Raw genomic sequence first — 55,613 nt, 5'->3', positions numbered from 1 at the left:
CTCCCCTCGGACAACGAGGCCAACACCGACGGGAACCGGCATTTCTACGGCTTCGAGTGCGTCAACCTCGGCGATGGGAAGGACCCGTGGCCGGCGGCGCAGCTGCTCGCGATCGAGAAGGTCTCCGCCGCCATCTGCCGGGCGCACGACTGGTCGCAGCGCTCGGTGATCGGGCACAAGGAGTGGCAGCCGGGGAAGGTCGATCCGCGCGGGTTCACGATGGACTCGATGCGCAGCCGGATCAAGTCCCGCCTGGGCGGCAAGCCGGACGGCCCGTCGAAGCCGCCCACGAAGCCGAAGTACGAGCCGTTCCCCGGGGCGGCGTACTTCAGGACGGGCAGACGCAGCGCGGTCATCACGGCGATGGGCAAGCGGCTGGTGGCCGAGGGCTGCGGGCGTTACGAGGTGGGTCCCGGCCCGTCCTGGTCGGAGGCCGACCGGAAGTCGTACGCCGCCTGGCAGCGCAAGCTCGGCTACGCCGGCACCGGGGCGGACGGCATTCCGGGCAAGGAGAGCTGGACCAGGCTGAAGGTTCCGAACGCCTGATCCGCGGGACGTCTGATCTGCGGGGACATCTGATCTGCGGGCCCCGGTTCCGGTCCGGGTTCGGATTCCGAACCCGGACCGGAACCGGGGCCGTGTGCCGTCGGTCAGCGGTTGCCCGTGTGCGGTCAGCGGCTGAAGGAGCTGCCCAGGGCCGCCTTCGCCGCCACCGTGCCCAGCGTCCCGTGGCCGAAGCTCAGGGACCTCTTGGCGGTCAGGCCCGAGGCGGTGGCGGGGGAGACTCCAGTCCGATGCCACTGGAGCATTGGTTCGTTGCCGGGACGAGGCGAACCGCGAGGCCCCCTCCCCATGCTCGGATCGGCCAGTTCCCCCGGCGGCCCGACGTCCCGGCTCCGACTCCTGGAGGCTCGTCAGATCAACGACGTGGTATTTCTGACATACGCACCCAAAGACACCTCCACGGAGCCCCGATGAGCCCCACCCATTCGGCCGGCGCCCCCGGCACCGGCCGTACGGCCAACTCCGCAGACCGGAACTGGCTCGCCCTCGCCTGCGAGCAGGCAGCCCTCTGCCCGCCCTCGACGACCGCCTTCAGCGTGGGGGCGGTCATCGTCGCGGCCGACGGAATGGAGATCCTCGAAGGCTCTGGCGTAGCGGTCATCGCACTGGCCAAGTACGCGAACGCCGCGCAGGTCCCCAATCGGCACCTCCGGGCGCCGAGGACCGCCAAGATCAACAACTAGCCACACCTTGCCTCACCAGGTAAAACGCAGGTCCCGAAGCCCTCTGCTACGCCCGCTGGGAGACAGACATGAAGATGCTCATCAACGTTCCCGAGACCGTGGTCGCCGATGCTCTGCGTGGCATCGCGGCCGCGCATCCCGAACTGACCGTCGACGTGGAGAACCGGGTCGTCATGCGGCGGGACGCACCCGTGGCGGGAAAGGTGGGCCTCGTCTCCGGGGGCGGTTCGGGGCACGAGCCGCTGCACGCCGGGTTCGTCGGGCCCGGGATGCTGTCGGCCGCCTGTCCCGGGGAGGTGTTCACCTCCCCCGTGCCCGACCAGATGCTGCGGGCGGCGGCAGCCGTCGACAGCGGGGCGGGGGTGCTGTTCGTCGTCAAGAACTACACCGGTGACGTGCTCAACTTCGAGATGGCCGCCGAGCTCGCCGACGACGAGGGGATCCAGGTCGTCCAGGTGGTGGTGGACGACGATGTGGCCGTGAGCGACAGTACGTTCACCGCCGGGCGGCGCGGTACGGGAGCGACGCTGTTCGTCGAGAAGATCGCCGGAGCTTTGGCGGACGAGGGCGCTCCGCTGGAGCGGGTGGCCGCCGTCGCACGGCAGGTGAACGGGGCCTCGCGCAGCTTCGGGGTGGCCCTCGGCGCCGTCACCACTCCGGCCAAGGGCAGCCCCACCTTCGATCTGCCCGCAGGGGAACTGGAGTTGGGCATCGGCATCCATGGGGAGCCGGGGCGTGAACGGCGGCCGATGATGACGTCCGGGGAGATCGCCGACTTCGCCGTGAACGCGGTACTGGAGGACCTGCGCCCCACCGGCCCGGTGCTCGCGCTGGTGAACGGCATGGGGGCGACACCCCTGCTGGAGCTGTACGGGTTCCATGCAGAGGTCCATCGGGTCCTGTCCGAGCGTGGTGTCCCGGTGGCTCGTACCCTCGTGGGGAACTACGTGACGTCGCTCGACATGGCAGGCTGTTCGGTGACGCTGTGCCAGGTCGACGAGGAGCTGCTGCGACTGTGGGACGCGCCCGTACGGACGGCCGCGCTCCGTTGGGGCTGCTGAGCGCCGACGGGATCCCGTGACCGTGCGCGACCCCGATGCGGGGTTGGCCGTACAGCCCGTGCCGCCGCCGGAACGACCCGTTCCGGGTGGGACCGGGGAAACCGAGGAACAGGAGATCATGTGCTCGACACCGACTTCTTCCGCCGGTGGATGACCGCTGTCGCGGCGTCCGTGGAGCGTGAGGCGGACCATCTGACCGAGCTGGACTCGGCGATCGGGGACGCCGATCACGGCAGTAACCTCCAGCGCGGCTTCACGGCGGTGACGGCGGTGCTGGAGAAGGATTCCCCCGCCACTCCCGGTGCTGTGCTCACCCTGGCCGGACGGCAGCTCATCTCCACCGTCGGCGGGGCGTCCGGACCGCTGTACGGGACGCTGCTGCGCCGTACGGGCAAGGCTCTCGGGGACGACGACGAGGTGACACAGGGCCAGCTCGCCCAGGCGTTCGCCGCCGGGGTCGCCGCGGTGGGACAGCTGGGCGGCGCCCGGGCCGGGGACAAGACGATGCTCGACGCTCTGCTGCCCGCGGCGGAGGCCCTCGCCACCTCGTTCGACGGTGCCGCGAACGCGGCCCGTGCGGGCGCCGAGGCGACGGTGCCGTTGCAGGCGCGCAAGGGCAGGGCCAGCTATCTCGGCGAGCGCAGTATCGGGCATCAGGACCCGGGCGCGACCTCGGCGGCGCTGCTGATCGAGGCCCTGGCGGCGACGGCGGCGGACGGAGCGGGCGCATGAGCGACGAGCGGCAGGTGGGCATCGTGCTGGTCTCCCACAGCGGTCCGGTCGCCGAGTCGGTCGCCGAGCTGGCCCGGGGCCTCGCCGCCGGCGGGGTGACCGCGCCGGTCGCCCCGGCCGGAGGCCTGCCCAACGGCGGGCTCGGGACGAGCGCGGAGCTGATCGGCCGGGCCGCCGCCTCGGTGGACCGGGGTGTGGGTGTCGCCGTCCTGGTGGATCTGGGAAGCGCGGTCCTCACGGTGAAGGCCATGCTCGCCGAGGGCGACGAGCTGCCGGAGGGCACGCGGCTCGTGGACGCGCCGTTCCTGGAGGGCGCGGTGGCCGCCGTGGTGACCGCCTCGGCGGGCGGCGACCTCGCGGCGGTGGAGGCCGCGGCCTCGGAGGCGTACGGCTACCGCAAGACGTAGCGCTTTCCTCCGGAACGTGCCGGGCCCGCGTGGCGCCCCGCACCGTGCCGCAGCAGACTTGACGACATGTCGACTGGCAGGCGCAGTGCGGGGCTTCTGCTCTTCCGGGTCACGGAGGGCGTGGGCGAGCGGGATGTCGAGGTGTTGATCGGGCACATGGGCGGGCCGTTCTGGGCGGGGCGGGAGACGGCCGCCTGGTCGGTGCCGAAGGGCGAGTACGGACCGGAGGAGGACGCGCGGGACGCAGCCCGCCGGGAGTTCGTGGAGGAGCTGGGCGTGCCGGTCCCGCCGGGTGCGTGGATCGCGCTGGGCGAGTCACGGCAGCGCAGCGGCAAGACGGTGACCGTCTGGGCCCTGGAGGCGGAGCTGGACGTGGCATCCCTCGTGCCCGGGACGTTCTCGATGGAGTGGCCGCGCGGCTCCGGCGTGCGGCAGGAGTTCCCGGAGATGGACCGGTTCGCCTGGTGCACGCCGGAGCGGGCCGCCGAGCGGCTGATCGTCGGCCAGCGGGTGTTCGTCGACCGGCTGCGCGCTCAGGTGCGCGGGACGACCACCTCCCCCGACGCGTAGGCGGGCTCCGCACCCACCGGGCGACCTGCTCGCAGTTCCAGTACGTCGCCGGTGAAGCGGGCCCGGAAACTGCGGTCGTGCGAGACGACGACGACCGCGCCCCGGTACTGGTCGAGAGCCCGCTCCAGCTCCTCCACCAGGCTCAGCGCGATGTGGTTCGTCGGCTCGTCCAGTACCAGCAGATCTGCCGGCCGGGTCACCAGGCGGGCCAGGGCCAGCCTGCGTTGCTGGCCGACGGAGAGGGACGCGACGGGCACGTCGAGGTCCTCGGGGCGGAACAGGCCGAGGGCCAGGAGTTCATCGGTGTACTCGTCGGGAAAGCCTGGGCGGCCGGCCGCGAAGGTGGCGAGCAGCGTGCGCCGGGTCGGGCGCGCGGGCAGTTCCTGCGGGAGGTAGCCGATGCGGGCCCGGCGGGTCACCGTACCCGCGTCGGGGGTCAGCTCACCCGCGAGGACCCGCAGCAGGGTGGTCTTGCCGGCCCCGTTCTCGCCGGTCACCAGGAGGCGGGCTCCCGACGCCACGCGCAGGGAGGGGAGGCGGAGGCGGTCCCCGACGGAGACGGCCTCCAGCTCCACGAGGATCCTCGCGCGGTTCGCGGTGCCGGTCGCGTCGGCGATTGCGTCGCGGTCAGCCGTGCCGGTCCCGGCTGTGGTTCCGGCGCCGTCCGCCGTGCCGGGCCCGGCGTCGGCGGTGGTCGGGCGGCCGGTGAAGGCGAGCGGGTGGGGCGGGGGTGCTACGGGAGACCCGCGCAGGGCGTCCAGTCGGGTCCGGGCCGCCCTGACCTGGCCGGACAGCTTGGCCTCGTGCGAGCGGCGGTGCTTGCCGAAACCCTGCTTCGGGTCGCCCCCGCCGGCCACGAGCCGCGCTCCGGCCGCTTCGACGAGCTCCTCGGTGCGGGCCAGGTCCGCCATGTACTCCCCGTGCTCCTGGGCCCAGCGGCGGCGGGCGGCGGCCTTGGCGGTGCGGTAGCCGTCCCAGCCGTCCCCGTACCGGGTGACCGTGCGCAGGTCCCGGTCGACCTCCAGGATCACCGAGGTGACGCGCTCCAGGAACGCCCGGTCGTGGGTGATCGCCACGACGGTGCCCCGGTGGGCGCGCAGATGGTCCTCCAGCCAGCCGACGGCGCGGGCATCGAGGTGGTTGGTCGGCTCGTCGAGCAGCAGCAGTTCGGGGGCTGCTGCCAGGGCGCAGGCGAGGGCGAGCCGGGACTGCTCGCCGCCGGAGAGCGTGGCGAGAACCCGATCGCGGGTGAGGCGGGCGAGGCCGAGGCCGTGCAGAGCCGCTTCGGTGCGGGCGTCCGCCCGGTAGCCGTCGCGGTCCTCGTAGGCGGTGAGGAGGTCTCCGTAAGCGGCGAGCTCCGTGTCGGTGGGCCCCGGATCGCCGGGCTTTCGCTCCGAGAGTCCGGCCTCCGCCTCGCGGATGCGGTGCTCGAGGTCGCGCAGTCCGGCGAGGGCCGCGTCGACGGCGTCCTGCACGGTGTCGGCCGGATCGAGGTCGAGGGTCTGGGCGAGATAGCCGGTGCCGCCGGGGAAGCGGACGGTGATCTCACCGGTGTCCGGTTGTTCCACTCCGGCCAGCAGCCGGAGCAGGGTGGACTTTCCGGAGCCGTTCTCGCCGATGACAGCGGTCTTCTCACCGGGCCGGACGGTGAGGGTCACCTGGTCGAGTACGGAACGGGCCCCGTACGCCTTGGAGACGTCCTTCATGGCCAGTTGGGCGCGGTCGCGCTGGGGGTGCATGGGTGCCTTTTCCCTGGGTGACGGCCCGCGAAGGCACGCGCGGAGGCGCGGCGGCGGGGCGTGGATGCCGGACGGCGGAGGGGACGGCGGCGGGCGCGCGGGGTGACGTCGACGTCACCGGGGCGTCTCAGAAGGACACGCGGTGCGGCGCGCTGCGGCCGTCCGGGCCGGGAATCAGCGGAAGAAGTAGAAGCGGTACGAACCCATGTCGGCCAGTCTAACGGCGGTCGGCCTCCCGGCGCCGGGAATTTCCCGCCCGCCCCGGCTCCTCCCCGGCGGCGGTGGCCGGGGAGGAGCCGGGGGTCGCCGCCGGGGCCGGACGGGCGGCATCCAGCGACGAGGGGACCGGGAGGTTCGGCCGCCGGGTGCGGGACGGACTCAGCCGCGGGCGCGGCACGCGCTCAGACCGCGGCGGGCCGCCGCTCGGCCTCCACCGCTTCGGCGGTATCCCCGGGAACCGCGGCACCTGGAACCACAGGCCCCCGCCTCCCGTCGGCGGGAGTGCGCAGCAGGGCGAGCGCGGCGACGTCGTCGCGCCGGACTCCTCCGGAGAAGGCCTCCAGATCGACGTGGAGCGCGTCGAGCAGTTCGCGCGGTCCGTGCCCGGCCCAGGCCCCGATCCGCTCGTCCAGCGGATAGAAGGCGCCGGCGGCGTCGCGGGCCTCGGTCACCCCGTCGGTGACGACGAGGAGCGTCGCGCCCGGCGGGAAGTCGAACGACTCGGTCGTACGGGTCTCCCGGCTCAGACCGGCGAGGCCGAGGGGGACATAGGTCCGGTGGAGCGTCACGGCCGAGGATCGGCCGTCGTGCAGCAGGCGAGGCGGCAGGTGCCCGCAGTTCACGGCCTCCACCCGGCCGCCCTCGTCGAACCCGAGGACGAGCGCGGTCACAAAGCGCTCTGCCTCACCGGTCTGGGCGGAGAACACGTTGTGCCGGACGACGGCGTCCTCCAGCGCGTCCACCACACCCGTGAGTGTGGCTTCGCGGATGGCCGCCTCGCGGAACGCGGCGATGGCCGCGAAGCCGGCGCCGATGGCCGCGAGCCCCTTGCCCTGGACGTCCCCGATGATCACCCGGGTCCCGTAGGGCGACTCGACGACCTCGTAGATGTCCCCGCCGACGAAACGGTCCTCCTCGATCGGCTCGTAGAGCCCGTACGCGAGAACGTGGTCGGTCACGACCGGCAGCGGCCGCAGGATCTGGCGCTGCAGGGTGACGGCGGCGGAGCGCAGCCGCGCCATCTCGGTGGCGTGCCGGATGCGTGCCGCGCAGGCGGCGACCCCGAGGGCACAGGCCAGGACGGCGAATCCGATACCGAAGACGAAGTCCCAGAAGGTGCCCTCCGCGCCGACCCGGAACCCGACGACGACCGTGGTGATCCACACCGCGATCCAGATGGTCTGGCGGACGCTGCAGTAGACGGAGGCCAGTGCGGGGACGACCACGAGCAGCGGCACGACCCGCAGGTCGTTGCCCGTACTGACGTCGAGGAACACGACGAGCACGGTCAGCAGCGCGAGACCGCCCACCAGTGCCCAGTCGCCGATCCGGCTCTGGGACACCGCCGCGATGCCCGCGTCCGCACCGGGTACGGCACCACTTCGGTGCCCTACCCCGTTCCGCTTCTGTGCCATGTCCAGCAACCTCATGGGCACGGCCTGTCCTCCCGCTGATCTCTCGGTGCCGCCCGCGGTTTCGGCCGGTCCCTTCCAGTTGAGCGGGTGGCGGGCGTCCGCGCAGGAGGGCTTAGGGCCCCGAGCGGCTGCCGAAGGTCCCGCCCGGGACTTCCGGCCCGGGCCCTGGTCCCGTACCGGGGGTGCCTAAGGTCCCGCCACCATCGGTACAGGTACGGGTACGGGTACCTGGTACCTGGTACCTGGTACCTGGTACCTGGTACCTGTACCTGGTACCTGTACCTATGGTGGCGGGGATCAGGTCCCCGTACGGGTCCGGGCCGCCGGAACCGGGACGCCGGGGGCACCTCGTTCCGGCAGCCCGGTTCCGGCGGCCCGGTCAGCCCAGCGAGGGTCGCCGACCGACGGGAGGGTGGCGGGGACGAGTGCGGAGAGGAATTCCGTACGCCGGCGAAGCCGGAAGCCGAGGGACTCGTAGAGCCGGACGGCCCCGGTGTTGGAGGCGGAAGCATGCAGGAACGGCGTCTCGCCGCGCTCCCGGATCCCGTGCGCGACCGCCAGGACCAGCCGGCTCGCCAGTCCCTGCCCCCGTACGGACTCGTCCGTGCAGACGCCGCTGATCTCCGTGAAGCCGGTCGGGTGCAGCCGCTCCCCCGCCATCGCCACCAGGGCGCCGTCCCGGCGGACGCCCAGATACGTGCCCAGCTCGACCGTGCGCGGCAGGAAGGGGCCGGGGCGGGTGCGCGCCACCAGGTCGAGCATCTCCGGCACGTCCCCGGGGCCCAGCGGGACCGCCTCCGGATCGGGCACGGCGTCCACCGACGCGTCGACCAGTTGGACGCCCTCGGCCCGGAAGACGATCTCCCAGTCGAGCGGCGGCGGCTCCTGGAACGCGGCCAGGGCGACGGAACCGCCCGGCCCGGCGAGCGCCGCGACATCGGCCCAGTCCTGGGCGTCCGGGGCGTCGGGGAGCGCGATCCAGGGAGTGACGTCGGAGGGATAGCGCAGGATCCGCCCGCGGCTCTCGGCGAAGTGGGCGTGCGGGCCGGTGAGCGAGGACCGGGCGGGGTTGTCCAGCGGGTGGAGACCGGAAGGAACATCGGTCCGGGGCCGGGTGTGGTTCTGGGGCATGGTCTTCCTCGTTCTCGTTCCGTCCATCGCGCGGCTCTCGGCAGCGGGTGCTCGAGGTCGGGAGCGGCGCACCCGCCAGGCAGGAAAAGCCGGTCTGTACGGCAGATATTCCGCGAGGCGAATCTGTTCATGGCGTCGCAATCATCGAGGCGCGGAGCGCCCGGCCCCGCACCACACCCCGCACCACCGGGCCGACGGCCCCTACGCACCCCGATGCCTCTCTGCCCCACTGCCCCACTGCCCCGACGCGCGCTCGAACTGATGAGCGGCGAAATCGACTCATCCGTAGGCCAATACGCGCCGGTCCGGTCCCAACGCCCCCCGGCTGTGGCACTCTGGTGGCGACCGCCCCACCGGGCTCCCCCGTACCGGTGGGGCGGTTGTTTGCGCATTCATTGCTTGCGCCCTTCACGTGCGCCCTTCGGCTCACACCTCTCGACCCGTGGCTCTCGGCTCACGCCTCGCGGGTGACGGCATCTCAGAGCCGAACCAGGCCCGTTTCGAGCCAATTGACTCCGGTTGGCCGAATCAACTCCCTCTTCGGCGCATGAGAGCCGTACCTCCGGGAAGGCGAACAGGCCTCAGGGCCTACGAACCAGGGAGCGTGAAGCGACATGACCGCGCACACCGCACAGACCGCGCAGACGGCCGGTACGGAGCAGGCGGGCACCACCGAGGAACTTCCGTGGATCGAGGAAGCCGGGAAGATCGCCCCGATGGACGCGCGTCGGCTCTCGCGCCTCTTCTTCGACCGCCTCCAGGTCCTGGAGGAGGGCACTCACGAGTACCAGTACGCGCGCAACACCCTCATCGAGATGAACCTCTCCCTCGTTCGCTTCGCCGCCAACCGCTTCCGCAACCGAGGCAGCGGCGACATGGAGGACATCGTCCAGGTAGGCACCATCGGGCTGATCAAGGCGATCGACCGCTTCGACCTCTCGCGGGAGGTCGAGTTCACCTCGTTCGCGGTGCCGTACATCGTCGGGGAGATCAAGCGGTTCTTCCGTGACACGAGCTGGGCGGTGCACGTGCCGCGGCGCCTCCAGGAGCTGCGGGTCGACCTCGCCAAGGCGAAGGAGTCACTGGCGGGCGATCTCGACCGGGACCCCACGGTGCAGGAGCTGGCGAAGGACCTGGGGATCGAGGAGTCGGAGGTCACGGAGGGGATCGTCGCCTCCAACGGCTACACGGCGGGCTCCCTGGACATGCCGACCGACACCGCGGAGGCCGGGCCCCGCCAGGCCGCCGGGCGGACGTTCGCCGATGTGCTGGGCGAGCCGGACCCCGCCATGGAGACCGTGGAGAACCTCCACGCCCTCGCGCCCCTGCTGGGCGAGCTGGACGAGCGGGAGCGCCGGATCATCGACATGCGCTTCGGCCGGGAGATGACCCAGGCGCAGATCGGCGCGGAGCTCGGGATATCGCAGATGCATGTGTCCCGGCTGCTGAGCCGGATGCTGGGCAAGCTGCGGAGCGGGATGCTCGTCCAGGAGTGACCATCGTGAGCGACCCGTTGGGCGTTGGGCGGGCCCCGTCGCCCCCTCGCCCGCCCTCGCCCTCGCCCTCGCCGGAGGGCGGCAGGCCCCCGCAGATCGTGCGGGAAACCGTCCCGGGGACGAGTTGCGCCTGCTGATCGAACTCCATGTGGACCAACGGGCGGGCCGCACCGCCCCGTTCCCGGATTCCGTACGGGAGCGGCCGGCCGCGCTCGTCGAGCCGACGCCCGAGTGGGCGGGGCGCTCGATCGCCGAGGTCCCGGCGGCCCGCTGAGCCGTCTGCGCCCTCCGTCGCCGTCACCGACCCGGCTGGGGCGGCGGCGAGCGGCGGCACCGGAGCGGCCGAACATGACTTCTCCGTTGCCGCCGTGTTGCGGGGCATGACGGGCCGTTGCGGGTTCGTGGCCGGGCGGGCGAGTCGCTTTCGGGGGTGCGGAATGCGGCCTACGGTCCGTATCCAGCCCGTCACCGCTCCGTGCGAGGAACCACATGAGCCAGCCCCTCGACTCCGTCACCGCAGGCCACACCCCCGAGGACCAGCACCGTCAGGAGCCGGGCGCCGCCTGGTCGTTCGAGACCAAGCAGATCCACTCCGGCGCCGCCCCGGATCCGACGACCGGCGCCCGCGCGGTGCCGATCTACCAGTCGACGTCCTTCGTCTTCCGCGACACGAAGCACGCGGCCGACGTGTTCTCGTTGACCGAACCGGGCAACATCTACACCCGCATCCACAACCCCACCCAGGACGTCCTGGAGCAGCGCATCGCCGCGCTGGAAAGCGGGGTCGCCGCCGTCGCGGTGGCTTCGGGGCAGGCCGCCGAGACACTGGCGATCCTGACCCTGGCCGGGGCCGGGGACCACATCGTCTCCTCCCCGTCGCTGTACGGCGGCACCTACAACCTCTTCCGCCACACGCTTCCCCGCTTCGGCATCGAGGTGACGTTCGTCGAGGAACCGGAGGACCTGGCGGCCTGGCGGGCGGCGGTCCGGCCCAACACGAAGGCGTTCTTCGCCGAGACGCTCGGCAATCCGCGCGGAGACGTACTGGACATCCGGGGTGTGGCGGACACCGCGCACGGGGCCGGGGTGCCACTGATCGTCGACAACACCGTGCCCACCCCCTTCCTGCTGCGGCCCATCGAGCACGGCGCGGACATCGTCGTCCACTCGGCGACCAAGTTCCTCGGCGGGCACGGCACGACGATCGGCGGCGTGGTCGTGGATGCCGGCACGTTCGACTTCGGGGCCCACGCCGAGCGCTTCCCCGACTTCCACGAGCCCGACCCGAGCTACCACGGGCTGCGCTACTGGCCCGACCTCGGCCCGAGTGCGTTCGCGGTGAAGCTCCGGGTGCAGCTGCTGCGCGACTTGGGGCCCGCCCTCTCGCCGCACTCGGCGTTCCTGCTGCTCCAGGGCATCGAGACGCTGAGCCTGCGGCTGGAACGGCACACCTCCAACGCGCTGGAGCTGGCCCGCTGGCTGGAGCGGCGCGACGAGGTGGCCGCCGTGCACTACGCCGGGCTGGAGTCGAACCGCTGGTACGAGGCCGGGCGGCGCTATCTGCCACGCGGGGCCGGGGCCGTACTGGCGTTCGAACTGAAGGGCGGGGCCGAAGCGGGCCGGCAGTTCGTGGACGCGGTCGAGCTGTTCAGCCACCTCGCCAACATCGGTGACGTACGCAGCCTGATCATCCACCCGGCCTCCACCACACACAGTCAGCTCACCGAGGAGCAGCTGCTCGCCACCGGCGCCGCGCCCGGTCTGGTGCGGTTGTCGGTGGGGCTGGAGAACGCGGACGACCTCAAGGCCGATCTGGAGGCGGGTTTCCGGGCGGCGAAGGCGGCGTCCTGAACCGGAAGGACCAGCACCGCGCACTGCCCCTCCCGCCGGCCTCCGGCGGCCGGCGGGAGGGGGATCCGCCCGGTCGTCGCCGCTGGGCGGCGATCGAGGACCCGCTGCCCCTGGAGTCCGGCGTCCGGCTGCCGGGGGTGCGCCTGGCGTACGAGACCTGGGGGCAGCGGGCGGCGGACGGGTCCAACGCCGTGCTGGTGCTGCACGCGCTGACCGGGGACAGCCATGTGGCCGGCCCCTCCGGCCCGGGACATCCGACACCCGGCTGGTGGGACGCGCTGGTCGGTCCGGGCCGGGCCCTCGACACCGACCGCTGGTTCGTCGTCGCGCCCAACGCCCTGGGCGGCTGCCAGGGCAGCACCGGGCCTTCCTCCCCCGGGCCCGACGGCACACCGTGGGGGCCCTTGTTCCCGTATCTGAGCGTCCGGGACCAGGTGACGGCCGAGGCGGCACTCGCCGATGCGCTGGGCATCGACCGGTGGGCGGCCGTAGTCGGCGGTTCGATGGGCGGCATGCGGGCCCTGGAATGGGCGGTGAGCAGGCCCGGGCGCACCGGTTCGCTGCTCGTGCTCGCCGCCCCGGCGGCCGCGTCCGCCGAGCAGATCGCCTGGGGTTCGGTACAGATCGGCGCGATCCGCTCCGACCCGGCGTGGCGGGGCGGCGACTACCACCGGGCACCCCCGGGCGGCGGCCCCCACCGGGGCCTCGGACAGGCGCGCCGCATCGCCCACATCACGTACCGCGGCGAACCCGAGCTGAGCTCCCGCTTCGGCGGGGAGGCGCAGCCCGGGGAGCAGCCGGGGCGCGGAGGCCGCTACCGGGTGGAGTCCTATCTCGATCACCACGCGGACAAGCTGGTGCGCCGGTTCGACGCGGGCAGCTATGTGACGCTCACCGAGGCGATGAACGGCCACGACGTCGGCCGGGGTAGGGGCGGGATCATCCGGGCGCTGCGCCGGGCGGACATGCCCGCCCTGGTCGCGGGGGTCGACTCGGACCGGCTGTACCCCCTGGAGCAGCAGGAGCGGCTGGCCGCGCTGCTGCCGGGGGCGGACGCCGCGCGTACCATCACCTCACCGTGCGGACACGACGCCTTCCTCATCGAGACGGAGCAGGTGGGCCTGCTCGTACGGGAGTTGCTCGCGAGCCTGCCGCAACAGCACCCGCACTCCGCCGCCGCCCCCTCGTCCGCCCTCTCCACTCGCCTTCCCACCTGACCTGTGAGGAGCTTCCATGAACCCGGTTCCGACCGAGGACGTCTACGACCGCACACGGATGCGGCAGTGGACCGGCGGCCGGGCACGCTCCGCCGGGATCGACCGCCGGGATCTGCTGAAGCTGGTCGCGGTGGCCTCGGCCGCCGTGCCGCTCGCCTCGGTCGCCGCACCCGCGCGGGCGGCCGGCGGGCTGCCCGGGGTGGTGAAGCCGCTGCCTCCGGAACTGTTCACTCTGCGCGGCACCAACGCGGAGACGAACTTCGCCGCCCTGCGGGACACCGGGCTGTTCACGCCCGCCGACCGGTTCTTCGTCCGCAACCACACCGCCACCCCGCGCATCGACCGGACGGACTGGAAGCTGACGGTCTGGGGCGACGGGCTGAGGGGCGGCCCGGTCGACCTCGCCTTCGTGGATCTGCTGGCCCTCCCCTCGGTGACGCGCACCGCGTTCGTGGAGTGCGCGGGAAACGGCCGAAGCCTCTTCACCTCGCAGCAGGGCCAGGCGGTCAGCGGCACCGCCTGGACGCTCGGGGCGGTCGGGACGGCACGCTGGCGCGGGGTACGGCTGGCGGACGTACTGCGCCGGGCGGGAATCGGGCGGCACGCGGTGGACGTCCTGCCGCGCGGCCTGGACGCGGAGGTCGTCACCGACGGAGTGAACCTGGGGCGGGTACGCCGCCCGCTTCCGGTGGCGAAAGCCCTGGACGACGTCCTGCTCGCGTACGAGATGAACGGCGAGCCGCTGCCGCCCGACCACGGATACCCGGTACGGCTCATCGCGCCGTCGTGGGTGGGCATCGCCAACATCAAGTGGCTCGGCGACATCGAGGTGAGCGCCGAGCCGCTGCTCACCCCGTGGAACACCGGCCTCTACCGGCTGTTCGGTCCCGGGTATCCGCCCGAGGGAAGCGCGCCGCTGACCCGGCAGACGCTGAAGAGCGCCTTCGAGCTGGCCCCGGGGGCTTCGTTCCCCGCCCATCGGCGTGCGCTGCTGACCGGGCGTTCCTGGTCGGGCGCGGCGCCCGTGCGGGCGGTGGAGGTCAGCACCGATGGCGGGACGCGCTGGCGGGCGGCCCGGTTGCGGGACGAGCCGCGGGCCGGGAGCTGGGTGCGCTGGACGGCTGACTGGGTACCGAGGGAGCGGGGGCCGGCCGTGCTGCTGGCGCGGGCGACGGACGGGTCGGGGCGTACGCAGCCGGTGTCCACCGCGCACAACACACAGGGCTACCTGTTCGACGCGGTGGTGCGGCATCCGGTGACCGTGAACTGAGCCGGACCGGGCCCCTTCACGGTACTGTGCGCGCCCCCGCCAGTACGGCGGTGTGCACGGCGCGGGCGATCCGCGCGCCCCAGGTGGACCTGGATCCGGCAAAGGGTTCGCCGCCGTCGGGTCCAGGTTCGGGGGCGGCGACGCACACGGCGTCCGTGGGGGTGCCCGAGCAGTCGAGTCCGGCGTCCAGGAGGGCCTGGACCTTGGCCTCGGTGGCGGTGGCGACGGCGTTGACGAGGGCGGCGTCACAGAGCGCGACCGGCAGCGCGACGACGATGTTGACCGTGCCCGGCCGGAACGGAGACTCCGGGGCCTTCGCGACCCCCGGCCGGTGCGGCGTCCGGGTGGCGGTTTCGGGGGCCGCCGCCCAGCCCCGTACGCCGAGGCCGGTGGTGACGGTCGCGGTGACTCCGCCGTCCTGGCCGGTCGTGTACGCGGCGACGTCGGCGGCGGTCATCAGCCCGGCGCCCGGTCCGGTGAGCCCCTCCGCGGCGGCGATCTCGGCGAGGTGCCGGTCCGGGTCGAGGCGCGGGTAGCCACCGGGGACCTGGGCGTTGAGGATCCAGGCCCGGGTGCCGATACCGCCGCCGAGAACCGCGCTGCTGCAGACCCGGACGCCGGGCCCCAGCCGCCAGAGAAGGTGGTGGAGCCGGTGTCCGTCCTCGTGCCGGTCGCGCAGTTCGCCGCATCGCGCGGGCGGCCGGAGGCGTACGGAAGAGATGGCACACCCCTGGTGGCTCGTCGGTTCGGCGGTGGTCCGTCCTTCGGCCGCCGCGGTCCGCCGATCATATGCGGGGCCCGGATGCTCACCCGATTGGCCTAACGGGTTCCGGTGCGGCCCGGTGCCGTCGGGCGGGCCCGGGGCCCCGCGCCGGGCTTGCGGCAGCCCTCATCCGGGCGGGCGGGCGGTTGCAGCGTCCATGGGGGTGAGGCGCGATGGAATCCGGACGCGCCACCTCTGGTGGAGCCACCCACAGGGCGTGCCCGAGAGGAGGAATCGGTTATGGGAGCCGCTGACGGTTTCACGGATTCCGGCGAACTCGACGGTCTGACCGTGTACGACAACGACGGCGAGAAGGTCGGCAGTGTGGGCCGGGTGTACGTCGACGACGACACCGGCAAGCCCGACTGGGTCACGGTCAAGACCGGCCTGTTCGGCATGAAGGAGAGCTTCGTCCCGCTCTCCGGAGCCCGTCGGGTGGGCTCCGACCTGCACGTCGCGCATCCGAAGGACAGCGTCAAGGACGCACCGCGCGTGGACGCGGACGCACACCTCTCGGTCGCCGAGGAGGAGGAGCTCTACCGGCACTACGGCCTGACCAAGAAGTCCGGCAACCTCGGCGAGAACCGGTCTCCGGGCATGGACGCGCCGACAGCCGCCGGGACCGGTGCGATGGGCGCGGCGGGTGCCGCCGGTGCCGCGGGCACGGCCCGTGGGACCGGAACGGCCCCCGGTGCCAAGGCGACCGGGAAGGCGACCGCGGGAACGACGGGAGCGGGCATGGCGGGAGCAGGGAGCGGTACGGGCAGGCACCGCGACACGGACGCCTCCGCCACGGCGCGCCCGCTGGCGGGCGCGGGCACATCCCGGTCGGCCGACATGAGCGGCCGCGAGGAGATGATCCGCTCCGAGGAGCAGCTGCACGTCGGCAAGGAGGAGTACGAGAGCGGCAGGGCGCGACTGCACAAGTACGTGGTGACCGAGGAGGTCACCCGGACCGTGCCCGTGTCCCACGAAGAGGTCCGCGTGGTCCGCGAACCGTTGCGGCCCGGTGAGAAGACCACCGGGACCACCGACTTCGGCGAGCAGGACGTCGAGGTCACGCTGCACGCGGAGCGCGCCACCGTGCGCAAGGAGGCCGTGCCGGTGGAGCGGGTCCGGCTGGAGACCAACCGGGTCACCGAGCAGAAGGAGGTCTCCGCCGAGATCCGCAAGGAGAAGATCGACTACGCGGACGGCAAGGACATGGGCACGGGCAAGGGCAAGGACGATGGGGGCGAGTTCGGACAGGGACGACGCCGCTGACCCGCACTTCCTCAGGTGGCCACACGGCCGCTCCCATGCCCTCGGCCGCCGGGCGGGCTCGTTCCACGGGTCCGCCCGGCGGGCTGTCCGACGCCGCCCGCGCTCAGCGGCACGGCGGGAACCGTACCGAGGGACGTCTGTCGGGACCGTCCGGGGTGAGGACCTCCGGGACCCCGTGGACGTCCTCGGTGATGAGCTCGACGCTGGTGACGGGGAGGCCGGCGACCAGGGCGAGCGGGTCCAGTTGGTGCTGGATGTGCGTAGCGGAGCAGGGCGGCCGTGCGCAGGCGGGGCCGGTGCGGCGCGGGATCGGCCCGCCGCACCGGCCCGGCGGGTTCCACCCCGGGCACTGGAGCCCGGGGATCGAGCTGCCCGGGGGTCACGGAGCCGAGGCCACGGAGCCTGGGTTACGGAGTCTGGAGGGCGATCACCGCGTTCTGGCCGCCGAAGCCGAAGGAGTGGCTGACGGCCCGTTGTACGGGCACCTCGCGCGGAACCTTGGTGACGCAGTCGATGTCGAACCCGGGCTCGGGGGCGTCCAGGTTCGCGATCGGGGGGACCACTCCGTGCTGGAGCGTGAGGATCGTCAGGCCCGCTTCGATGGCGCCGGCCGCCCCCATGCAGTGGCCCAGCACGCCCTTGGGGGCGGTGACGGGCGGCCGGTGCGGATAGGACCGGCCGATGAGCGCGGCTTCGGTGGCGTCGTTGAGGGGGGTCGACGTCCCGTGCGCGTTGACGTGGTCGACGTCCTCGGCACGCCAGCCCGCGTCGCGCAGCGCGGCCTCGACCGCCGCCCGTGCGACCTCCCCGGACGGATGGGGGCTGGTGGGGTGATGAGCGTCGGTGGTGGCGCCCGCCCCCGCGATCAGCGCCCGGGGGGCGGCTCCTCTCGCACGGGCGTCCTCCTCCCGCTCCAGCACCATGATGGCCGCGCCCTCGCCCATGACGATGCCGGCCCGGTCCGCCGCGAAGGGGCGGCAGAGACGGGCGGGGTCGCCGTCCCGCAGCGCCGCCGCGCCGGAGCGGGCGAAGCCGGTCATGGCGACCGGGAACACGATCGACTCGGTGGCCCCGGCGATGGCGATGTCGCACTGGCGCAGCGTCAGCATGTCCCGGGCCACCGACAGCGCGGTCACTCCGGACGAACAGGCCGTGCACGGGGCCAGGCTGGGGCCGGTGGCCCCCATCCGGATGGCGATCTCGGCGGCGGGCATGTTCGGGATGGTCAGCAGGATGCCCGAGGGCGAGGTGGCCCCGGGGCCCCGCCGCTCCAGGGCAACAGCCTGTTCGGTGAGTCCGGCGGATCCTCCGCTGCTGGTGCCGACGACGACGGCGACCCGGGTGCCGTCCCACTGGGCCGGGTCGAGCCCGGCGTCGGCGACCGCCTCCCGGGCGGCCAGGAGGGCGAACTTGACATACCGGCCCATCCGGAACGCGGTCCGGCCGCCGACCGCGTCGTCGAGGTCGATGCCGGAGACCGTACAGGCGAAGTCGACTTCGCAGCCGAGCAGTTCGGGGACGGTGCGGGCGGGCGACACGCCCGCACAGACTCCGTCCCAGGTGGTGTCGGCGGTATGGCCGACCGGGGTGATCATCCCCAGCCCGGTGACGGCGATGGCGGGTCGCTTCATCGGGTGTTGCTCACCGGCACCGTAGCTTCGGCCGCCGCGCTGCCGACGGCCGCGTCGATGTACGCGGAGATGTCGGTCAGCGTGGCGTCCTTGTACAGCTTCTGCGAGTCCGCGTCGACGCCCAGGGTCTCCTTGATGACGACGGCGAACTCGGCGACCGCGAGGGAGTCCATCTCCAGGCTTTCCATCGTGGACTCCGGCAGGATCTCGGCGGCGGGCACCTTGAACGTCGCGGTCAGCACCTCGGTGATCTTGGGGTGGATGGTCTTCATGGTGGTTCCTCTCATCGGCGTCTCATCGGCTTGGCTTCGTGCTGCGCGGCGGGTGCGTGAACGCGACGGCCCACCGCCCGATGTAACTGGATGACGATCTTCCGGTTACGCCTTCGGGCGAACCGATTCGTCTACGCTCACCTGCGGCTTCTCGAACAATCGGGAGAGCATGGAGGTGGTTCCCCAGTACGCCAGCAGGAGCCCGCGGGTACCGAGCGCCGCCACCTTCTCCCGCAGCGGGCGTCGCCTGCTGCCGCAGACGGGCCGCCGGAACTCCGCCGCACGGCCCCGGATCCCCGGCCCGCGGCCCCGGTGCCAGGGCCCCTCGGGGTCGTCGTAGACGTCCGCGTAACCGGGTCCGGCGATCGGCCAGTCCGACATCAGGCGCTCGGGGAGTGCGAAGGTCTCCACCAGGGCGGGGGTGTGTTCGGCCACGACCGCGACCGCGTCCTCCACCGCGTCGGGCAGAAAGGTGACCTGATCGGCGGTCAGCCGTCCGGACGCGAGCAGGTCGCCGCTGTTGCGGGCGATCCACCGGAGCGCGAAGAGCCTGCGCAGCTCGGACAGTCGTTCGCGCGCCGCACCCTCGGGCAGGGAGGCGACGGCCTCGGCGTACGCTTCGTCCGCCTGCCGGTAGGCGTGCGCCTCGACGCCGCGCAGCGCGGCCGGGGAGGCGGCGTTCCACCGGCCGAGCGGATCGCCGGGCGGGGCGGCGCCCATCCGCTCACGGGCGCGGGCGAACCAGAGGTCCTCCAGCGCCGCGAACAACCGGCCGAGGAAGACGGGGTCGTCCGTGTCGCCGGGGCCGTCCGGGGCCGGTTCCGGGGCGGTGGCGCTGAACAGCATCTCGGCAGCGGCCTTGGCGTGCACGGCGAGGTTGTCACCCTCGGCGGTGATCGCGCCCTCGATGCCGGTGAACAGCTCGGTCATGCCGTTGTTCTCCAAGAGGCCCTGGGCGCCGCACCGTTCGCGGCACTCGACGATGACGGCGCGCGCCTGCCAGGTGATCCATCCCTTGGCGATGGCCACCAGGCGCTCCGCATCGTCCCGGTCGGTCTCCGGCGCCGACTCCCAACGGTCCAGGGCCCTGCGGTGCAGCAGGCTCATCGCGTAGACGGCTGCCATCGCTCCGGCCAGCGGCCCGTGATGGGTGCGGTGCGCGTACACCGGGATCCGTCGCGCGGCGCGTGATCCGGAGATCATCCGGTGACCGGCGTACCGGACGGCGATGGCCAGGGTGACCCGGGCGGAGCCCACCGCGCAGGCGCTCATGGAGAGCTTGCCGGGGGTGACCCGGCCGATGGAGGCCAGGAACCGCCTTCTGCGGTTGGGGACTTCGCTGTGGAAGTGCCCGTGGTCGCCGATCCGCCCCTGCTGTCCGGCGAGCAGCGCGTCGCGCGGCACGAAGCGGCGGTCGAAAGAGGTCAGGCAGTGGTCGACCGGGGAACCCATCCGGGCGGGCAGCCGCCGCACCCGGACGCCGGGCAGGGCGCGATGGGCGTCGGTGAGCGGGACGAGGAAGAGGAAGACCCCGTGGTCGGCACCCTCCACGAGCAGCCGGGCCGCGACCACACCGGACTTGGGGCCGCCGGCGGGGCTGGTGTTGGGCATGAACTTCTGCGCCCCGGCGTGCGGGGTGCGCAGCACGAAGCCGTCGCGTTCACGGTCGTAGGTCGCGGTCGTCTCGATGGCCGCCGCGTCGTTGCCGTGCGCCACCTCCGTACAGAGGAAGGTGCCCACGCGCCGCAGGGCGAGGAAGTCCGACAAATCGCGGAGTGTGCCCGCGTCGTGATCGAGGAGGCTGCCGAGGAAGAGGTTGTAGTGGATGCCGGCCACGGTGGTCAGCGCCGGGTCGACGGGGCCGAGCCACTCGTGCAGGGCGGCCAGTGCCCGGGGGTCGGCGGCCAGTCTCGCGCCGCTGTCGAGCGCGTTGTTGAGGATGCGCAGCCGGTCGTAGGAGAGGGCGAGTCGTTCGTCGGGGGTGCCACCACCAGGACGGCGGAACGGCTCCGTTGTCAGCAGCCGGCGCCAGAACCCGTGCTCCTGGGAGAAGTTCGGCCCGAAGAGAACAGCGGTGAGCAGGTCGTTCGTGGACGGCGGGGCCGCTTCGTTCATCATTACGGTCACAACATGGTAACGATCAGGGAACGGCGAGGACACCCTCGCCGTCCCGAAATGCCCCTGCGGATCAGGCGCGTTGAAAGGCGAGGGCGACATTGTGGCCGCCGAAGCCGAAGGAGTGGCTCAGGGCCGTCTCGACCCGCCGGTGACGGGGCTCCTTGGTCACGCAGTCGAGCGGGAAGGCGTCGGGGAGCGCGTCCAGGTTGGCGATCGGCGGGATCGCTGAACGTTCCAGCGTCAGGACGGTGGCCACCGCCTCGATCGCGCCCGCCGCCGCCAGGGTGTGCCCGACGACACCCTTGGGCGCGGTCACCGGCGGCCGGTGCGGGAAGAGCCGGGAGATGAGGGTGGTCTCCATGGCGTCGTTGAGGGGTGTGGAGGTGCCGTGGGCGTTGATGTGGTCGACGTCGGACGGCGTCCAGCCCGCCTGGTCCAGCGCCGCCCGGACCGCCCGCTGGGCGCCGTACCCGTCGGGGGCCGGGGCGGTGGGGTGGTGGGCGTCCGTGCTGGACCCGGCCCCGGTGAGCAGGGCGCGCGGGCGGCCGCCCCGGGCGCGGGCCCCCGCCTCGCGCTCCAGGACGAGCATGGCGGCGCCCTCGCCGATGACGAAGCCGTCCCGGTCGGCGGCGAACGGGCGGGACGCGCCCGCCGGGTCGCCGGTGCGGGTGGAGAGCGCGCCCATCCGGGCGAAGGCGGTGACCACCAGCGGGGTCAGCACCGACTCCGCGCCGCCCGCCACCACCACATCGCAACTGCCACCGAGCAGCAGGTCACGGGCGACGGCGACGGCGGTGGCCCCGGAGGCGCAGGCGGTGGCGGGAGCAAGACTCGGGCCGCCCGCCTTCAGCGCGATGGCGACCTCGCCCGCCGCCGCGTTGGGGATCATCATCGGGACGAGCAGCGGGGAGACCGCCTCGGGGCCCGAGGCCGCCAGCTTGGCCGCGTTGTCCACCAGGACGGAGACGCCGCCGACACCCACGCCGAGCACCACCCCGACCCGGCTGCCGTCCCACCGTGCCGGGTCGAGACCGGCGTCGGCGACAGCCTGCCGGGCGGCCACCAGCGCCAGCTTCACGAAGCGGGCCATCCGCCACACCGACCGGCCGCCCACCGCCGCGTCCAGGTCGATGCCGTCGACCGGACAGGCGAAGTCGACCGGCAGACCGGCCAGTTCCTCGCACCGTCGGGCGGTGGAGTGCCCGGAGCACAGCCTCTCCCAGAAGCTGTGCTCGTCCGCCCCTGCGGGTGTCACCAGGCCGACCCCCGTCACCGCGATGGCGGTGCCGGCTCCGGCCTCGGTGCCCTGATCAGCGGGGAGCGACATGCTGTGTTCCTTCCGTAGAATCCGTGGAAATGGTCTCCGGGGTCCCCGGCCAGCGAAGTGCCGCCGAACCCCAGGTCAGTCCGCCCCCGAAGGCGGTGAGCAGCACCCGGTCGCCGGAGCGGAGGCGGCCTCGTCCCGCCGCGTCGGCCAGGGCCAGCGGGATGGAGGCGGCGCCCGTGTTGCCGACCCGCTCCAGATGGGTGACACAGCGCTGCGGCGCGATGCCGACCCGCTCCGCGACGGCGTGCAGGATCCGGGCGTTGGCCTGGTGCGGCACGAAACGGTCGACCTCGGCCGGGTCCCAGCCGACCCGGCCCAGGAGCGTCCGGCAGGAGCCGGTCATCCGCTCGACGGCGTGCTGGTAGACGGTGCCGCCCTGCATGCGGAAGAACCCGTCGTCCGGGGCCGGCGGCTTTCCGCTCGCCCGTGCGCGCCCCCCGCCGCCGGGGACGGTGATCAGGTCGTAGCCCGTGCCGTCGCTGCCCAGGTCGAACGCGAGCAGTTCACCGGGATCGCCCGGGCGCCCGGCCGCCACCAGGGCGGCGCCCGCCCCGTCGCCGAAGACGACGCCCGCCGAGCGGTCGGCCGGGTCGAGCCAGGTCGAGTAGACGTCGGCACCGACCAGCAGGACCCGCCCGTAGAGGCCCGAGGCGACCAGTCCGTGGCAGACGGCGAGTCCGTAGACGAAGCCGCTGCACACGGCGGCGATGTCCAGGGCCGGTACGGTGCCGAGCCCGAGCCGGGCCGCCAGCATCGGGGCGGTGCCCGGACAGAGGTGGTCGGGGGTGGCGGTGGCGAGGACCACCGCGTCCACCTCGCCCGCCGCCGGGGCGCGGGCCAGCAGCCGGGAGGCCGCCTCGTAGGCGAGGTCCCCGGTGGCGACGCCCGGTCCGGCGCGGTGCCGGCTGCCGATGCCGGTGCGGCGGCGGACCCAGGCGTCGTCGACGTCCCAGTCCGCGGGGAGCCGGTCGTTGCCGACCGGCTCCCCCGGCACCCATCCCGCCACGCTCTCCAGCACCGCCGCGCGCGTCCCGGCCCCTAAGGCGCCCGCCCGCGTCCCCGGCTCCGTACCGCTGTCGGCCGTCCGTCTCCTCGCCACCCGTTGCCCCGATCCCGTTGTCGTACTGCATCCGGTTGACGAACGGCGGAACGTCTCACGAGGATGCGTTCGACTGCGCCGAACGGGTCATGACGTGGCGTCAGTTGTGTGCGAGCGCCTCGCGGAGCTCGTCCGCGCCGGGCGGATCGGCCCCGGCCCGGGAGACGGTCACGGCGGCCGAGGCGACCGCGTGACGCAGGACATCGGTGACGGCCTCCCGGTCGACGGCGTACAGCCGGTCACGGACGCCGGGGCCGAGGAGGCCGTGTGCGGCGAGGGCATGGAGCGTCCCCGACATGAACGCGTCGCCCGCGCCGACGGTGTCGACGACATCGACCGGCAGCGCTTCGGCGACGACCCGGCCGCCGGAGAACAGGGCGAACGCGCCCACCCCGCCCCGGGTGACGAGGACGAGTGCGGGGCCGGCGGCGAGCCACCGCTCGGCCACCCGCTCCGGCCGCTCGTCCGGGTACAGCCACCGCAGGTCCTCGTCGCTGGCCTTCACCACGTCGCTCAGCGCGACGCAGCGCTCGACGCGGGCCACGGCCCCGGTGCGCTCGCCCATCAACTCGGGCCGCACATTGGGGTCGTAGCTCACGGTGGCACCGGCCCGCAGCGACTCCACGGCGGCCAGGACCGTGGTGGCCCCGGGCTCGACGACGGCCGCGATCGATCCGGTGTGCACATGTCGCGGCACCCGGTCGAGCACCACCGGGCCCAGGGTCCAGCCCACCTCGAAGGCGTACGTGCCGTGCCCGTGGTCATCGAGGGTGACGGCGGCCGACGGGGTGGGGCCGGTGGCGTCGTCGGTAAGGACCTCGACCCCGGCGGCGGCCAGATGGTCCCGGATGAGCCGCCCATGGGCGTCCGGTCCCAGCTGGGTGAGGAGGGTGGTGTCGTGGCCGAGCCGGGCCAGGCCGTACGCGACGTTCGCGGGGCTGCCGCCCGGGTGGACCCGGTCGGCCCCGTCCGGCAGCCGGACGATGTCGGCGACGCATTCGCCGATGACCAGCGGATCACATCGGTCGGGCATGGAGGGACTCCTGGGATGCCGTGTCGGGAAGTCGTTCAGTGGTACCGGGGGTCGTCGGGGCGGTAGCTCGCTCTGCTGTGGGCACGTTCTCCCTGGGGCCCGAGGATGCCGAGGAACTCCACCGAGCCGCCGTCCGCGTGGCCGAACCAGTGCGGGAGGTGGGTGTCGAACTCGGCGGCCGCACCCGGGGATCGAGGTCGTCCGGAGCGCCGATCAGCTCGTCACCGGAACCCGCAGGCCCTGGCCGGCGGCGGCAGGAGATCGAGACCGGGTTCGCGCTGACCCGACTCCGGCCGCGACAGCATGCTGACCGGAATTCCGGTGGTCTGCGACAGAGCGGTCGGGGTGACGCCACGCCGACGGCGCAGGGCGCGCGGCCGGCACCACTTCGACATCATCACTCATATCCGCACTGTGCCCACGTTCTGCGAATTTCGCAAAGAACGTTGCCCGAACGCCGAAGCGGGCGCACGTTGGCCCCTCCGGTACGCAGCACTCCCACGATGCCGTCCTCAAAGGCGCGACGCCTGCCCTGAGGTCCGGCCGCCGGTCAGCCCCCGGCAGTGACGGGGCGGGACGGGACACGTGCGGGGGCGGCCCGGCGGAGCCAGAGGAGGGCTCCGGCCAGCACGGCCGTGGCGGCCAGCAGCCAGGGCAGCGGGCCCGCCGGCAGGGTGCCGGCGGCCAGTCCGGCACCGGCGGCGACCAGTTGCAGGGAGAGCGACTGGACGGAGAGGGCGGTGGCGCGCCCCGACGCGTCGACCCGGCGGTGCAGCAGGTCGCTCTCGTTGGGGCCCGCGGCTCCGAGGCCCAGGTACACCAGCCCGTAACCGGTGACGGCGCCCGCCGTGGCGAGGGGGCTCACCGAGTGCGTGGTGAGACCGAGCAGGGTCAGCCCCAGCGTCATCGCCCCGAGGCTCACGAGCACCGCACGCTCACTGCCGCCGGCGAACCGGGCGACGAGCGGCGCGAGTTGACTGCCGACGGCGGAGCAGAGGAATCCGGCGCAGGCCAGCCCCGCGAAGACCAGGGCCCCGGATTCGGCCGTCCCCATGAGGGCGGCGACCCGGCCCGGGGTGAGCAGTTCGACGGCCGCGAGCGCGGCCCCGGCGGCGCTCGCGGTCAGCAGGATGCGCCGGATCAGGGCGTCCCGGGCGCCGAGCCGAAGCCCGGCGGCGATGGCGGCGGGCACTCCGCCCACGACCCCTCCTACACCCGTCCGGGACCGGGGCGGTTCGGTCAGGGCGCTCAGCACGTAGAGCACGAAGACGACCTCGAGCAGCGCGCCGAGCAGGGCGGGCACGGAGAGCGGGATCACGAGTCCGCCGGTCGCATCGGCCAGCCATTCCCCCACTCCGGGACGGAGCCCGAGCAGCCAGGGCAGCCCGCCGCCGAGCAGGGTGCCGAGCGCGAGGGCGGCCGAGGTGGCGGAGCTGCCGCGCGCCAGGCCCGTACGCAGATCGGCCTCGGGTCCCGCGTGGGCGTGGACGGTGTCGACGTACCAGGCCTCGGCGGGCCCGCTGGACAAGGCGCGGGCGCAGCCCATCAACCCCATGCCGAGTGCGATGGCCCAGCCCGCCGCGCCCAAGCCGATGAGGGTGAAGGCGGTGAGGTTGAGCAGTCCGGCGATGGCCAGGACGGGGCGCCGCCCGATGACGTCGGACAGCCCACCGGTGGGCAGTTCCATCGCGGCGGCCGTGAGCGAGTGCACGGCGTAGAAGCCGGCGACAGCGGCGAGGCCCATGCCCCGTTCGGTGAAGAGGAGCACTCCCGTCGCGACGGACATGCTGATGGGGAGCCAGAAGAGGAACGAGGCCGTGACGAACCGGCGGCGCGCGGTCGCCTCGTCCGGGCCGTTCCCCGGGGCGGTGGGGGCGGCGACCGGCCCGCCGCTCATGAGGCGTCTTCGTCATCTGCGGCGTCCGGGGCTCCGGAGCCCGTCGCATCGGGTCCGGCGGAGGCGTCCGCAGGATCCTGACCGGCCACCGGGGCCGGGGCCAGCGGCAGTCCGGCGGTGAACAGGACGACCTGCGCGGCACGGGGGTTCCCGGCGTCACGGGCGGTCAGCTCGTCGGTCTTCGCCCGGAGCACCTCCCACAGTTCGGCGAGGGACTCCGGGGTCAGTCGGGAGATCCGGTCGTCGAAGGTCGACGGCTCCTGCCATTCCCGTCCCAGCCGGCCGCTCTCCAGGTCCGCCTCGTGACGGTCCAGGGACCGCTGGAGATGCTCAACCTGGCGGCGGCGCAGAACGCTGAGGATCGTGCTGCCGCCAGGGCTGCGGTGCATCGCCTCGTTGCTCACCGAGGTGATGTCGTGCACGGACTTCCAGCGCCTTTCCCGGCTGTCGCGGTGGGCGGCCTCGGTGACGAACGCGTAGGTGGCGAGCACCCTCAGGTGGTAGCTGGTGGAGGCCGAGGACTCCCCCGTCCTGACCGCGAGCTCGCTGGCGGTGGCCGGGCCGTGCTGTCGCAGCAGTCCGAGCAGGGTGAGGCGCAGAGGGTGGGTGAGGGCCTTCAGGGCGGCCCCGTCCTGTCCCGGATCGAGTACGCGATGGCCGTCTTCGCTGTCCATGACCGCAGCGTAGAACGAAAGGGAACTTTCCCAAAGTATTTTTGCAGAATATTTTCTGGAAAGCTGGCGGGCCCGGAGCGACGACCGTCAGAACCGGGCCCGAGCCGTGCGCCGCGGAGCAGGAACTCCGCCTCGTCGCACTTCCCGCGCATCGCGCGCAACCGGTCTTCGAACAGCGCGGCCGCGTCCCCGCCCCGTAGCCGTCACCCGGTCACAGGGCTCGGGCTCAGCTCGCCCGCGCGGCCTCCAGGGCGTCCGCGACCAGGCCCAGGAACCGGGCGTGGTCGCGGGGCCCGTAGAGGGGTTCGGGGTTCCACGGAACGACGGGCGTCGGCACACCCCCGCTCCCCCGCAGCTGCTCCAACGGGGCCGCGTGGGCACGGATGTCGGTCAGGATCACCTCGGGGCGCAGCGCGAAGGTGTCGGAGCGGTCGAGCGTGGACCAGTTGGCCCCCGGACCTTCGGCCGGCTCCACGACCTGGACGCCCAGTTCGGTGAGTACGCGCAGCTCGGGCCACATCTTCGGGCGCGCGACATGCGCCTGGTCCGGGCCGGCCGGGGAGAGGGCGAGCACCCGGGGCGCGTCGGCGGACGTGGCGGCGACCGCGGAGCGCAGCCGCTCCCGGGCGGCGTCCAGGTCCCGGTCGGCGCCCGGCCGGGCCGTGGCGCCGAGCGAGCGGGCCAGTTCGGCGAACCGGTCGCCGATCTCACCGAACGTACGGGCCTGGCTGACGTCGAGGACGACCACCGGGACCCGCTCCTCCAGGGGCTTGGCCGTCTCGGGGGGCAGCCCGTAGACATGACCGCCGCCGTAGCTGACGGCCACCACGAGGTCCGCTCCGGTGCTCAGCAGCCGTTCGACGTCCAGGGCCGTGCCCGCACCGACGTAAGCGACCTCGCCCAGCGGCAGGGTCCCGGTCTTCGCCGTGTCGGGGTCCGGTCCGTCATGGTCGGAGCCGAAGATTCCCACCGGCCGGATTCCGAGGTCCCACAGCGTGGCACCGGCCTGGACATAGGCCAGCACCCGCCCGGGCGGCCGGGGTGCCGTCGACCGCTGACCCCGGTCGTCGGAAAACCGCCATTCGCTCTGCTCCGTCACGTCACACACGCCCCTCTGCCGACTGCCGTTCCATTCGTGCGAGTTCGTACACGTGTACCTGCCCACCTCCTCGCCGCCACACCCCTCCGGCCAGGGAACAAACGGCCGTCAACCGGTTTCGGGCACGATGGGCGGCCCGCATCACGGAGTGTTAGAAATGAGGGACCCTCAGTCATCGGGCGGCGCACTCGGCCGGCCCATTTCCGGACGGAGTCAACTCCCCATGCGTGCGACCCTTTTGAAGGCAGCCCTGACCGTCGGCGTCGGCGCATCGCTCTGTGCGGCCTCGGTGGACGCCCCGGCCACGGCCACGGCCGGGGCACGCCCGGCGGCGGAGGCGACGAGAACTGCTCAGTGCCCGGTGGTCGATGTGCTGGCCGTCTACACACCGAAGGCCGCGAAGCGGATCGGCGGCGAGCACCGGGTGCCCTCATCGGCCCAGCGGATCGCGACGCGGATGAACCGGTCCCTGGCGGCGGGCGGGCTCTGCGGCGCCATCCGGGTCGTCCACCCGTACACGGCGACCGATTACGAGGGCCCGGAGGAGTTCCGCGCCGCGCACACCACGCTCAAGGACCATGCCTCGGCGGGACTCGGACGCCAGGTGCACGAGCAGCGGGCGCGATACGGCGCCGATCTGGTCACGCTCGTCGTGGACCGGCAGGAGCGGGGCGGCGGCACAGCGGACTACACGCCCGCGCTCGACAGTTCCTCGGACGAGTACGCCTACGCGGTCGTCGAGGTCGACGGCATCGGCCTGGATTCGGCGAGCCACGAGATCGGCCACAATCTGGGCCTCGCTCACGACCGCACGACGCTGGAGGGCGACACGGACGGTTCGATGAGCGTGAGCCACAACCGTCCGTACAACACCGGCTGGATCACCGAGGACGGCAACCACTACACGATCATGGCGTACCGCTCCGCGTGCGGGGACCACTGTCGGCGGATCAGCCGGTTCTCCAGCGCGACGGAGACGTGGAAGGGGCACCGGCTGGGCGACACGGACAACGATGGCGTACGGGCGCTGCGCGAGACCATGCCGATCGTCGCCGGATACCGCCACAAGCGCTGACCCGGCTGTCCTTCGAGGCGACCCGGTCCGGCTCATTGCGCGGCCATGACGGACTCGCCCGCGGCCCTTCCTCCGGACTCGCCCTCCACCATGACGTGCGCGGCCGTGCCGGTCTCCCGCTCGGCGCCGCGCCGCTCCAGCTCGACGTTGAACTGCGCACCGGCCAGCAACGAGAGGTTGGCGAACCAGACCCAGATAAGGAAGACGACGAGCCCGGCGAGCGATCCGTACAGTCTGCTGTAGCCGCCGATCCGGGTCGCGTACAGCGCGAATCCCGCCGAGGCCGCCAGCCACAGGAAGGCGGCCAGGACCCCACCGGGCAGTCCTCTGCGGATGCCGCGCGCGGAGCGCGGGCCGGTGCGGAAGAGCACCAGGATCAGGCAGGCGACGAGGCAGAGCAGCACCGGCCACTTCAGGGCCGACCACAAGGTCTCGCCCGCGTGCGGCAGACCCAGGCGGTGGCCCAGCCAGCGGGCCAGCGGTCCGGTCATGACCAGGGCGAAGGCGCTGGTCATCAGCAGGACGAGCAGTCCGATCGCCGAGGCGACGATGAGGTGGGCCTTACGCAGCGCCGGGCGGGTGTCCCGCACCTGGTGCATGGCGTGCATCGCCCGCCGGAACACCGCCAGGTAGCTGCACGCCGACCACACGGCGCTCACGCTGCCGGTCGCCACGAGCACCCAGACGGCGGTGCGCTCCTCGGTCGCCGCCTCCAGCGGACGGCGCAGCGCCTCGCCGGACTCGGCCGGGGCGAACGCGGTGATGTCGGCGATCAGGGCGCTGGTCGCGTCGGGGTTGGCCAGCCCGATCACGGAGACGGTGACCAGGAGCGCCGGAAGCAGGGTGAGGATGGCGTAGTACGTCAGGGCGGCGGCCCAGTCGGTGACGTCGTCGTTCCACAGCGAGACCGGTGTGCGACGCAGGGCGGCGACCCAGCGGCGGGGCGGGGCGGTGCGTCCGGCGGCGGGGGTGGTGCTCTCCGCGGTGGACGCGGTCTGGGTGGGCAAGCTGGTACTCCGGGGACGTGGGCGGACGCGGCGGACGGCGTGACCTGTCCGTTTCCGGACCCGCCGACTCCGCCCGATCCTCTCCTGCCACGTCGCGGCCGAAGCACACCCCCTCCCCGGCCGGTCCCGCACGCCCCGGCCGGCCTTTCGTCGGCGGGGGCGGTCAGCCGGCGGCGGCAGTCAGTCATCGGCGGGCGGCGATCAGTCGTTGACTGCCGTGAGGAGGACCACGGCGTCCTGGAGCGCCAGCAGCCCGTGCCGTTCCTGTGGGATCGGGTGCAGGGTCCCGGACGGCAGCTCGGCATCCCCGGAGGCGGCGGTGAGACGGACGCTGCCACGCAGGACGAGGAGCGAGGCGGCGGGCGGCGCGTTGTGCTCGTCGAGCGCTGTCCCCTCGGTGAGGGCGATCACCGTTTGCCGCAAAGGAGGCTGTTGGAGGAGGAGGTGGGCGCTGCGGCCGTGCGCGGAGGCGCGGGCGGCGGCCAGGTGTTCCTCGGCAAGTACGTTGAGGTCGTCCATGTGCCCACTGTGCCGCAGCCGAGACAGCGCCGCGATCCGCGGGATCAGCGGGGCGCCCTCGCGCTGGAGCCCCGTACCACCGGCTCCGGCTCGAACAGCAGCTCGTCCGAGGAGGGACCGATCCGCCCTGGATGCCCGAGCAGAGCAGTTCGACGGCGGCCCGGCCCATGGCCTCGATGGCTGGTGGATCGTGGTGGGCGGGGGTTCCCTCCCAGGAGACCTGTTACTGGAGCAGGAGGTCCACGTGGTCCGCTTCGGAGGCTCCACCCTTGGTCCGGGTGCGCAGCACGGGGTGAGACGTCCTGGGCGTTGTCGCTGAGCTTCAGGCCGTTGAAGGTCGCCCACCGGTCCGGCAACAGCCGGGCGGCGGGGCCGAGGAGCGGATTCCGTCACGCGGCCACCACTCCCCCGCCCCGCTGACGAGCCGTCGGTCCGCCCGTCCGACGGCTCGTCAGAGGCCGCCGGTGTACAGCAGCAGATCGGGCGAGCCCTGGCCGAGACCGGAGAGCACATCCGGGGTGGCCGTGTCCGTCAGCCACCGCGAGACGGCGGCGGGAGAGGCCGAGGGGTTCTCCTCCTTGTAGAGCGCGGCGACACCCGCGACGTGCGGGCTGGCCATGGAGGTACCGTTCAGCGAGACGGTACCGCCACCGAGGCGGGCGGAGACGATGTCGGCGCCGGGGGCGTACAGCGAGAGGCACGTGCCCCAGTTACTGAAGGAGGTCTCCCGGTCCTGCCGGTCGCTCGCCCCGACAGTGAACACACCGTCCGCGGCGGCCGGGGAGACGTCACAGGCATTCCGGTTGTCGTTGCCCGCGGCCACGACAGGCAGCACACCCGCGTCGGCGACCGCCTCGACCGCCGCGTCGACCGCCGTGGAACGGTCGCCGCCGAGCGAGGCGTTCAGCACGGCGGGGACACCGCTGCGCTCGGCGTCCTTGGCGACCCAGTCGAACCCGGCGAGGATGCCGGCCCAGGTGCCCCGGCCCTCACAGTTCAGGACGCGTACGTTGACCAGCGAGGCGCCTTCGGCCACACCGGACGTCGCGCCGCCGACCGTGCCCGCCACGTGCGTACCGTGCCCGTTGCAGTCCATGCCCCCGCGGCCGTCCCCGACGGCGTCGTACCCGCTCGCGACCCGGCCGCCGAATTCACTGTGCGCGGCGTCGATCCCGGTGTCGACGACGTACGCCTTCACTCCCTTGCCGGTGGCCGTGGTGGTGAAGGTGTCGTCCAGCGGCAGGGTGCGCTGGTCGACGCGGTCGGTGCCCCAGTCGGCCGCGCGGGCCCGAAGCAGGTTCGCCGCGGTGGGCGCGGGGACGGCCACCTCGGCGTTCTCCTCGACGGCGAGGACGCCGGGAACGGCCCGTACCGCTTGCAGTTCGGTGGCGGTGAGCTTGGCCGCGAAGCCGTGCAGCGCGCTTCTGTACGTGAACAATGGGCTGAGCCCGAACTCCCGCAGGAAGGTGTCCGGCGAGAGTTCGGGCTCCAGGGTGACGATGTACTGCCCGGGTACGGCCCGGGTGGACTGCTCCACCAGAACCCCCTCCGGTCCGCTGTCGGCGGAGGCCGTGACGGGTGCGCCGGTCAGCGGTGCGATCAGCAGCAGGGCGGCCGTGGCCCATCGGGCGGGCAGGCGCATGCATTCTCCTCGGGGTGGGGATCCAGTCACGGAGTGAGTGCGTCCGCGCATCGCGAACACCCGTTCCTTCGTCCCCGCCCGTCGGTCGCCTTAGCCGGTTCAGCCGGACAGCGCAACGCCCGCGGTCAGCTCCAGCTCGTCGAGGTCGTGTCCGACGTCTGCCCGGAGGTCGTCCTTCGCCCAGCTGCCCACGGCCACCTCGGCGGTGATGCCGGGCCCGAAGCCGGCGATGAGCCCCTGCGCGGACTCGGCGGCTCCGCCGTCGTCGAAGAGCCGCGCCAGTGCGTCGAAGACGACGGAGCTGGCGATGTTGCCGCGTTCGGTGAGGGTGGCCCGGCTGTAGCGGAACATCTCCGGCGGCAGCCGCAGGAAATGGCAGAGGTCGTCCAGGATGCGCGGCCCGCCCGCGTGGACGATGAAGAAGTCCATGTTCGGGACGGACCAGCCGTGCAGGTCGATCAGGTCCAGGAGCACCGGGGCGAGCATCTCCATGGTGCCCGGGACCCGCTTGTCCAGCTGGAAGTGGAACCCGGTGTCGCGGACAGCGTAGGAGATCCAGTCCTCGGTGTCGGGCACCAGGTGGGAGCCGTTGCGCTCCAGGCGCATGCCGGTGCCGCCCTGTCCCCGCACGACGGCCGCGGAGACGGCGTCGCCGAAGAGCCCGTTGGAGAGCAGCGAGCCGACCCCGATGTCGGTGGGCTGGTAGCACAGCGAGCAGAACTCGCAGGACACGATGAGGACGTTGGAGTCGGGATAGGCCAGGCAGAAGTCGTGCGCGCGGTTGATCGCCGCGCCGCCCGCCGCGCAGCCGAGCTGGGCGATGGGCAGTTGGCGGGTCTCGGATCTGAAGCCCATGCTGTTGATGATCCACGCGGTCAGCGAGGGCATCATGAAGCCCGTGCAGGAGACGTAGACGATCAGATCGATCTCGGACGGATCGGTCTCGGCGTTGGCGAGCGCCTGCCGGACCACTTCGGGGACCCGGGTCTTGGCCTCGGCCTCGTACACCCGGTTGCGCACCTCGAATCCGGGGTGCGCGAGGGTCTGCTCGATGGGCTGCACGAGGTGCCGGGTCTGGACGCCGGTGTTCTGGATGAGCCTCAGGACGAGGTCGCGCTGCGGGTGTCCGGCGTGGGTCTCCCGGGCCAGGTCCAGGGTCTGCTGCATCGTGATGACGTGCTCGGGCACAGCGATGGCCGGTCGGCACAGGGTCGCCATGGGTTCTCCTCGTTCTCTGGAGCGAAGGCTCTCGTCACCATGTGACGGGCAGGGCGAGCGGGTAACGCCAGATGGACGTCGTGTTCCACGAGACGTCCGCGGGCGGCACGTCCAGACGCAGGGCCGGGAAGCGGGTCAGCAGCGTGGAGAAGGCCACTTCCAGTTCCATGGTGGCCAGCGGTGCGCCCAGGCAGTGGTGGGCGCCCCAGCCGAACGTCATGTGCGGGATGGTCGGCCGGTCGGGATCCAGCTCGTCGGGACGGTCGAACTTGGCGGCGTCCCGGTTGGCCGTCAGGTAGGACACGTGCACCACGTCGCCGGCCTTGATGAGGACTCCGGCGAGCTCCACGTCCTCCAGGGCGATGCGCGGGATGCCGACGCCCTTGCGGAAGGGGATGTGGCGCAGCAGCTCCTCCAGGGTGCGGGGCAGCCGCTGCGGTTCGGCTCGGAGCGACCGAGTCAGGTCCGGGCAGGTGAGCAGGGTGTAGGCGATGTTGCCGAGCTGATAGGTCGTGGTGTCCTGGCCGGTGATGAGCAGGACCATCGCCATGACGGCGAGCTCGTCGTCGTCCAGCAGTTCGTCGCCGTCCCGGGCGGTGGCCAGGGTGCTGATGAGGTCCTCGCCCGGGGAGCGGCGCCGCTCGGCGGTCAGCTCCTGGAAGTAGCCGCGCAGCTCCGCCTTGGCGCGTACCGCGTCCTGCTTGCCCGCGGCCCCGACGTTCATCATGGTCATGGCGTGGGCCCGGAGCCAGGGGCGGTCGGCCTCGGGGATGTCGAGTGCCTCGCAGATGGTGATCAGCGGCAGCGGCGCGGAGACCCGGGCGACGAAGTCGGCCGGTGAGCCCTCATCCTCCATCTCGTCCAGCAGCCGGTCCACCACACGCTGGGTCCCGCCGCGCATCTGCTCGACGCGACGCGGGGTGAAGCTCTTGGCGACCAGGCCCCGCAGCCGGCTGCTGGCGGGCGGGTCCATGAGGTTGATGGACTCCGCCTGCACGATCGGCTCCGGCGTCATCCGGGGGAAGTCGCGGCCGAGGACGGCGCTGCGACTGAACCGCCGGTCGGTGGTGACCGTCCGGACGTCCTCGTAGCGGGTGACCAGCCAGGCCTCGCCCTCTCCGTACGCCATACGGATGCGGGACACCGGCTCCTCGGTCAGCAATTGCCTGAGCTGGGGGTCGAACTCCAGCTGCTGCGCGTAGTCGAAAGGACAGTTTCGGACGGTTTCCTTGTTCTGCACCGAGGCGTTTTCCACCGAGGTTCTCCCAATGACCGCTTCGAGGAAAGGGCGTGTGCCGGACCGGGACCCGGCACCCGACCTACCCTGTGTGCCCCGTCACTCTTCGAAACATGTCAGTGACAGGCCGCAGTCAGTCGATCAGGGGGGCGCACGCCCCGGCGCTCAACCGGCCGCCTCCCCGATGGGCAGTGCCTCGGCCCGGTCCAGGACGTGGTGGCGGCCGATCGGGAGCATCAGGGGTCGGCCCGACACGGGGTCCTCGATGATGCGGCTGTCGAGGTCGAACACCGCCCGTACGGTCTCCTCCGTCAGTACCTCGGCCGGGGCGCCGGCCGCGTGGAGCCCTCCGTCGGCCAGCGCGATCAGGTGGTCCGCGTACCGGGCGGCGAGGTTGAGGTCGTGCAGGACCATCACGATGGTGGTGCCGCGGATGCGGTTCAGGTCGGTCAGGAGGTCCAGGACCTCGATCTGGTGGCTGGCGTCGAGGAAGGTGGTCGGCTCGTCGAGCAGCAGCAGATCGGTCTGCTGGGCGAGGGCCATGGCGATCCACACGCGCTGGCGCTGGCCGCCGGAGAGTTCGTCCACCGCGCGCTCGGCGAGCGGTTCGGTGTGCGTGGCCTCCAGGGCCGCGGCCACGGCGGCGTCGTCCTTCTCGTTCCAGCGGGAGAAGACGCCCTGGTGGGGGTGGCGGCCGCGGCCTACGAGGTCGGAGACGGTGATGCCCTCGGGTGCGACGGGCGACTGCGGCAGCAGGCCGAGGGTGCGGGCCAGCTCCTTGGCGGGCAGCCGGTGCACCTCCTTGCCGTCCAGGACGACGCGGCCGGCCCGGGGTGCGAGCAGTCGGGACATGGAACGCAGCAGCGTCGACTTGCCGCAGGCGTTGGCGCCGACGATCACGGTGATCCGGCCGGGCGGTACGGCCAGGTCAAGGGAGTCGACGACGGTGCGGTCGCCGTAGCCGAGGGTGAGTCCTTCGGCGGTCAGTCGGTGGTGCGTGGTCATAGCGAGCCTCCCGCCCGGTTGGTGCGGATGATCAGGTGGACGAGGTAGGGGGCTCCGAGGACGCCGGTGACGACGCCGACCGGGTAGCGCTCGCCGAAGGCGAACTGGCCGGTGAAGTCGGCGACGAGGACGAGCAGCGAGCCGACGAGTCCGGCGGGCACCAGAAGGGAGCCGCCCGCTCCGGTGATCCGGGCCGCGATGGGGCCGGAGAGGAACGCCACGAACGCGATGGGGCCGGCCGCGGCGGTCGCGAAGGCGATCAGACCGACGGCGGCGACGATCACCGTGATCCGGGTGCGCTCCACGCGTACGCCGAGGGCGGAGGCGGTGTCGTCGCCGAGCTGGAGTGCGGAGAGGTTTCGGGCCTGGCCCAGCAGCAGCGGGGTGAGGACGGCCGCCGCGAGGAGCGCGGGAACGGCCTGGTCCCAGGTGGCTCCGTTGAGGCTGCCGGTGAGCCAGCGCATCGCTTCCTGGAGGTCCCATTCGGCGGCCCGGGACAGGACGTAGGAGGTGATGCTGTCGAGCATCGCGGAGATCCCGATGCCGATCAGGATGAGCCGGGTGCCGACGACGCCGCCCTTGAAGGCCAGGGAGTACACGAGCAGCGCGACCCCGAGGCCGGCGGCGATGGCGAGGACGGAGACCTGCACCTCGCCGAGCGACAGGGTCACGATGGCGATGGCCGCGGCGGCGCTCGCCCCGGAGCTGATGCCGATGATGTCGGGGCTGGCGAGCGGGTTGCGGAGCATCGTCTGGAAGGTGACCCCGGCCAGGCCGAAGCTGAATCCGGCCACCAGGGCGAGGACCGCGCGGGGCAGCCGCAGCCGGCCCACCGTGAACGACGCGCCCGGCACCTGCTCCCCGAGGATCACCCGGAACACGTCGCCGGGCGGGTAGAACGTGCGGCCCGCCATAAGGGTCACGGCGAACACGGCGAGCACGAGGACCGCCAGCACCAGGACGACGAGGCGGCGGCGCGAGGCACCGCGCACGCGACGGCGGGTGGCGGCCTCGACGGACGGCCGCCGGGTGAGGACAGGGGCGCTCACAGGGCACGTACCTTCTGTCGGCGGACGATGTAGATGAAGAAGGGGGCCCCGATCAGTGCGGTCACGATGCCGACGTCGATCTCCGAGGGGCGTGCCACGATCCGGCCGACGACGTCGGCGGCGGTGAGCAGGACAGCGCCGAGCACGGTCGAGAGCGGCAGGAGCCAGCGGTGGTCGACGCCGACGAGGAGCCGGCAGGTGTGCGGGACGACGAGGCCGACGAAGCCGATCGGTCCGGCGACGGCGGTGGCCGCTCCACAGAGCAGTACGGCACCGAGGGCGGCCACGGCCCGTGCCACGACGACGCGCTCACCGAGTCCGGCCGCCAACTCATCACCGAGTGCGAGCGAGTTGAGGGCGCGGGCCGACAGCAGGCAGACGGCGAAGCCGACCGCGAGGAACGGCGCGACCTGGCCGATGCGTTCGAAGGACGCACCGCCGACGCCACCGATCTGCCACAGCTTGAAGCTTCCGGCGATGTCGTTGCGCGGCAGGATGACCGCGCTGACGAGCGAGGCGAAGGCGGCCGATGTGGCGGCCCCGGCGAGCGCCAGTTTGAGCGGAGTGGCCCCTCCCCTGCCGAGCGTGCCCACGGTGTGGACGAAGAGGGCGGACAGGGCGGCGCCCACGGTGGCTACCCAGATGTATCCGGTCGGCGAGGTGAGCCCGAAGAACGCGACCGCCGTGACGACGGCGAGCGAGGCGCCCATGTTGACGCCGAGGATGCCCGGGTCGGCCAGCGGGTTACGGGTCACCCCCTGCATCACGCCGCCCGCGAGGCCGAGTGCCGCACCGATGAGGACCGCGAGGACCGTACGGGGAATGCGCTTGATCGCCGCCGCTTGTCCCAGGGTGTCATCCGCGCCGCCGAGCGCCGCGACGACGTCGGGCCAGGGGACGTCGCGGGAGCCGAGGGCGACGGACGCGACCATGACCGCGGCCAGGGCGAGCACCGAGAAGAGGATCCACAGCAGGCGCACGCCCGCCGGACGCCTGGTGAGGACGTCCGGTGGGGTGCGGGTGTCGAGCTCGGTCACTTGACCTTGTCCGCGGCCTCGGCGAGCGCGGCGGCGTAGTCGTCCAGCACGTAGCCGATCGACAGCGGCGTCGGGTTGGCGGCGGTGGCCAGCGGGCTGGTGCCGGGCAGGAGGTAGACGGAGCCCCGCTCGACGGCGGGGATCTTCGAGAGCAGCGGGTCCTTGGTGATCGTCTTCAGCAGCGCGCCGGTGTCGTCGCCGTAGCCGGTGATGATGTCGACGTCGTCGAACGCGTCGATCTGCTCGGCGCTCTTGGTGAGGGCGAACTTCTTCGTGCCCTCGGATGCCTTCGCGATGGATCCGGGGATCTTCATCCCGAGGTCCTGGAAGAACTGCGTGCGGGTGTCGTGGGCGGTGTAGAAGCCGACCTGGCTGACGTCGTTGGGGTCGACGTGCGTCATGAACATCGCCGACACGCCCTTGAGCTGGGGGTATTTGGCGGCAGTCCTGGCGATGTCCCCGTCGAGCTTCTTGATCAGCTTCTCGCCCTCGTCGGCCAGTCCGATCGCCGTGCTGTTCGTCCGGATGATCTCGCGCCAAGGTGTCGCCCAGGCGGCGTCCGGGTAGGCGACGACGGGGGCGATCTCGCTGAGGGTCTCGTAGTCCTTCTTGGTCAGACCCGAGTACGCGGCCAGGATGACGTCCGGCTTCGTGTCCGCCACGGCCTCGAAGTCGATGCCGTCGGTCTCGTCGAAGAGCACCGGCGTCTTCGCCTTCAGCTCGTCGAGCTTCTCCTCGACCCAAGGAAGCACTCCGTCGTCGTTGTCGTCGCCGAAGTTGGCCGCGGCCATGCCGACGGGCACGACGCCGAGCGCGAGCGGCACCTCGTGGTTGGCCCAGTTGACGGTCGCGACGCGCTTCGGCTTCGCCGGGATGGTGGTCTTGCCCAGGGCGTGCTCGACGGTCAGGGGGAACCCGCCGGAACGGCTTTCGTCGTTCTTGTTCCCGGCGTCGGTGGTCCCGCCGCAGGCGGAGACGGAGACGAGGGCGGCCGCCACGACGAGCAGGCGGAGGCGGTGTGAGGACATGGGTGTGTACCCGGCTTTCCGGATGTCGGGGTACCGCTTCAAGCACGTCCGGGTGTGCGCAGCCGTCATGGATCGGTGCGCGGCGCGTGCGTCATCGGCTTAGGTAAGGCTTGCCTTCGCACTTTATGAGAAGGAGCACCACTGTCGCAATCAACCGTTTAGGACATGACCTGTAGCGATACGGACACGCGGCCCGGCGGTCATTCCGGCCGGAAGGCCCCCGGGGTGAGGCCCGTCGTGCGCCGGAAGGCAGCGCCGAACGCGCTCGCCGAGCGGTAGCCGACCTGTTCGGCCACGGCCTCCACGTCCCACCCTCGGGCCAGCAGGCCGATGGCGTGCTGGGCGCGGACCGCCGCCACCCAGCGCACGAAGCTCGTGCCCGTCTCGGTGGTGAACGCCCGGGTGACCGTGCGGGCGCTGACACCGAGGGCGGACGCCCAGTCCGCCAGCGTGCGCCGGTCGGCCGGGTCCTCGCGTACCGCTTCGGCGATCGGGCGCAGCAGCTCGGAGGCCGGGATCCGCACGAGCAGCTCACGGGGCGACGGTACGAGTACGTCGAGTACCAGCACCTCGGTCGCGGCCCGCGAGGCAGCCGTGAGGCCGGGTTCGCCGAGCCGTTCCAACAGCAGGCGCAACAGCGGGGTGATCACGACGGCGACCGGCACGGCGGAGATCGACGCGGTGGTGCGGAAGCCGAAGAAGCTCGCCCGGAACCAGGTTCCGGCGGTCGCCGATCCAGCGTGCAGGGTCCCCGCGGGCATCCACAGGCCAAGGGCCGGGGTGATCGTCCAGATCCGGCTCCCGACCACCGCCGTGGAGACTCCGCGCTCGTTCCAGAGAAGTTCGTGGAAGGGGTGGGAGTGCGCGTCCCAGAGCGTGTCGTGGGAGACGACCTCGTCGTAGCCCTTGATGACGAAGGGGGTGTCCACCGAGCCGGGAGCGAGCGTGGGCAGCGTCCGGGTCTCCCTGGTCACGGCAGGTGGACCTCGGTCGTACGGGGGCCGCTCGCGGCGGACGGGGCGCGCATCCGCCCAGCCTAGAGGCCAGGGGCGCGCGAAGCCAAAGCCCCCCTCCTCCTGCTTCAACTTGACGTTTACGCAGGTCAGTTACGCCCTTCAGGTGAAAGAGCCACGGCATTCCCCGCGGCCGCCGCTCCTCGGCGGACAGTGGGTGGGCCGACCGGGCACCGGGCCGCGGCCGGCGGAACGTGACATGCGGAGAAAGGTGACGGATTCATGGGCACTGAGGCCACCAGGCGGGTCACGCTCGTCTTCTCCCTGTTCGACGCCAACGCCAACGGCGTCCTGGAGGCGGACGACTTCGACCTCATGGCCGACCGCGTCGTCAGCGAGGCGCATGCGTCGGATCAGGCGGCGAAGGACACGATGCGCGCGGCGTTCAGGCGGTACTGGACGACGCTGCTCACCGAGCTGGACGCCGACGGGAACGGGGAGATCAGCTTCGAGGAGTTCACGGCGTGCGTGCTGTCGCCGGAGCGGTTCGACGCCACCCTCGCCGTGTTCGCCGGGGCACTGGCCGCGCTGGGCGACCCGGACGGCGACGGGCTGATCGAGCGCCCGCTGTTCATGGCGCTGATGAGGGCGATCGGGTTCGAGCCCGCGAACATCGACGCACTCTTCGACGCCTTCGAGCCGACCGACGGGGACCGGATCCGGGTGGAGACGTGGGTCGCCGGGATCAAGGACTACTACGCCCCGGGCAAGGCCGGCATCCCCGGGGACCATCTGGTCGTCGGCACCGCCGCCTGACCGGACGCGCACGCATACGGCCGACGACGGTGGACGCCCCTCCCGGGCGTCCACCGCCTTGCCGTCCCCGATACGTTCCGCCCGGTCCGGCGGTTCCTCGGACCCTCGTCGACGGGGCCGCCAGGTACGCCGCGGCTCTTCGGTGGTGGACGCCGGTCTCAGCGCTTGCCGAGGGGCGGGCGCTTCGTCCTGGGCGTACGCGGGCGGCGGCTCCCCGGAGGCTCGACGGGCTCGTTACGGCCGGCGAGGAGGACGGCCAGGCCCGCGAGTGCCATCAGCGCGGAGAGGGCGGTGAAGCCGGTGGAGAAGGTGGCCACTTGTGCTGCCACGCCCAGCATGAGGGATCCGAGGCCGGTGCCCGCGTCGTAGCCGATGTTCCACGCGACCGAGGCGGCGTGCCGGTTCTCCGTGCCCGCGTAGGCGAACGTCTGGACAAGGGTGAGGCTCTGGAGCCCCCCGTACGCCGCCCCCAGGAGAAGCAGTCCAGCCAGCAGGGCGGGGGCACGGTCCGATCCGATGGCGGACGCGATCAGTGCCAGGCCCGCGCACGCGGTGAGGGCGAGCACGCCGGTGATGGGCCGCGGGGCGATCCGGTCGGCGAGTTCGCCGCACCCCCAGCGGGCCAGCGCGGCGGTGGCGGTGAGGGCGAGCAGCCCAGTGGCGGCGAGCGCGGGAGTGGCGGTGAACTGCGGGGCGAAGGTGAGGACGGCTCCGCCCGCCGCCGTGACCAGGAGCAGCACGGCGAGGGGCCGCCGGATGCGTCGGAGCACCGCGGTGGCGGGGACGGGGTTCCGGGCGGGACCGTCCGGGGACGCCGGGCTGTCGGCGTGGGCCTCGACGGCGTGGCCGAGGGCCCGCGTCCAGGGCAGGGCGAGGACGGGGAGCACGCCGCAGGCGATGACCGCGGGCAGGGCGAACGTGTCGGTCAGCCAGGGGGCCGCCGGGGTCAGGACGACCTGGGGCAGGGCGACGGCGAGACCGTAGAGGCCGATGACCGCCCCCTGACGTCCGCGCGGGGCCAGTACGGCAGCGGCGGTGGCGCCGCAGACGGTGACGATGCCGAATCCCGCTCCACGCAGGGCGGTCGTCAGCAGGACGGGAGCCAAGTGGTCGCTGAGGGCTTGCAGGAGGGAGGGCAGGCCGAGCAGCAGGGCGCCGAGGACGAGGGTGCGGGTCCAACCGAGCCCGCGCAGCATGGTTCTGACGAACAACTGGGTCAGGACCGTGGCGGCCATCAGGACGGCGGTGACGAGTCCGGCGCCGAACGCGTCGGCCCCTCCCTCGACGGCCCAGGCCGGTGAGACCGGGAGCAGGAGGGCGAATCCGGAGAAGCAGAACAGCACCGTCGCCAGCAACTGCGGGATGCCCGGGGCCCGGACGGCGGATTTCTTCGCGGGTGCGGACATGAGCGTCGGGTTGTCCCTTTCACGTGCGGGGCGAGGAGCGGGAGCGGGGCGGTGGCGGTTGGTCCGGGCGGTGGGCGCAGGCCGTTCCCGTGACCCCCGACCGGGCGGCGGCACGGGGTTCAGTCCGCGGCGAGGGCGCGCAGGAACCGGTCCACCTGCTTCTTCGGGTCGATCCCCTCGGGCTCCCGCCCGGAAAGGATGCGGAAGAACACCGGGCCGATCAGCAGGGCGGTCGCCTGCTCAAGTGACAGTTCGCAGCCGCCGGCCTCCAGCAGCGGGGCCACCACCGCGGTAGCGCTCTCGCCGAGGACATCGCCGGACGCGAGGAGGGCGGCCACCTCCGCGTCGTGCTGGGCCTCCCCCAGAAGGGCGCGGTAGGCGGCTCCCGCATGCGAGTGCGTGAGGAAGCCGGTGAGGGCGTCGAGATAGGCCGCGAGGTCGTCGCGGGGGACTCCGGTGAGGGGAACCGCGAGCTCCTGCCGGGCGTCGATGACGCTGGCCTCGTAGAGGACCTCGGCCTTGTTCGACCACCAGCGGTACACGGTCTGCCGTCCCACTCCGGCGCGCTCCGCGATGCCTTTCATCGTCAGCGCCGCGTAACCGACTTCGACCAGGAGGTCGTCGACGGCGTGCAGCACGGCCGCGCGTGCGCTCTCGCTGCGGGGCCTGCCCCGGCCGCTTTCCTGAATCATGCCCCCACTATAAACGAGACACCGTGCACCGAATGGTGTTACCTTTACGAAGCACGGTGCCTCGAAATTGTGATCGGCCCGTGTCCCCGCTCTCCACATCCCAGAAGGAGGCCGTCAGCACCAGGTCCATCGCCGAGGCGATCGGCCGGAGGCTCGGCCTGCCGGTGATCTCCGTCGACCCCGCGAACGCCCGGGACCACTGCGGCTTCTTCGCCTCCACCATGACCGCCTCCAGCGACACGGCACGGAGGCTCCCGTCCTGGAAGCCCACCGCGCCGTCCCTGATCACCGGCATCGACACGGACGCCAACTGGGCCTGAACCGACGCCCGGACGCCCACCGGGGGGCCGACCCGCCGGGGTCACCCTTCCCCGCCGTCCCCCATCACCGTCCCCACCACCCAGACCTCCAGGAGCCCGCACGATGACCACGCACACCCATACCCTCGCGGAGCCGCGCCTCCGCTCCGCCCTGACCCGCATGTTCGAAGCCGCTGCCCGTGACGACGAGGCAGCGGCACGCGTGCGGAGTGCCCAGCCCCACGGCCGAGGAGCACTGACGGCGCAGGAACTCGCCGACGCGAACCGGGAGATCTACATGCCGATCTCGGCCGAAGGCGGCAAACTCCTCTACAACCTCGTCCGAGCCACCAGGCCCGCCAACGTCGTCGAGTTCGGCACCTCCTACGGCATCTCCACCCTCCACCTGGCGGCCGCCGTTCGCGACAACGGCTCAGGGCGCGTCATCACCACCGAGATGAACACGGCCAAGGCCGCCGCAGCCCGCGGCACCTTCACGGCCACCGGCCTCGACGACGTGATCACCCTCCTGGAGGGAAACGCCCTGCGGACGCTCGCCGCACTGCGGCAGCCCGTCGACTTCCTGTTCCTGGACGGCTGGAAGGACCTCTGCCTGCCCGTCCTGCGACTCCTGGAGCCAAACCTGGCCCCCGGCACCCTCGTCGTGGCCGACGACGTGGACCTCCCCGACCTCAACCCGTACCTCGACCACGTCCGTGACACCGGCAACGGCTACCACAGCGTCACCTTCCCGGTGGAGGACGGCCTCGAAATCAGCTGCCGCCTCTGACCCGGTCCGCTCCGAGGAGTCGGGGTCCGGGCTCCCCCGCCGGTGAAGCCCGGACCCCGATTCCTCCCCCGCCGCTCCCGGTCAGCCGGTCAGCAGGTCCGGGTTGCCCGCCAGCGCGGCCAGGCGGCCCCGCGGGTCCGGGACGAGCCGGCGTTCGGTGAGATCGAGGACGCCGGCCACGCCGGTGATCTCGGCGGCCACCGTGCCGTCCTCCTTGATGATGTGCTGCTCCAGCGTGAACGTCCTGCCCGTGCCGTAGTCGAACCGGCAGGTGACCCGTACGCGCTCGCCGCCGCGCAGCTCTCGGCGGTACTTGACCGTCACTTCCAGCTGCACCGGGCCGATCCCGTCGGCCAGCAGCTTCTCCTGCGGCAGCCCGGCGGTGCGGAGCAGCTCCCAGCGGGCGTGCTCCGCGTACTGGAGGTAGACGGCCTGGTTCAGGTGGCCCTGGGTATCGAGCTCGTAGCCGCGCACGGTCACATCAACGGAGAAGGTCATGACTGTGCGAACGTGTGCGCCCGCCCGCCCATTCCGGCACCCGCCGCGACCACCGCGACCGTCTTCTCCTCCACGAAGACCCGGAACTGGTCGGCGTCGTGGCGCACAGCGACCCGCGCGCGGACTCGGGCCCCGAAGAGCCTGACCCCGATGGGCCGAGCACCGCCTCCGCCCACTACGCCACCTCGACCGCAGCCGGTCCTCCGGGACGAACATCATCGACATGCGGATGCACATGAACTTCGGGGACGCGAACAACGCCTACGACAACGGCAAGGACTCCGACGACGCCACGTACAACGTCGTCCACGTCGACAGCCACGACTCCGGGCCCGACAAGAGCGGTACTTCGGGGACCATCTGGCCGGTGAGGTGACGGCTTCGGACCTCGGCACGGTGTCCTCGGCCAAAGGACGCCGTGACGGGTGACACCAAGGTGATCGGCGGCGACACGCTCGCGGTCCCGGCGCCCGGGAAGGGCAACCCGCGCGTGTACGTCCTGGACCTCGGCGGGAAGAACGCCGCGCCGGGGAGGCTCGGCGAGGCGGGCCCGTACCTGAAGTAACGGGGGGCTCAGTCGGCGATCCGCCGCACCGTGCGCAACAGGTAGTTCTTCCGGTGCAGCGGGTCGTGGTCGGTGCGCGGGCGGTCCGGGGGCGGGCCGGTCACCGGGCGGTGGCCGGCGAAGGCGGACTCCAGTACGCCCTCGCCGCGGGTCGACCCCGGCAGCAGCCGCTGGAGTTCGTGGACCCGGGCCGCCGGGATCTCGCCCTCCACGGTGCAGAGGGCACCGTGCGTCTCGGGTGGTCCCGGTTCCGCGCGGAGCCGGGCGAGGACCGGGGCCAGTGCGCCGAAGACGTCCGTGGGCGCCTCCAGACGAAAGCGGTGCATCGGCTCGTACACCCGGGTTCCGGCCCGGCGCAGCGCGTCCATCAGGACCAGCGGCGTCAGAACGCGGAAATCACCTGCCGTGCTTGACACGCTGTCGTATCCGGAATGCGTCTGGGTGACCACACAATCGGTGACCTGCCAGCCGTGCATTCCCTGGCCCAGGGTGGCACGCACGGTCTCCTCGACCGCCCGCATCAAGGAAGGGGGCATGGAGCCGCGTTCCACTTCGCGGCGGAACTCCACTCCGCTGCCGTACGGTGCCGGGTCGACGCGCAGTCCGACGGTGGCTAGGAAGGGATTGGGTTCCACGCCGATGAACTCCGCGGCCTCCCCCGTGCCGGCCGGCCTCTCCCGGCAGATGGTCGTGGTGCCCCGGAAGATCACGTCCACGCCGAACTCCTCGGCCAGAGTGCTCTGGATGACCTCCTTCTGCACCTCCCCGTAGAGCGAGAGGGACACCTCCCGGCGCAGCTCGTCGCGGCGGACGGCGATCAGCGGGTCCTGTTCGGCGAGGCGGCCGAGTGCGACGTGCAGGGCGCCCCGGTCCTCAGGACGTCGCGGTACGACGACCGTCTCCAGGGTCGGCGGGGCGAAGTACCGGTGCCCGGCCTCGGCCCGGTCCGCGCCGACGCTGTCGCCGATCCGGATACCGGTCAGCCCTTTCAGCCTGCCGATCCGGCCTGCGCGGAGCTCCGGCGCCGGCACCTCACGGCCGTTCTCGAAGACGCTCACCGCCGAGACCTTCCCTTCGCCCTCCTGACCGTCCGGGCTGCGGAAGCGCAGCACCTCGCGGGCGTGCACGGCCCCCTCGACCATGCGGACGTACGCGGTCCGCTCGCCGTTCGCGGTCCGGTCGACCTTGAACACCGTGCCCCGGGCCGGGGCCTTTGGATCCCCCGTGGCTGCGGGCAGCAGCGCGGTGATGCCGTCGACCAGGGCGTCGATACCCGCGCCGGTGGCGGCGGAGCCGAAGAAGACCGGGTGGACGAGGCACCGGGCGGTCTGTTCGGCCAGCGCCCCGAGGAGCCGCGCGTGGGCGATGCCCGCCGGGTCGTCGACGTACGCGCTCAGCAGTTCGTCGTCGTGCCGGGTGAGCAGGTCGGTGAGCGCACCGGTGAAACCGGGATCGGCCCCGGTGAACGGGGTGCTCGTCGCGGAGCGGGTGCCGAGGCCTCCTGCGGAGCCCATCGCGACGATGTCCGGGGAGAGCCGTTCGGCGATGCCCGTCAGCAGCGAGCCGTACCGTGCGCCGGGCCGGTCGGTCTTGTTGACGAACAGCAGGGTTGGGATGCGCAGTCGGCGCAGGGTGCGCAGCAGGACGCGGGTCTGCGCCTGGACCCCCTCCACCGCGGAGACCACCAGGACGGCTCCGTCGAGAACGCCGAGGACCCGCTCCACCTCGGCGATGAAGTCCGGGTGGCCGGGGGTGTCGATCAGGTTGACCGTGGTGGCGCCCAGGGTGAAGGAGACGACGGCGGACTTGATGGTGATGCCGCGTCGGCGCTCCAGAGCGAGGGAGTCGGTCCGTGTGCTGCCGTCGTCAACGCTGCCGATGGCGTCGATGGCCCCGGCGGTGTGGAGGAGCCGTTCGGTCAGGCTTGTCTTACCGGCGTCGACATGCGCCAGAATTCCCAGGTTCAACGTGTGCACAGAGCTTCATGTCCTTGAGAGAAAGGTCAGTTTCCGTCGGGAGGGACACGAAAGCTCGGCGCATGTTCGGACTCCTGGGTCGTACCGGTGGACTGCCGGAGTAGATCAGGGGGCCGCCGCGGGCCGCAACCGGTTATCCGCGGCGCGCACATGCGGGAAGCGCCTTTCGATGCGGCTGCGCAGGATCTCGCCGGGGCGCGGCACCGCAGTTGGACGTCCGGGTGGTCGAGGCGCTCGCCGATGCGCCGTGGGGCGGTGAGGTCGAACGGGGTGCCGGCCACCGGAGCGGGCGGGCCTTCGGGGACGGAGCCGGGGTCGGCATGAGGAGTTCCTTGGGGGTGCGGAAGGGGCCTCGCCGGGGCCGGTCGTCCACCTGCCGCCTGCCGGGCGGCAGTTAGGTGGACGACCGGGCTCTGGAAGGCCGCTGGCGGGGCGGTCCGGGAGCCTCGCGGGGCGTGGTGGACTCGCGGACGACGAGCCGGTAGCCGGGACGGGGCCGCCGGGGTTCGGTGACGGGGGTGCCCGCGAGACGTTCGACGAGGCTGTCGACGGCGAGCCGGGCGATGGCCGCCTTGTCCGGCGCGATGGTGGTGAGGGTGGTGGCCCCGTACCGGCTCTCCTCGATGTCGTCGAAGCCGACGACGGCGATGTCGTCCGGGATGACGAGGCCACGTTCGGTGATGGTGCGCATGGCTCCGGTCGCGATCATGTCGTTGTACGCGAACACGGCGTCGGGCCGCTCGCCCCGGTCGAGGAGGGAGGCCATCGCCGCCGCGCCGTCCTCGCGCCCGTAACCGTCGGTGACGACGACCAGGGACTCGTCGGGTTCGATTCCGGCGGCTGCCAGCTCCTCGCGCCAGCCGCGCAGCCGGAGGTGGGCGGGCTGGCGTTCCCGGCCGGTGCGGGAGCCGAGGAAGGCGATCCTGCGGTGACCGAGGGCGAGGAGGTGGGCGACGGCCTCGCGGGCGGCGGCCACGTTGTCGATGGCGATGTGGTCGTAGGGGGCCTCGTACTCGCGCTCGCCGAGCAGCACCAGCGGCGCGGTCTCGGTGCGGGCCATCAGGTCCTCGGTCTCGAGGTGGATGGGGCTGAGGATGAGGCCGTCGATGACGTGGGAGCGGAAGCCCTGGCAGACCAGCAGCTCCTTCTCCCGCAGGCCCGCCGTGTGGTCGACCAGGACGGTGTAGTCGTGCCGGGCCGCCGCGTCGACGACCTCGCCGGCCAGCTCGGCGAAGTACGGGTTGCCGAATTCGGGGACGGCGAGGGCGATGATGCCGGTGCGGCCCTTGCGGAGATGGCGGGCGGTGAGGTTCGGCCGGTAGCCGAGCTCGTCGATCGCCTGCTGGACCTTGGCCCGCATCTTCGGGGTGACGTGCTGGTAGTTGTTGACCACGTTCGACACGGTCTTGATGGACACGCCCGCCCGTTGAGCTACGTCCTTGAGGCTGGTGCCCACGGCACTCCTTGTTGCTTGGTTCGACACGGCCCGATCCGCATGGTTCAGGTGGTTCTGCGGCTGCGCGCGAGGTAACGCTGCGCCACCACGACAACGATAAGGAAGCCGCCGCTGACCACCGACTGGTACGAAGAGTTGAGTGAGCCGATCTGGTTGATGAGGTTCTGGATCACGGCGAGCAGCAGGACGCCCCAGAGGGTTCCGCTGATCGAACCGGCGCCGCCGATGAGGAGGGTGCCGCCGATGACGACGGCGGAGATCGCGTCGAGTTCCATGCCGACGCCGACGATGGTGACTCCGGAGGAGAGGCGGGCGGCGTTCAGTGCTCCGGCGAGTCCGGCCAGCAGTCCGCTGAGGGTGTAGACGAGGATCTTCGTCCGGGCGACGGGCAGGCCCATCAGGGTGGCCGCGTCGCTGCTGCCGCCCACCGCGAACAGGGTCTGTCCGAAGGAGGTGCGCTGGAGCAGCAGTCCGCCCGCCCCGAAGAGGGCCAGGGCGATGAGGATCGGGTATCCGAAGCCCCAGACGCTGCCCTGGCCGAGCTCGGCGAAGACGGAGTCCTTGGGCACCAGGTAGGTGGTGGCGCCCTCGTCGGTGAAGGCCAGCAGCATGCCGCGCGCCGCGAGGAGGGTGGCGAGCGTGACGATGAAGGGGGCCATGTTCGCGCGGGCGATGAGCAGCCCGTTGACCAGTCCGATCGTGCCGCAGATCACCAGCGGTACGAGCAGTGCGGCGAGGACGCCCCCTTGCGAGGCCCAGGCAGCGAGAACGCCGCCGAGGGCGAAGACGGAGCCGACGGAGAGGTCGATGCCGCCGGTGATGATGACCGGCGTCATGCCGAGGGCGACGATCGCGAGGAACGAGGCCTGGACGGTGACGCCCCGGGCGTTGTCGAGGCTCGCGAACGTCGGGTAGACGAACGAGGCGATGAGGATCACGGTCAGCAGGACCGCGAGGACGCCCTGGCGCTGCACGAGTTCGCCGATACGGGAGCCGGTGGAGCGTCCGGGGCGGGGTTCGGGGCGCGAAGGGGCGTCCTTGAGGGGTGCCGGAGCCACGGGCACGGTGGCCGGTGTGGTGTTGTTCATCGGGACCTACGCTCCCGGGCGACGTAGACGGCGGCGATGATGATGGCCGCCTGGGCGATCTGTGCGGTGGAGTCGGGCAGGTCGTGCTTGACGAGGGTGGCGCGCAGCAACTGCATGAGCAGGGCTCCGGCGACGGTGCCGAGGACCCGGATGGAGCCGCCGTTCAGCGGGGTGCCGCCGACGACGACCGCCGTGATGGCGGACAGCTCCATGAGGGTGCCGAGCGAGGACGGGTCGCTGGCGGTGAGCCGGGCGGTGGCGAGGATCCCGGCGAGCGCGGCCATCACCCCGCACAGGATGTAGACGCCGATCAGGACGCGCCTGACGGGCAGTCCGGACAGGGCGGCGGCCGAACGGTTGCCGCCGATGGCGACGATCTGCCGGCCGAAGGTGGTGCGCTGCACCAGGAAGGCGGCGGCGAACGTGAGGACGCCCGCGATGAGGACGACCGTCGGGATGCCGAGGAAGGAGCCGGTGCCCAGCGCGAGGATGTCGGGGTTGACGATCTGCTTGAGCCGGCCGTCCGCCATGACGAGGGCGAGGCCCCGGCCGCCGACGAACAGGGCGAGGGTGGCCACGATGGGTTGCAGTCCGACGAGGGAGACGAGCGTCCCGTTGATCGCGCCGACCACCGCCCCGGCGAGCAGGGCGATCAGGAGCGCGGGCAGAAGTCCGTATCCGAGGTAGAGCGGCAACAGGGCGGAGGCGAGCGCCATGGTGGAGCCGACGGAGAGGTCGATGCCCTCGGTGCCGATGACCAGGGCCATGCCGAGCGCGACGATCACGATGGGCGCGACCTGGACGAGCTGGGTGCGCAGGTTGTCGGCCGTCATGAAGTGTTCGGTGAACAGCGCGTTGAACAGCAGCACGACGGCGACGGCCGCGTACACCCCGTACTCCTGGTACCAGGCGGGGTCGCGCAGCCGGGCCAGTGGCTTCGCGGGGCGTCGCAGGGTGGCCTGGGTGGTCATCGGGGGCCCTCCTGGGCGGCCGGGGCCCTCCTGCCGGTGTCGGGCGTGTGGTCGGCGAGCACGGTGTCGGGCGTGTGGTCGGCGAGCACTTCGAGCAGGCGGCTCTCGGCCACCTCGTCGCCGGCGAGTTCTCCGACGACCGCGCCGCCGCGCAGGACGACGATGCGGTCGGCGCCCTCGATCAGCTCCTCGATGTCGGAGGAGATCAGCAGCACGGCAAGGCCCTCGCGGGCGAGTTCGTCGATGAGGGACTGCACCTCGGCCTTGGCGCCGACGTCGATGCCCCGGGTGGGCTCGTCGAGCAGAAGCACCTTGGGCTCCAGGCAGAGCCAGCGGGCGAGCAGCACCTTCTGCTGGTTGCCGCCGGAGAGTTCGCCGACCTTCTGCTCAGGGCTGGAGGCCTTGATCCGCAGCCGTTTCATGAAGACGTCGACGACGCGGTCCTGTCTGGCGCGGGAGACGATGCCGCCCCTGGAGAGCCGGGGCATGGCGGCGAGCACGATGTTCTCGCGCACGGAGAGACCGGGGACGATGCCCTCGGCCTTGCGGTCCTCGGGGAGCATACTGATGCCCGCGCGGATGGCGGCGGCCGGGGTGGGGCGGCCGACGCGCCCGCCGTCGACGGTGATCTCCCCGCCGTCCAGGGGCAGCGCGCCGGTCAGCGCCTTCGCGGTCTCGCTGCGCCCGGAGCCCAGCAGGCCGCCGAGCCCCAGAACCTCACCGGCATACAACTCAACCGATATGTCATGCAGTTGATGGCGACGGTCGAGGCCCTTGGCCGTGAGGACGGGGGTGCGGGCGGCGTCGTGCCCTTCGGCGGCGAAGCCGGTGAGGCCGTCGCGCCGGACCTCGGCCATATCCCGGCCGAGCATCATCGACACCAGTCGCATGCGCTCCAGCGGGGCCAGTTCGCCGGTGTGGATGTGGCGGCCGTCGCGCAGGACGGTGACCCGGTCACAGATGCGGTAGAGCTCGTCCATGCGGTGGCTGACGTAGAGGACGGCGACGCCCTGGCCGCGCAGGTCCTCGATGACCCGGAAGAGGGTCTCGACCTCTCGGGGCTCCAGCGACGAGGTGGGTTCGTCCATAATGACGACCTGGGCCCGTACGGAGACGGCGCGGGCGAGGGCGACCATCTGCTGGGTGCCGATGCCGAGTGTGTGCAGGGGTTGCTTGGGGTCGACCCGGACGCCGAACCCGTCGAGGAGCTCGGTGGTCTCGCGGTTCATCCGGGCGAAGTCGATGAGACCGATGCGGTTCTTCGGTTCCCGGCCCAGGAAGATGTTGCGCGCCACACTCATCAGCGGGACGAGGTTCACCTCCTGGTAGATGGTGGAGATCCCGGCCTGTTGCGCCTCGAACGGGCGGGCGAAGCGTACCTGTTCGCCGCGGAGGCGCACCTCGCCCTCGTCGCTCCGGTAGACGCCGGTGAGCACCTTGATAAGGGTGGACTTGCCGGCCCCGTTCTCACCGACGAGCGCGTGGACCTCGCCCGCGCGCAGGGCGAAGGAGACGCCGTCCAGGGCGACGACGCCCGGGAACCGCTTGCTCACCGAGCGGGTTTCGAGGAGGGGGGCCGCCACGGCGGCGGCACCGGCGCCGGCGGTTTCCGGGTGCTGGGGTGTCGCTCGGGTTGGTGCCATGAATCCTGGCCTTCCGGTGTTACGGGAAACGGTGCCGGGCCGCCGCACGCCTCGGGTGCCCCGGGCGTCGCGGCGGCCGGACCGCCGGTCGGGTCAGTACGCTCCGCCGAGCGATTCCCCGGCGTTGGCCTCGTCGTACTCGCGGTCGGTGATGATCACGTTCTCCGGGATCTCCTCACCGGCGTAGAACTTCCGCGCGGTGGCGAAGGCGAGCGGGCCGAAGCGCGGGTTGGACTCGATGACGGCGTTGTACTCGCCGTCGACGAGGGCTTGGACGGCGTTGCGGGTGCCGTCGACGGAGACGATCTTGACGTCCTTGCCGGGCTTCTTGCCGGCGGCCTTCAGCGCGGTGACCGCCCCGAGGCCCATCTCGTCGTTCTCGGCGTAGACGGCGCTGATGTCCGGCTTGGACTGGATGAGCTGCTCCATGACCTGCTGGCCCTTGTCGCGGGCGAAATCGCCGGTCTGCTGGGCGACGATCTCCAGGCCGGGCGCCTCGGCCTTGACCTGGTCGACGAATCCCTTGGTGCGGTCGGTGGTGACGTTGTTTCCGGACGCGCCGAGCAGGATGGCGACCTTGCCCCTACCGCCGGTGACCTTGATCATCGCGTCGGCGGCGCGCTTGCCCTGCTCGACGAAGTCGGAGCCGAGAAAGGCGACATAGTCCTTGCAAGCGGTGGAGTTGACCTTGCGGTCGATGGTGAGGACGGGGACCTTCTTGACCGCCGCCGCCTTCAACGCGGGCTCAAGACCGTCGGAGTTGAGGGGCGCGACGATGAGGAACTGCGCACCCTGCGACAGCATGTCCTGGATGTCGCTGATCTGCTTGGACAGCTGGGACTGGGCGTTGGTGGTGAGAAGCTTCTTGACGCCGATCTTCTTCGCCTCGTCCTTGATGGACCGGGTCTCGGCGATCCGGAAGGGGTTGGCCTCCTTCTCCGACTGGGAGAAGCCGACCACCGCGTCCTTCAGGTCGAGCTCGGGCGCGCCGTAGGTCTCCAGCTTGCAGCCCGAACCGGACGTGGAATCCGGCGTTCTGGCCTCCTGTGCGCCTTGACTGCTGTCGCCGCCCGCGCTGTTGGAGGTCTCCGACCTGGCACAGCCGGCGGCGGCCAACGTGATGGCGGCGAGGACACAGGCCGCGGCGAGGGTACGGGATCGACGCTGGATCATCATGCGCGGAAAGCTCCTTGGCGGGTCGGCGGCACTCTGACAGGCGTGCGGTCGGGCATGCGGGACGAGACATCGGCTGCCCTGCGGCCGACGCCACCGCATGCCTCACACCCCTGTTCCGTACTGCGGGAGCAGCGGTCGTGAGAGCCTGCGCGGCCTGTCGGCGGCTCGGTTTACAACGTTATATATGCGGTGCGGCGCGGGCGGCAAGAGCGATGTCGATGCGTTCTCAGAATGTGTCGGCAGACCGCCGGGACGCTTCCGGCGTCAGCAACCCACCCTTCGGCAAAGGCTCGGTGCGAGGTCTGGACACCCGCCCGGCGCCGTGCTGTCATACCGCCGGACGCCCGATTTCCAACGTTGCGAGAACGGTTGCCGTCCGACCGCCCCGCCGTGCGAGGCGGCCCCCACCACGCTCCTCAATCTCCCACCGGGCAGGGTGAAGGCGCCCGGCCGGTCGGCCGGGCCGCGAAGCTCCAGCTGGAGTGACCGTGCGGCCGGAACGAGGGGTTCTCGCACCTCCTCGACCGACGTGGTCGACAACCACATCTACGTCAGGTCCCGGGAACACCGCGCCGAACGCCACCCGGGGCGCCGGGCTCGGCGGGCTCGGCGGGCTCGGCGGGCTCGGCTAACGGCTGTCCGGTCGATCATGAGCCTGAGATGGAACGTGCATGATGTCGCCCAGCTCCTGGCATCTGCGACGCCACCACGGCCAGGCATCCGGAGCGTGAGGGTTGAACAGAGTGCGTGCCAGGAAGTCAGCGTCGATCTCTTTGACCATCGATGCGACTTCCCGGGCTGCTCGTCTGTCGAGAGCGCCGATGGCCCGCTCTATCAGGAGCCGTTCGTCCCAGATGTCGTAGCCGGGCAGGTGCGGTTTGGGCAGATACAGCGGCCATCCTGGACGGCGTACGAAGCCTCGCCAGCAACGGACGGCTTGTTCGAGCGCCCGGACAGGAAGACCGCGTTCGGCCTCGAACCGGGCCACCTGGCGACGCGTGTGGGACGAGAACTGTGAGGAACGGCGCTGATAGTCCTGAAGATGGGACCGGCAGACAGCGTCCAGACGTAGAGCAGCCGCCGTCTTGCGGGGCATGACTCTTCTTTCGAAGTAGTGATCTCGCCGAGTCACTCTAGAAGATCACTGAAAATCTTGTCTGAGGGGTCGCCTGGGGGTGTGCCGGATGGCCCCTCGCGCTATGCGGTGGCAGGGGTGAGTGTCCAGGTGCCGTTGGTGGGGGTGAGTCCGAGATTGATCAGGCGGCGGAGGTTGAGGGCGGCGGCACGGTTGTGGAGCCAGGTGTCGTTCTTGAGGACGCCTCGGTAGGGGACGCGGCGGTTGCCCTTGGCGACGAGCCAGGCGATGGCGCGTTCGACTGGTGGGCGCCATCGGCGGTACTCGGCCTGCCAGCCGGGGTCGGTGGCGGCTTGGTCGCGGGCGGCTTTGAGCAGGTCGTACTTGGCGTGGACGCTGAAGACACGGCCGGTCTTGGAGCGGGTGCACCGGTCCTTGAGCGGGCAGGCGGCGCACAGTTTCTTGAACTGGGCCTGGCGTGCGCCGTTGGCCAGTGGCCGGCCGAGCGTGACGGTGTGTCCGGCGGGGCAGGTGACCTGGCCCTGTTCGGTGTCGACGGTGAACTCGTCGGCGGTGAAGCCGCCAGGGACGGCTGGTTTGAGCGGCGGGGGCTTCAGGACCAGGTCGTGTCCCTGGGCCTGGAGGTGTTCGCGTAGGTCGCCGGTGCCGTAGGCGGCATCGCCCAGGGCAGTGACCGGCAGGTCTTCGTCGGCGAGGAGGTCGCGGGCGACGGCGGCCTCGTGGTTGCCGGCCCCGCTGCCGACTGTCAGCGCGACCTCGGTGAACAGTCCCGCCTCGGGCTCGAAGGCCACGTGGGCGCGGAATCCTTCCTGGTGGCGGGTCCGGTTCTTGTGGATGTGACGGGCTTCGGGGTCGACGGTGGACACGGTGCGGTCGTAGACGGTGCGCCGGGCGATCTGCCAGCGTCCGTCCCGGCCGTCGCCGTCGTCGGCGGGTTCGACGTCCTGGCCCGCGACCAGCGCGAGCAGGCCGAGAGCGTTCGCCGCGGCTTCACCGAGTTCCTGCTCGGGCAGGCGGCCCAGCAGGTTCAGGGCGTCGGTGACCAGGGCGTCGATCAGCGTGGCGCGGGCCTGCTCGTCGTTCCACGCGATCTTGGGTTTGCCGGGGTCGGTGTAGTCGTGGGCGGTGCACCAGGTTGCGACGGTCTGCCCGGCGTGGGGGACCTCGCGGATGACCCGGCGGATCGCGGCGACGAGCTGGGTGACGGTGTCCTGGGTGGCGACCGCGTCGTCGAGCACGGTGGAGTCCAGGGCGCGGCGCTGCCGGCCCTTGAGGACGCCGGTGGCCGCGACGACCTCTCTGACCTTGTGGAACAGCCGGTTCGGGTCACTGGAGCGCTGCAGGCGTCGGCGGAAGTAGGTCAGAAGGGACGGGTCGAACGCGGTGTCGTGCAAGCCGAGCCCGCAGGCGGCCTTCCACCGCAGGTCACAGCGCAGCACCTGCACCGTCTCGAAGTCGGAGAGCCCGTGCAGGCTCTGCAGCACCACCGCCGAGGCCAGGACCTGCGGCGGCAGCGACGGCCGCCCGTTCGTGGACGGGTACATGTCCACGAACATCGACCCGGGGAACAGTGTCTCCCGGTGCCCGGCCAGGAACGCGAACACGCTCCCAGGAGGGATCAACTCCCGGCAGGACTCCCACACATCCTCGCCGACGCTCTCGCCATCCCATTCCCCCTGCATAAACAGCAGTCTGGCCCCGCGTCAGCACCCGCGAGGCCAGAACCCCAGATTTTCAGTGATCTTCTAGACGAGTCATTCCGAATGCTGACGATGCGTTCGGGAATGCAGACAGGGCGTCCAAGATCGTTGTGTGACGAACAACCTGGACGCCCTGCTGA

Annotated in this window: 50 protein-coding genes and 5 pseudogenes (1 of these 55 running past the window's edge); 17 read left to right on the top strand and 38 right to left on the bottom strand. The window is 72.0% G+C overall.

Going from position 1 to position 55,613, the window contains the following annotated elements; translation table 11 throughout:
- Positions 1–546, top strand: partial view of a peptidoglycan-binding protein gene (locus ACZ60Q_RS21770; RefSeq protein ID WP_469636976.1) — the 3' portion only. 330 nt of this gene lie to the left of the window's left edge; only the last 546 of its 876 coding nucleotides appear in the window; its start codon lies off the left edge, out of view; its stop codon occupies positions 544–546.
- 125 nt (positions 547–671) lie between these two features.
- Here ACZ60Q_RS21770 and ACZ60Q_RS21765 read toward each other — a convergent pair whose 3' ends face one another.
- Entirely contained in the window at positions 672–809 is a 138-nt protein-coding gene (locus ACZ60Q_RS21765) for a hypothetical protein (protein WP_469636973.1), read from the bottom strand.
- Positions 810–974: 165 nt separating this feature from the next.
- Here ACZ60Q_RS21765 and ACZ60Q_RS21760 point away from each other — a divergent pair, with 165 nt between their 5' ends.
- The 5 genes from ACZ60Q_RS21760 (at position 975) to ACZ60Q_RS21740 (ending at position 4,017) form a co-directional block, all read left to right on the top strand.
- Positions 975–1,247 carry a hypothetical protein gene (locus ACZ60Q_RS21760; protein ID WP_469636970.1) on the top strand — a complete coding sequence of 91 codons (273 nt, stop codon included), beginning with the start codon at positions 975–977 and terminating at the stop codon, positions 1,245–1,247.
- A gap of 68 nt (positions 1,248–1,315) precedes the next feature.
- Positions 1,316–2,308, top strand: a complete 993-nt coding sequence (gene dhaK, locus ACZ60Q_RS21755; protein ID WP_469636967.1) for a dihydroxyacetone kinase subunit DhaK — start codon at positions 1,316–1,318, stop codon at positions 2,306–2,308.
- A 120-nt stretch (positions 2,309–2,428) separates the two neighbouring features.
- On the top strand, positions 2,429–3,040 hold the full coding sequence (gene dhaL, locus ACZ60Q_RS21750) for a dihydroxyacetone kinase subunit DhaL (protein WP_469636965.1): 612 nt from the start codon (positions 2,429–2,431) through the stop codon (positions 3,038–3,040).
- Complete coding sequence (locus ACZ60Q_RS21745; protein ID WP_469636962.1) at positions 3,037–3,447, top strand: PTS-dependent dihydroxyacetone kinase phosphotransferase subunit DhaM; 411 nt, start codon at positions 3,037–3,039, stop codon at positions 3,445–3,447. The genes dhaL and ACZ60Q_RS21745 overlap by 4 nt, the downstream gene beginning before the upstream one ends.
- Positions 3,448–3,513: 66 nt before the next feature.
- Complete coding sequence (locus tag ACZ60Q_RS21740) at positions 3,514–4,017, top strand: NUDIX hydrolase (protein WP_469636959.1); 504 nt, start codon at positions 3,514–3,516, stop codon at positions 4,015–4,017.
- Here ACZ60Q_RS21740 and ACZ60Q_RS21735 read toward each other — a convergent pair.
- From ACZ60Q_RS21735 to ACZ60Q_RS21725, 3 genes are all read right to left on the bottom strand, one after another.
- Positions 3,981–5,756, bottom strand: a complete 1,776-nt coding sequence (locus ACZ60Q_RS21735; RefSeq protein WP_469636956.1) for an ABC-F family ATP-binding cassette domain-containing protein — start codon at positions 5,754–5,756, stop codon at positions 3,981–3,983. The genes ACZ60Q_RS21740 and ACZ60Q_RS21735 overlap by 37 nt on opposite strands.
- A gap of 401 nt (positions 5,757–6,157) precedes the next feature.
- On the bottom strand, positions 6,158–7,390 hold the full coding sequence (locus ACZ60Q_RS21730) for a PP2C family protein-serine/threonine phosphatase (protein ID WP_469636953.1): 1,233 nt from the start codon (positions 7,388–7,390) through the stop codon (positions 6,158–6,160).
- Positions 7,391–7,687: 297 nt separating this feature from the next.
- On the bottom strand, positions 7,688–8,521 hold the full coding sequence (locus ACZ60Q_RS21725; protein WP_469636950.1) for a GNAT family N-acetyltransferase: 834 nt from the start codon (positions 8,519–8,521) through the stop codon (positions 7,688–7,690).
- A 614-nt stretch (positions 8,522–9,135) separates the two neighbouring features.
- On the opposite strand from ACZ60Q_RS21725, the gene ACZ60Q_RS21720 reads away from it, so the two are divergent.
- The 5 genes from ACZ60Q_RS21720 (at position 9,136) to ACZ60Q_RS21700 (ending at position 14,355) form a co-directional block, all read left to right on the top strand.
- A complete protein-coding gene (locus ACZ60Q_RS21720; protein WP_469636947.1) occupies positions 9,136–10,017 on the top strand; it encodes a SigB/SigF/SigG family RNA polymerase sigma factor in 882 nt (293 codons plus the stop codon).
- Between the two features lie 124 nt (positions 10,018–10,141).
- A complete protein-coding gene (locus ACZ60Q_RS21715; RefSeq protein ID WP_469636945.1) occupies positions 10,142–10,291 on the top strand; it encodes a hypothetical protein in 150 nt (49 codons plus the stop codon).
- A gap of 215 nt (positions 10,292–10,506) precedes the next feature.
- The gene (locus ACZ60Q_RS21710) at positions 10,507–11,868 is read left to right on the top strand and encodes a bifunctional o-acetylhomoserine/o-acetylserine sulfhydrylase (protein ID WP_469636942.1); all 1,362 of its coding nucleotides are present in this window, start codon (positions 10,507–10,509) and stop codon (positions 11,866–11,868) included.
- Positions 11,865–13,085, top strand: a complete 1,221-nt coding sequence (gene metX, locus ACZ60Q_RS21705) for a homoserine O-acetyltransferase MetX (protein ID WP_469637580.1) — start codon at positions 11,865–11,867, stop codon at positions 13,083–13,085. Before ACZ60Q_RS21710 ends, metX begins: the two co-directional genes overlap by 4 nt.
- A 16-nt stretch (positions 13,086–13,101) precedes the next feature.
- Positions 13,102–14,355 carry a sulfite oxidase gene (locus ACZ60Q_RS21700; RefSeq protein ID WP_469636939.1) on the top strand — a complete coding sequence of 418 codons (1,254 nt, stop codon included), beginning with the start codon at positions 13,102–13,104 and terminating at the stop codon, positions 14,353–14,355.
- Positions 14,356–14,371: 16 nt separating this feature from the next.
- On the opposite strand, the gene ACZ60Q_RS21695 is transcribed toward ACZ60Q_RS21700, so the two are convergent.
- On the bottom strand, positions 14,372–15,076 hold the full coding sequence (locus ACZ60Q_RS21695) for an adenosylcobinamide amidohydrolase (RefSeq protein WP_469637578.1): 705 nt from the start codon (positions 15,074–15,076) through the stop codon (positions 14,372–14,374).
- A 282-nt stretch (positions 15,077–15,358) separates the two neighbouring features.
- On the opposite strand from ACZ60Q_RS21695, the gene ACZ60Q_RS21690 reads away from it, so the two are divergent.
- Positions 15,359–16,381: a PRC and DUF2382 domain-containing protein gene (locus tag ACZ60Q_RS21690; RefSeq protein ID WP_469636936.1), complete on the top strand. Its 1,023-nt coding sequence runs from the start codon at positions 15,359–15,361 to the stop codon at positions 16,379–16,381.
- Positions 16,382–16,484: 103 nt separating this feature from the next.
- Here ACZ60Q_RS21690 and ACZ60Q_RS21685 read toward each other — a convergent pair.
- The 11 genes and pseudogenes from ACZ60Q_RS21685 to ACZ60Q_RS21635 form a co-directional block, all read right to left on the bottom strand.
- Positions 16,485–16,655: pseudogene (locus ACZ60Q_RS21685) on the bottom strand (ABC transporter ATP-binding protein); the annotation flags it as partial.
- Between the two features lie 133 nt (positions 16,656–16,788).
- Entirely contained in the window at positions 16,789–18,012 is a 1,224-nt protein-coding gene (locus ACZ60Q_RS21680) for a beta-ketoacyl-[acyl-carrier-protein] synthase family protein (protein ID WP_469636933.1), read from the bottom strand.
- Entirely contained in the window at positions 18,009–18,284 is a 276-nt protein-coding gene (locus ACZ60Q_RS21675; RefSeq protein ID WP_469636930.1) for an acyl carrier protein, read from the bottom strand. The genes ACZ60Q_RS21680 and ACZ60Q_RS21675 overlap by 4 nt, the downstream gene beginning before the upstream one ends.
- 105 nt (positions 18,285–18,389) lie before the next feature.
- On the bottom strand, positions 18,390–20,399 hold the full coding sequence (locus tag ACZ60Q_RS21670) for an acyl-CoA dehydrogenase family protein (RefSeq protein WP_469637575.1): 2,010 nt from the start codon (positions 20,397–20,399) through the stop codon (positions 18,390–18,392).
- A 73-nt stretch (positions 20,400–20,472) separates the two neighbouring features.
- Positions 20,473–21,729, bottom strand: a complete 1,257-nt coding sequence (locus ACZ60Q_RS21665) for a beta-ketoacyl-[acyl-carrier-protein] synthase family protein (protein WP_469636927.1) — start codon at positions 21,727–21,729, stop codon at positions 20,473–20,475.
- On the bottom strand, positions 21,713–22,747 hold the full coding sequence (locus tag ACZ60Q_RS21660) for a beta-ketoacyl-ACP synthase 3 (protein ID WP_469636924.1): 1,035 nt from the start codon (positions 22,745–22,747) through the stop codon (positions 21,713–21,715). The genes ACZ60Q_RS21665 and ACZ60Q_RS21660 overlap by 17 nt, the downstream gene beginning before the upstream one ends.
- Positions 22,748–22,928: 181 nt before the next feature.
- Positions 22,929–23,861, bottom strand: a complete 933-nt coding sequence (locus tag ACZ60Q_RS21655) for a carbohydrate kinase family protein (protein ID WP_469636921.1) — start codon at positions 23,859–23,861, stop codon at positions 22,929–22,931.
- A gap of 35 nt (positions 23,862–23,896) precedes the next feature.
- A pseudogene (locus tag ACZ60Q_RS21650) lies at positions 23,897–24,259 on the bottom strand (hypothetical protein).
- 152 nt (positions 24,260–24,411) lie between these two features.
- Positions 24,412–25,758 (bottom strand): MFS transporter, encoded by a 1,347-nt coding sequence (locus tag ACZ60Q_RS21645; RefSeq protein WP_469636919.1) that lies wholly within the window; start codon positions 25,756–25,758, stop codon positions 24,412–24,414.
- Entirely contained in the window at positions 25,755–26,432 is a 678-nt protein-coding gene (locus ACZ60Q_RS21640; protein WP_469636916.1) for a helix-turn-helix domain-containing protein, read from the bottom strand. The genes ACZ60Q_RS21645 and ACZ60Q_RS21640 overlap by 4 nt, the downstream gene beginning before the upstream one ends.
- A gap of 226 nt (positions 26,433–26,658) precedes the next feature.
- Positions 26,659–27,531 (bottom strand): substrate-binding domain-containing protein, encoded by an 873-nt coding sequence (locus ACZ60Q_RS21635; protein ID WP_469636913.1) that lies wholly within the window; start codon positions 27,529–27,531, stop codon positions 26,659–26,661.
- Positions 27,532–27,754: 223 nt separating this feature from the next.
- Here ACZ60Q_RS21635 and ACZ60Q_RS21630 point away from each other — a divergent pair, with 223 nt between their 5' ends.
- On the top strand, positions 27,755–28,606 hold the full coding sequence (locus ACZ60Q_RS21630) for a M12 family metallo-peptidase (RefSeq protein WP_469636910.1): 852 nt from the start codon (positions 27,755–27,757) through the stop codon (positions 28,604–28,606).
- A gap of 32 nt (positions 28,607–28,638) precedes the next feature.
- Here ACZ60Q_RS21630 and ACZ60Q_RS21625 read toward each other — a convergent pair whose 3' ends face one another.
- From ACZ60Q_RS21625 to ACZ60Q_RS21575, 11 genes and pseudogenes are all read right to left on the bottom strand, one after another.
- Positions 28,639–29,613, bottom strand: a complete 975-nt coding sequence (locus ACZ60Q_RS21625) for a YihY/virulence factor BrkB family protein (RefSeq protein WP_469636907.1) — start codon at positions 29,611–29,613, stop codon at positions 28,639–28,641.
- Positions 29,614–29,814: 201 nt separating this feature from the next.
- The gene (locus ACZ60Q_RS21620) at positions 29,815–30,132 is read right to left on the bottom strand and encodes a cupin domain-containing protein (RefSeq protein ID WP_469636904.1); all 318 of its coding nucleotides are present in this window, start codon (positions 30,130–30,132) and stop codon (positions 29,815–29,817) included.
- Between the two features lie 44 nt (positions 30,133–30,176).
- Positions 30,177–30,339, bottom strand: a pseudogene (locus ACZ60Q_RS21615) (substrate-binding domain-containing protein); the annotation flags it as partial.
- A 244-nt stretch (positions 30,340–30,583) separates the two neighbouring features.
- Positions 30,584–31,774, bottom strand: coding sequence for a S8 family peptidase (locus ACZ60Q_RS21610; protein ID WP_469636901.1), 1,191 nt, complete (start codon positions 31,772–31,774; stop codon positions 30,584–30,586).
- Positions 31,775–31,873: 99 nt separating this feature from the next.
- A pseudogene (locus ACZ60Q_RS21605) lies at positions 31,874–33,004 on the bottom strand (type III polyketide synthase); the annotation flags it as partial.
- 22 nt (positions 33,005–33,026) lie between these two features.
- A complete protein-coding gene (locus tag ACZ60Q_RS21600; protein WP_469636898.1) occupies positions 33,027–34,247 on the bottom strand; it encodes a cytochrome P450 in 1,221 nt (406 codons plus the stop codon).
- 147 nt (positions 34,248–34,394) lie between these two features.
- Positions 34,395–35,234, bottom strand: coding sequence for an ABC transporter ATP-binding protein (locus tag ACZ60Q_RS21595; RefSeq protein ID WP_469636895.1), 840 nt, complete (start codon positions 35,232–35,234; stop codon positions 34,395–34,397).
- Positions 35,231–36,283, bottom strand: coding sequence for a FecCD family ABC transporter permease (locus ACZ60Q_RS21590; protein ID WP_469636892.1), 1,053 nt, complete (start codon positions 36,281–36,283; stop codon positions 35,231–35,233). Before ACZ60Q_RS21590 ends, ACZ60Q_RS21595 begins: the two co-directional genes overlap by 4 nt.
- Positions 36,280–37,320, bottom strand: a complete 1,041-nt coding sequence (locus tag ACZ60Q_RS21585) for a FecCD family ABC transporter permease (RefSeq protein WP_469636889.1) — start codon at positions 37,318–37,320, stop codon at positions 36,280–36,282. The genes ACZ60Q_RS21590 and ACZ60Q_RS21585 overlap by 4 nt, the downstream gene beginning before the upstream one ends.
- Positions 37,317–38,348 carry an iron-siderophore ABC transporter substrate-binding protein gene (locus tag ACZ60Q_RS21580; RefSeq protein ID WP_469636886.1) on the bottom strand — a complete coding sequence of 344 codons (1,032 nt, stop codon included), beginning with the start codon at positions 38,346–38,348 and terminating at the stop codon, positions 37,317–37,319. Before ACZ60Q_RS21580 ends, ACZ60Q_RS21585 begins: the two co-directional genes overlap by 4 nt.
- Positions 38,349–38,548: 200 nt before the next feature.
- Positions 38,549–39,322 carry a helix-turn-helix transcriptional regulator gene (locus tag ACZ60Q_RS21575; RefSeq protein ID WP_469636884.1) on the bottom strand — a complete coding sequence of 258 codons (774 nt, stop codon included), beginning with the start codon at positions 39,320–39,322 and terminating at the stop codon, positions 38,549–38,551.
- Between the two features lie 261 nt (positions 39,323–39,583).
- Here ACZ60Q_RS21575 and ACZ60Q_RS21570 point away from each other — a divergent pair, with 261 nt between their 5' ends.
- Positions 39,584–40,117, top strand: a complete 534-nt coding sequence (locus tag ACZ60Q_RS21570) for an EF-hand domain-containing protein (protein ID WP_469636881.1) — start codon at positions 39,584–39,586, stop codon at positions 40,115–40,117.
- 158 nt (positions 40,118–40,275) lie between these two features.
- Here the strand turns inward: ACZ60Q_RS21570 and ACZ60Q_RS21565 are convergent, their stop codons facing one another.
- Positions 40,276–41,523, bottom strand: a complete 1,248-nt coding sequence (locus tag ACZ60Q_RS21565) for an MFS transporter (protein WP_469636878.1) — start codon at positions 41,521–41,523, stop codon at positions 40,276–40,278.
- A gap of 119 nt (positions 41,524–41,642) precedes the next feature.
- Positions 41,643–42,215, bottom strand: a complete 573-nt coding sequence (locus ACZ60Q_RS21560; protein ID WP_469636875.1) for a TetR/AcrR family transcriptional regulator — start codon at positions 42,213–42,215, stop codon at positions 41,643–41,645.
- Between the two features lie 80 nt (positions 42,216–42,295).
- Between ACZ60Q_RS21560 and ACZ60Q_RS21555 the strand changes: the two genes are divergently transcribed.
- Positions 42,296–42,535, top strand: a complete 240-nt coding sequence (locus ACZ60Q_RS21555; protein WP_469636872.1) for a hypothetical protein — start codon at positions 42,296–42,298, stop codon at positions 42,533–42,535.
- A gap of 103 nt (positions 42,536–42,638) precedes the next feature.
- Complete coding sequence (locus tag ACZ60Q_RS21550; protein ID WP_469636869.1) at positions 42,639–43,304, top strand: O-methyltransferase; 666 nt, start codon at positions 42,639–42,641, stop codon at positions 43,302–43,304.
- Between the two features lie 81 nt (positions 43,305–43,385).
- Here the strand turns inward: ACZ60Q_RS21550 and ACZ60Q_RS21545 are convergent, their stop codons facing one another.
- Complete coding sequence (locus ACZ60Q_RS21545) at positions 43,386–43,802, bottom strand: acyl-CoA thioesterase (protein ID WP_469636866.1); 417 nt, start codon at positions 43,800–43,802, stop codon at positions 43,386–43,388.
- Between the two features lie 187 nt (positions 43,803–43,989).
- On the opposite strand from ACZ60Q_RS21545, the pseudogene ACZ60Q_RS21540 reads away from it, so the two are divergent.
- Positions 43,990–44,367, top strand: a pseudogene (locus ACZ60Q_RS21540) (hypothetical protein); the annotation flags it as partial.
- A gap of 8 nt (positions 44,368–44,375) precedes the next feature.
- On the opposite strand, the gene ACZ60Q_RS21535 reads toward ACZ60Q_RS21540, so the two are convergent.
- The 8 genes from ACZ60Q_RS21535 to ACZ60Q_RS21500 form a co-directional block, all read right to left on the bottom strand.
- On the bottom strand, positions 44,376–46,343 hold the full coding sequence (locus ACZ60Q_RS21535) for a GTP-binding protein (protein WP_469636863.1): 1,968 nt from the start codon (positions 46,341–46,343) through the stop codon (positions 44,376–44,378).
- Positions 46,344–46,737: 394 nt separating this feature from the next.
- Positions 46,738–47,799 carry a LacI family DNA-binding transcriptional regulator gene (locus ACZ60Q_RS21530; RefSeq protein WP_469636861.1) on the bottom strand — a complete coding sequence of 354 codons (1,062 nt, stop codon included), beginning with the start codon at positions 47,797–47,799 and terminating at the stop codon, positions 46,738–46,740.
- Positions 47,800–47,843: 44 nt separating this feature from the next.
- Complete coding sequence (locus tag ACZ60Q_RS21525; protein WP_469636858.1) at positions 47,844–48,887, bottom strand: ABC transporter permease; 1,044 nt, start codon at positions 48,885–48,887, stop codon at positions 47,844–47,846.
- Positions 48,884–49,858: an ABC transporter permease gene (locus tag ACZ60Q_RS21520; protein WP_469636855.1), complete on the bottom strand. Its 975-nt coding sequence runs from the start codon at positions 49,856–49,858 to the stop codon at positions 48,884–48,886. Before ACZ60Q_RS21520 ends, ACZ60Q_RS21525 begins: the two co-directional genes overlap by 4 nt.
- Positions 49,855–51,501: a sugar ABC transporter ATP-binding protein gene (locus tag ACZ60Q_RS21515; RefSeq protein ID WP_469636852.1), complete on the bottom strand. Its 1,647-nt coding sequence runs from the start codon at positions 51,499–51,501 to the stop codon at positions 49,855–49,857. The genes ACZ60Q_RS21520 and ACZ60Q_RS21515 overlap by 4 nt, the downstream gene beginning before the upstream one ends.
- A gap of 93 nt (positions 51,502–51,594) precedes the next feature.
- Complete coding sequence (locus tag ACZ60Q_RS21510) at positions 51,595–52,677, bottom strand: ABC transporter substrate-binding protein (protein ID WP_469636849.1); 1,083 nt, start codon at positions 52,675–52,677, stop codon at positions 51,595–51,597.
- A 628-nt stretch (positions 52,678–53,305) separates the two neighbouring features.
- On the bottom strand, positions 53,306–53,773 hold the full coding sequence (locus ACZ60Q_RS21505; protein WP_469636846.1) for a hypothetical protein: 468 nt from the start codon (positions 53,771–53,773) through the stop codon (positions 53,306–53,308).
- 101 nt (positions 53,774–53,874) lie between these two features.
- Positions 53,875–55,455: an IS1182 family transposase gene (locus ACZ60Q_RS21500; RefSeq protein WP_469636843.1), complete on the bottom strand. Its 1,581-nt coding sequence runs from the start codon at positions 55,453–55,455 to the stop codon at positions 53,875–53,877.
- Between the last annotated feature and the right edge of the window lie 158 nt (positions 55,456–55,613).

This window comes from Streptomyces sp. NPDC104313 (assembly GCF_055583985.1).
Note: the sequence above shows the minus strand (reverse complement) of the source record. Positions and strands in the feature narration are given on the sequence as shown.

What these genes read in the sequence shown, in the direction of transcription:
- dhaK (WP_469636967.1), top strand. Translation starts at nt 1,316, where the DNA reads ATGAAGATGCTCATCAACGTTCCCGAGACCGTGGTCGCCGATGCTCTG.
- ACZ60Q_RS21670 (WP_469637575.1), bottom strand. Translation starts at nt 20,399, where the DNA reads ATGAACGAAGCGGCCCCGCCGTCCACGAACGACCTGCTCACCGCTGTT.
- ACZ60Q_RS21690 (WP_469636936.1), top strand. Translation starts at nt 15,359, where the DNA reads ATGGGAGCCGCTGACGGTTTCACGGATTCCGGCGAACTCGACGGTCTG.
- ACZ60Q_RS21640 (WP_469636916.1), bottom strand. Translation starts at nt 26,432, where the DNA reads ATGGACAGCGAAGACGGCCATCGCGTACTCGATCCGGGACAGGACGGG.
- ACZ60Q_RS21760 (WP_469636970.1), top strand. Translation starts at nt 975, where the DNA reads ATGAGCCCCACCCATTCGGCCGGCGCCCCCGGCACCGGCCGTACGGCC.
- ACZ60Q_RS21730 (WP_469636953.1), bottom strand. Translation starts at nt 7,390, where the DNA reads ATGGCACAGAAGCGGAACGGGGTAGGGCACCGAAGTGGTGCCGTACCC.
- ACZ60Q_RS21655 (WP_469636921.1), bottom strand. Translation starts at nt 23,861, where the DNA reads ATGCCCGACCGATGTGATCCGCTGGTCATCGGCGAATGCGTCGCCGAC.
- ACZ60Q_RS21740 (WP_469636959.1), top strand. Translation starts at nt 3,514, where the DNA reads ATGTCGACTGGCAGGCGCAGTGCGGGGCTTCTGCTCTTCCGGGTCACG.
- ACZ60Q_RS21680 (WP_469636933.1), bottom strand. Translation starts at nt 18,012, where the DNA reads ATGAAGCGACCCGCCATCGCCGTCACCGGGCTGGGGATGATCACCCCG.
- ACZ60Q_RS21505 (WP_469636846.1), bottom strand. Translation starts at nt 53,773, where the DNA reads ATGCCCCGCAAGACGGCGGCTGCTCTACGTCTGGACGCTGTCTGCCGG.
- ACZ60Q_RS21620 (WP_469636904.1), bottom strand. Translation starts at nt 30,132, where the DNA reads ATGGACGACCTCAACGTACTTGCCGAGGAACACCTGGCCGCCGCCCGC.
- ACZ60Q_RS21735 (WP_469636956.1), bottom strand. Translation starts at nt 5,756, where the DNA reads ATGCACCCCCAGCGCGACCGCGCCCAACTGGCCATGAAGGACGTCTCC.
- ACZ60Q_RS21500 (WP_469636843.1), bottom strand. Translation starts at nt 55,455, where the DNA reads ATGCAGGGGGAATGGGATGGCGAGAGCGTCGGCGAGGATGTGTGGGAG.
- ACZ60Q_RS21665 (WP_469636927.1), bottom strand. Translation starts at nt 21,729, where the DNA reads ATGTCGCTCCCCGCTGATCAGGGCACCGAGGCCGGAGCCGGCACCGCC.
- ACZ60Q_RS21710 (WP_469636942.1), top strand. Translation starts at nt 10,507, where the DNA reads ATGAGCCAGCCCCTCGACTCCGTCACCGCAGGCCACACCCCCGAGGAC.
- ACZ60Q_RS21645 (WP_469636919.1), bottom strand. Translation starts at nt 25,758, where the DNA reads ATGAGCGGCGGGCCGGTCGCCGCCCCCACCGCCCCGGGGAACGGCCCG.
- ACZ60Q_RS21550 (WP_469636869.1), top strand. Translation starts at nt 42,639, where the DNA reads ATGACCACGCACACCCATACCCTCGCGGAGCCGCGCCTCCGCTCCGCC.
- ACZ60Q_RS21745 (WP_469636962.1), top strand. Translation starts at nt 3,037, where the DNA reads ATGAGCGACGAGCGGCAGGTGGGCATCGTGCTGGTCTCCCACAGCGGT.
- ACZ60Q_RS21515 (WP_469636852.1), bottom strand. Translation starts at nt 51,501, where the DNA reads ATGGCACCAACCCGAGCGACACCCCAGCACCCGGAAACCGCCGGCGCC.
- ACZ60Q_RS21525 (WP_469636858.1), bottom strand. Translation starts at nt 48,887, where the DNA reads ATGAACAACACCACACCGGCCACCGTGCCCGTGGCTCCGGCACCCCTC.
- ACZ60Q_RS21565 (WP_469636878.1), bottom strand. Translation starts at nt 41,523, where the DNA reads ATGTCCGCACCCGCGAAGAAATCCGCCGTCCGGGCCCCGGGCATCCCG.
- ACZ60Q_RS21545 (WP_469636866.1), bottom strand. Translation starts at nt 43,802, where the DNA reads ATGACCTTCTCCGTTGATGTGACCGTGCGCGGCTACGAGCTCGATACC.
- ACZ60Q_RS21700 (WP_469636939.1), top strand. Translation starts at nt 13,102, where the DNA reads ATGAACCCGGTTCCGACCGAGGACGTCTACGACCGCACACGGATGCGG.
- ACZ60Q_RS21580 (WP_469636886.1), bottom strand. Translation starts at nt 38,348, where the DNA reads ATGTCCTCACACCGCCTCCGCCTGCTCGTCGTGGCGGCCGCCCTCGTC.
- ACZ60Q_RS21560 (WP_469636875.1), bottom strand. Translation starts at nt 42,215, where the DNA reads ATGATTCAGGAAAGCGGCCGGGGCAGGCCCCGCAGCGAGAGCGCACGC.
- ACZ60Q_RS21725 (WP_469636950.1), bottom strand. Translation starts at nt 8,521, where the DNA reads ATGCCCCAGAACCACACCCGGCCCCGGACCGATGTTCCTTCCGGTCTC.
- ACZ60Q_RS21630 (WP_469636910.1), top strand. Translation starts at nt 27,755, where the DNA reads ATGCGTGCGACCCTTTTGAAGGCAGCCCTGACCGTCGGCGTCGGCGCA.
- ACZ60Q_RS21570 (WP_469636881.1), top strand. Translation starts at nt 39,584, where the DNA reads ATGGGCACTGAGGCCACCAGGCGGGTCACGCTCGTCTTCTCCCTGTTC.
- ACZ60Q_RS21720 (WP_469636947.1), top strand. Translation starts at nt 9,136, where the DNA reads ATGACCGCGCACACCGCACAGACCGCGCAGACGGCCGGTACGGAGCAG.
- ACZ60Q_RS21765 (WP_469636973.1), bottom strand. Translation starts at nt 809, where the DNA reads ATGCTCCAGTGGCATCGGACTGGAGTCTCCCCCGCCACCGCCTCGGGC.
- ACZ60Q_RS21610 (WP_469636901.1), bottom strand. Translation starts at nt 31,774, where the DNA reads ATGCGCCTGCCCGCCCGATGGGCCACGGCCGCCCTGCTGCTGATCGCA.
- ACZ60Q_RS21520 (WP_469636855.1), bottom strand. Translation starts at nt 49,858, where the DNA reads ATGACCACCCAGGCCACCCTGCGACGCCCCGCGAAGCCACTGGCCCGG.
- ACZ60Q_RS21675 (WP_469636930.1), bottom strand. Translation starts at nt 18,284, where the DNA reads ATGAAGACCATCCACCCCAAGATCACCGAGGTGCTGACCGCGACGTTC.
- ACZ60Q_RS21510 (WP_469636849.1), bottom strand. Translation starts at nt 52,677, where the DNA reads ATGATGATCCAGCGTCGATCCCGTACCCTCGCCGCGGCCTGTGTCCTC.
- ACZ60Q_RS21595 (WP_469636895.1), bottom strand. Translation starts at nt 35,234, where the DNA reads ATGACCACGCACCACCGACTGACCGCCGAAGGACTCACCCTCGGCTAC.